Raw genomic sequence first — 56765 nt, 5'->3', positions numbered from 1 at the left:
CCTTTTGCTGGGCAGACTCCCAACCAAGGCCGGAATGTTAGATAAACGTGAACTTTATCGCCGGGCACAAGAGGCTTTGGATTTGGTAGGCATGAAACTCAATCTCAAACAGCCCGTGGGCGAATTGGGGATAGCAGGTCAGCAGTTGGTCGAAATCGCCAAGGCTCTATCCGTAAAGTCCAAAATACTGATACTTGATGAGCCCACAGCAGCTTTGACGACAAAAGAGATAAAGGTCTTATTTGAGCTGATGCGCTCACTAAAGGCACAAGGGGTGGGGATGATTTTTATCTCTCACCACCTGAACGAACTAGCAGAAATCGGGGACACTGTTTCGGTGCTACGGGATGGAAACCTCGTGGCGCAGGTAGACGCGAAGACTCCGGAACCTGAGCTGGTGCGTCTCATGGTGGGACGATCTATTGATGAACAGTTCCCCTCCCGCCAGGTTAAAGCCGGAAAGATACTGCTGGAGGTGAAAAACCTAAGTTCAGCAGGGAATTTCTCTGATGTTAGTTTCAATGTTCGTGCTGGAGAGGTATTGGGAATCGCCGGCTTGGTTGGTGCAGGAAGAACCGAGGTCTTGAGAGCCATCGCGGGAGCCGACACATTTGACTCTGGAGTGATTCAAATTCAGGGAAAGGAAGTTCCAAACTCCCAGATTGCTAAAAAGATTTCTTTGGGTCTGGGCATGGTTCCGGAAGACCGCAAAGCTCAGGGCTTGGTTTTGGGTGCAACGGCTGGCGAAAACCTCGGCTATGCAAAACTCATGCCCAGTGCTCGTTTCGGGATAGCCCAACGAAGAATGTTGCGTAAACAAGCTGAAGGAGTGTCCCAGCGGATGCGAGTCCGTATGGAGAGCATTGATCAGAAAGTCAAAGAGCTTTCGGGAGGAAACCAACAAAAGCTAGTGTTTGGACGGTGGGTGTTGGCCGGATCGAAGGTGTTACTTCTCGATGAGCCGACTCGCGGGGTCGACGTAGGTGCAAAAGTCGAAATCTATGAACTTATCAATCAAATCGTGTCCGATGGTGGCGCGGTGGTGATGGTTTCCAGTGAATTGCCTGAGGTACTAGGTATGTCAGACCGGATTCTGGTGATGTCGGAAGGTCGAGTTGCCGGGGAACTTCCGGGTAGAGGAACCACTCAAGACGAAATCATGACACTGGCGGTTTCCAATGTCGCAGAGTTGTCACAAATTTAGAAAAGAAGGCCAATATGCAAACAGTAACGAAACCAAGCGCTCAGCGTGAATTGAAGCCGTCTAACGGGCTGGTCAATGTCAAAACCTTCCTTGCCAACAATGGAGCTCTGGTCGGTTTGGTAATCTTGGCTATCGTTTTGAGCCTAGCGTCACCGGTGTTCCTTTCGGTGAACAACTTCACCCAAATTGGTGTGCAAACAGCGGTCACCGCAATTCTTGCGTTTGGAATGACTTTCGTCATCGTGGCAGCTGGCATTGACCTGTCCGTTGGCTCCATGCTGGCCCTGTCAGCCATGGTGGGTGCTTACGCCTTTACCGTTATGGGTATCCCCAGCTGGCTAGCTTTGCTAGTTGGATTGCTGGCTGGAATCATGTGCGGGGCAGTAAACGGAATTAGCAATGCGTATTTTCGTTTGCCGTCTTTCATTGCTACCCTGGCGATGCTCTCCATCGCTCGTGGGCTCACCCTGGTGATTTCCCAAGGAAAACCGATTCCCACCTCACCTGCGGTAAACATGTTAGGGGGGAGTATAGGTCCGATTCCTGTACCGATTATCGTATTTGCTCTCTCGGGTGTTGTGGCGGCTGTAATCCTCAACCGAACCGCAATGGGGCGTGCCATGTATGCCGTCGGTGGCAATATCGAGGCAGCTAGGCTTTCGGGTATCCCCGTGAAAAAGGTGCAGGTGACCGTGTTTGCGTTGTGCGGACTATATGCGGGTGTGGCTGGAATGGTTATGGCTGGTCGACTCAATTCCGCTGGCGCACAAGCCGGTGTGGGATACGAGCTCGATGCGATTGCGGCGGTCGTGATTGGGGGTGCATCTCTGGCCGGCGGTTCAGGTAAAGTTTCCGGAACTCTGGTTGGGGCTCTTCTGCTGGCGGTGATTCGTAACGGACTCAACATCATGAATGTTCCTTCCTTCTGGCAACAGGTGGTTATAGGTCTGGTCATCGCCGTCGCAGTGGGTATTGATGCCCTGAAGAACAAGGAATCTGCACACTAAACCATAAGGAGCGGGCTTGCCCTGGAAAAAAAGAACCCTTCCTTGTGGGTTCAAAAATTGCAATAAATAAACAACATGTTTCGAGGGACCCCCCGGAACAAAACACCCAGAAAGGGAAACACATGATGAAAAAATTTCACAAGTTATTTGCATCTGGAGCGATTCTGTCTCTAGGGATTCTAGGACTGAGCGCTTGCGGCGGCACCGATGCCGCCAATGATGGAGCCTCCTCAGGGGAGAACGGCAATGCCTCAGGTGGGAAAAACCTCGTATTGTTAGTTTCCACTCTGAGCAATCCATTCTTTGTGGATCTGAGCGACGGTGCCAAGGCCGAAGCGGAATCAAAGGGGTACACACTGGAGATTTCTGATGCTCAGGATGACTCGGCCACCCAGGCTAACCAGGCTCAGAACGCCATCAGTAAGGGCGTGAGTGCGGTAATTATTAACCCGGTGGATTCCGACGCGGCGGGACCTTCTGTTGAAGCGCTGAATGGTGCAAAGATTCCCGTTATTGCAGTTGATCGCGGTGTCACTACCGGCAAGCTGGATTCTTTTGTGTCCTCAGATAACGTCCTTGGCGGCAAACTTGCTGCGGAGCAGATTGCCAAGGCCATCGGCGAGAAAGGAGACGTCATTGTGCTCCAAGGGGTGCCAGGTGCCTCCGCGACTCGTGACCGTGGTCAAGGCTTCGAGGAAGGCATCAAGGCCTTCCCGAATATCAAGGTAGTTGCTTCCCAAACCGCTAACTTTGACCGTGCTGAGGGATTGGACGTGGCATCAAATCTGCTGCAGGCTAATCCTAATGTGAAGGCTATATTTGCACATAACGATGAGATGGCACTGGGTGCTTTGAAAGCGTTAGCGGAAAAGGCGGGTAAAGACGTATTCGTCTTTGGCTTTGATGGCACGAATGATGGCTTGCAGGCTGTGCAGGATGGAACCATGCTTGGAACGATCGCTCAGCAACCCAAAGAACTCGGTAAAATTGCCGTAGATCAAGCTATTAAGTTCTTGGAAACCGGCAAGGCTGATGCCAATGTTCCGGTGGAAGTTAAGACTGTCACCAAAGACAACGTTGCGGAGTACATCAAGTGACAATAGCTGTTTTCGGGTCTCTGAATGCTGACCTGAATTTGACAGTGGCTCGCCATCCCCAGCCGGGAGAGACCCTTTTGGGTGGGGGTGGCGGAGTCAGTGCCGGAGGTAAGGGAGCGAACCAAGCTCTAGCTGCCGCCCTGACCGGGCACCACGTGATGATGGTAGGACAGGTTGGTAATGATTCCAATGCACAGGTTGTGGTGGAATCTCTGCAAAGAGCGGGTGTGGACTTGAGCTTTGTGCGTCAAGTTGACATTCCCACCGGTCTGGCGGTTGTAACCGTCGAACAGCAAGGTGAAAACTTCATTATTGTGGTTCCCGGGGCCAACGGTGCCATGAATAGCGGTGGAATCGAGTGGATTAATCCGGCATTGCACCAGGCTGACGTTCTGGTGATGCAGGCAGAAATTCCGCAAGACTGCATTCTGGAGGCTGCAAAACGATTTGTGGATTCCGGCAAGCGGGTTGTGTTGAATCTCGCACCGGCGATAGCTGTTAACCCGTGGTTGCTTTTGCACAGTAATCCTTTGGTAGTAAACGAGTACGAGTCACGTTTGGCGGCGAGCTGCCTGGGATTGAATCTCAGTAATGCTGAGGATGCTGACGTCGCGAAAGCATTGCTGGAAGTCGGAGTGCCCTCCGTGGTTCTGACTCTCGGTTCACAAGGATCGCTGTTGGGAGAACGCACGTCGAAAGATGACATTATTGTTTCGCATATCGACGCAATTCCTGTTCAAGCTGTTGACGCGGTAGGGGCGGGTGACGCGTTTACCGGAGTGCTCGCAGCTAAATTAGCTGAGGGTCAGTCCCTCCACGACAGTGCATTAGCGGCAACGCGATTTGCTTCCGAAACGGTAAAATATCCTGGTGCGCAATCCTCGTATTGGCAGGCTGTCGCAGCTTTGAAAGGAAACAGATGAAGAAACAGGGCATTTTGAATCGCAGTCTTCTGGCTCAGATTGCGTGTTTAGGCCACACAGACACCTTCGTGTTGGCGGACTGTGGCCTGCCGATTCCTCGGCATATTCCTGTAGTGGATTTGAGCGTGGTGTTCGGTTTGCCTCGCTTCCAACCGGTGCTTCAGGCTCTGTTGTCAGAAGTTGAAATAGAAGCGTGCTGTTATGCTTCTGAGGCCATCGGCACCGAGGTGGAATCTTGGTTTGCGGAGATTCCTGGGACTCATGACACAATTTCCCATGAAGAGCTCAAGCGCCAGGTAGCGCAAGCAGCTTTTGTAGTCAGAACTGGGGAGGATACTCCGTGGGCGAATGTGATTTTGCGTTGCGGTGTGCCTTTCGGAAAATGAGCAATAAATAGATGTTTGCCCGGGCTTACAGCCCGGGCAAACATCTATTTTATGTTCTGTCGCCCCGTGAAGAATCCAATGTCTTTTCAACACAGACAAGACTTCGTAGGGGAGCCAGAAAGACGATGACTTGGGGCGTTATAAAAACCATGATGGGCCTCACCCACAGGTAAGACCCATCAAGAGACTTGTGAAGGAATCGAGACCGATTTAGATGGCACTCAGAACGGGCAAAAGTCCCGCGCTCGTGTCGCTAGCCATTCCCAGAATCGCCAGTCCTCCCACAACCGTCATGATGATGCTGATACCGATACCAATGAGTCCCAAAATCGTGAGAACCATAGCGACTATGGTCCAAGTCTTTAGTTTCGAGGTGGGTTCCATGTTCTGGGCCACCATCTCATTTTTCGCCTTGCTGCCCATATACCAGGCGATAGGTGAGCAAGGCCAAAAGAAGATGCCGATAATAGCCAGTGCCATCACGGTCTGTTCCTGGGGATGCTCATAAGGGCGGGCGAACTGTCCGGGCATGGGTTGTCCCATCGGTTGCCCGGGCATGGGCTGGCCAGGCATGGGCTGGCCAGGCATGGGCTGGCCGGGTTGCGATCCGGGGACTTGACCGGGATTGCTCTGCTGGGGTTGATAAGGGTTGGACATAATTCCTCCTAAAGAATAAACAGCAACACCTGAGTCAAATTTATCAGGAAAATTCCTCGTTTTGCTACCCTTCAATAACAGCGGGCTTCAGGAAATTTTGAGCAGCGCAAACCCTGAACAGTATCAGAGAACCTGGGATGCAGAAATGGCATCGGACTGCTGGGCTTGGATGCCAGGCAGTCTATCAAGTTGCAGCAGCTAAACGAGCTGGAATTTAACACACTTGGGTGACCTGTCCGGTCTCTACGTCATACATAAACCCGCCAACTTCCGCAAAGCCTTTAATCAGGGTATGGTTGCGCAGAGTCTTCACGTCATCACGCAAATGTTGGTCTTGGTTCGGGTCTGCGCCAAAAACCAGATCTCCAACGGGCTGTCCAGCATGTTTGGCAATAATGGCCCGAAGTCCCGCTTCGTCGGCGGAAGCCATGGTGCAATTGGTGTGTTCCAGCACCATAATTCGGTCCACGTTAAGTTTGTGAACCGCTGAGATGGCACCCGCCAACGTGCTAGGCTTCAGGAATCCGCCAGGAGTGCGCAAAACCTTGGCTTGACCAACATTCAGCCCAAAGATTTTGAGAGGATCAAGACGGGAATCCATACAAGTCACAATCAGCAACCCATGCGCAGGAGCGCTGGGAAGTCCACGGTAGGGGAAATTTTTTGCGTATCGAGCATTACCTTCTAATAAATCATCAAACACAATCTCAGCTTAGCGGTTTTCTTAGTTGGGCGAATTGCGGTTTGGCTGCGGTTTGCCACCCCCGCCAATAAATACTAAACTTGGAGGGTTGCTTTTGGCTGAGACCTCTCACAAATGTGTCTGTGTCAGCCAGGGGTTCCAATTCCGCCCGTTTGAGGTGGGATTTGTGCGCCCTTGCAACGCAAGATAGGTTCGGCAAGGCTCTATTGAGAACCGGCCAGACGAAGGAGAAAAGATGATTCAGCAGGAGTCGCGACTGAAGGTCGCCGACAACACGGGGGCTAAGGAAATCCTTTGCATCCGTGTGATGGGCGGCTCGAAGCGACGCTACGCCGGCATCGGCGACACCATTGTCGCGACCGTCAAGGATGCTATCCCTGGCGGCAACGTGAAAAAGGGTGAAGTCGTCAAGGCTGTCGTAGTCCGCACTAAAAAGGAAACCCGCCGCAAGGACGGTTCCTACATTCGTTTCGACGAGAACGCCGCTGTCATCCTCAAGAACGATGAGGAGCCGCGCGGCACCCGTATTTTCGGGCCCGTCGGGCGTGAACTTCGTGAAAAGAAGTTCATGCGTATTATTTCACTCGCCCCGGAGGTGATCTGATGGCAGCAAAGTTGAAGGTTGGCGACGAAGTCGTGGTGATAACTGGCCGCGACAAGGGCAAGCACGGCCGGATTCTGCAAATCGACCGGAAGCGCGAACGCGTGGTGGTCGAGGGCATCATGATGATGAAGCACCACAATAAGGCGGGGCGGACCCATCAGGGTCCGACTGGTGGCATCGAAACGAAAGAGGCCTCCATCCACATTTCCAACGTGATGTACTACGAGCCCGCGGCCGCCAAGGCCAAGCTCGGCAACACGACCAAGAAGATTGCGGGTACCCGGGTGGGTATGCGCGAAGAGGTCGTCGATCGCGATGGTAAAGAAAAGACCGTTCGGATTCGCGTGTCCAAAGCTACCGGGAAGGATCTGTAATGGCAGAGGAAAAATACACCCCGCGGCTTAAGACCAAGTACCGCGAAGAAATCAAGGGTCAGCTGCTCAAGGAATTCAAGCACCAGAACGTTAACCAGGTTGGCGGGCTGGAAAAGATCGTTGTGAACATGGGTGTGGGTGCCGCTGCGCACGACCACAAACTCATGGAAGGCGCTATCTCTGACCTGTCCACCATTACTGGCCAGAAGCCGGTGGTTGACAAGGCTCGCAAGTCTATCGCTCAGTTCAAGTTGCGTGAAGGGTCCCCGATTGGGGCTCACGTCACCCTGCGCGGCGATCGGATGTGGGAGTTCCTCGATCGTTTGCTGTCCACGGCCCTGCCGCGTATCCGCGACTTCCGTGGTCTGAGCTCCAAGCAGTTTGACGGTCACGGAAACTATACTTTCGGTTTGACCGAGCAGTCCGTGTTCCACGAAATCAACCAAGACGATATTGACCACGTGCGCGGCATGGACATCACGGTCGTAACCACCGCCGCAACTGATGACGAAGGCCGGGCGCTGCTGAAGTACCTCGGTTTCCCGTTCAAGGAGGATTAACAATGGCAAAAACCGCTTTGAAGAACAAGGCTGCCCGTAAACCCAAGTTTGCGGTGCGTGCCTACACCCGGTGCCAGCGCTGTGGTCGCCCTCATTCGGTGTATCGCAAGTTTGGCTTGTGCCGTATCTGCCTGCGTGAGATGGCCCATAATGGCGAGCTCCCCGGCGTTAAGAAGTCTTCCTGGTAAACACATTAGGGGGCAGGTCGATTACGAAACCGCCTCAGAAAGGGCCCAAGCCCAATGACAATGACTGATCCCATAGCAGACATGCTGACACGTCTGCGCAACGCCAGCTCGGCGTACCACGAGTCGGTATCTATGCCGTACTCGAAAATGAAGGCCGCTATCGCGAATATTCTTCAGACTGAGGGTTACATCAAAGACTACGAAGTCGAGGAAGCGCGAGTCGGCAAAACTTTGACGCTTAACTTAAAGTACGGCGCCAAACGTGAACGCGCGATTTCCGGTGTGAAACGCGTCTCCAAGCCCGGTTTGCGGGTGTATGCAAAGTCCACCAAACTGCCGAAGGTCCTGGGCGGCCTGGGCGTGGCGATTATTTCGTCCTCGTCCGGTATGCTCACTGACCGCGAGGCAGCCGACAAGGGTGTAGGCGGAGAAGTTATCGCCTACATCTGGTAAAGGAGGCTGACATGTCGCGTATCGGTAAGATTCCGGTGGAAATTCCCGCCGGTGTGGAAGTAAACATCAATGGACAAGACGTTTCCGTCAAGGGTCCCAAGGGTACCTTGACCATGTCCGTGGCCGCCCCGATTACCGCCAAGGTTGACGGGTCGACCGTGGTCGTGAGCCGTCCCGATGATGAACGTGAGTCCCGTTCTTTGCACGGCCTGACTCGCACCCTCATCGCCAACATGGTTGAGGGCGTCACCCACGGATATTCCAAGGTCCTGGAGATCCAGGGCACTGGTTACCGTGTCAATCAAAAGGGCGCTGGTCTGGAGTTCCAGCTCGGTTTTTCGCACCCCGTCAATGTGGAGCCCCCGGAGGGCATCACATTCAAGGTGGAAGGCAACCGGGTTACCGTTGAGGGCACCTCAAAGGAACTGGTCGGCGAGGTCGCCTCGAATCTGCGAAAGATTCGTCCGCCGGAGCCTTACAAGGGCAAAGGCGTGCGCTATCTGGGTGAGAATGTTCGCCGCAAGGTCGGAAAGGCAGGTAAGTAATCATGGCTTATTCTGTAAAGGGTAAAGGCAAGCGTCTGTCGCGTCTGCGTCGCCACCAGCGGGTTCGTAAGAACATGTTCGGATCGGCGGAAAAGCCGCGTTTGGTCGTGACCCGTTCTAACCGGCACATGGTCGCCCAGCTCGTCAACGATTACGAGCACAAGACTATTGTGAGCGCTTCCACCATGGAGGACGCTTTGCGTGGTGCTAAAGACAACAAGGTGGCCAAGGCGACCGAAGTTGGCAAGTTGATTGCACAGCGTGCCAAAGCCGCTGGGATTACCCAGTGTGTGTTTGATCGCGGTGGAAATATGTATCACGGTCGCGTTGCGGCTGTGGCTGAAGGTGCCCGCGAGGGCGGACTGAGTCTGTAAGGAAAGTTGAGAAAATGGCTGAACAAGAACAGCAGATTACAGGCGAGACCGCAGACTCTGTGGACCAGACCACGGACTTTGGTGCTAATGATGCCCAGGATCGTGGCGGTCGCCGGGAGCGCCGCGGAAATCGCCGTGAACGCGATGACCGCCGTGACAATCGTCGTGGCGGCAGCGCTGATGACAAATACATTGAACGCGTGGTGACCATCAACCGTGTGTCCAAGGTGGTGAAGGGCGGTCGTAACATGTCCTTCTGCGCTCTGGTCGTGGTTGGCGACGGGGAAGGTACCGTCGGTGTTGGTTACGGCAAAGCTAAGGAAGTTCCGGCAGCGATTGCTAAGGGCGTGGAAGAGGCTAAGAAGTCCATGTTCCATGTTCCGATGATTCGCCACACTATCGTCCACGAGGTTCTCGGTGAGGATGCTGCGGGCGTAGTACTGCTCAAGCCGGCTTCCCCCGGTACCGGTGTAATCGCCGGCGGCCCGGTGCGTGCGGTTATGGAATGCGCCGGAATCCGCGACGTTTTGTCCAAGTCTTTGGGCTCTGACAATGCGTTGAACATCGTGCGCGGTACCGTGGATGCGTTGAAGCAACTCGAACAGCCGGAAGCCGTAGCGGCTCGCCGCGGTTTGCCGCTGGAGCGCGTGGCTCCTGCCGGCATGTTGCGGGCTCGCGCCGAAGGTGAAGCTCAGGTGCGCGCCGAAGCGGTTAAAGCCGAGGCTGAATTGGCTGCCGAAGGAGTGAGTGCGTAATGGCTAAGAACCTGAAAATCACTCAGGTGAAGTCCACGATTGGTTCCTCGCGAGATCAGCGGGCTACTGTGGCTTCCCTGGGACTAAAGAAAATTCGTCAGTCTGTGGTTCGCCCTGATAATCCGGCCGTGCGCGGCCAGGTGCATAAGGTGCGCCACCTAGTAAGCGTGGAGGAGGTCGACTGATGAGCGAGAGCGAAGAGGAAAAGACCGCCGCGGAAAAACCCGCGGCAAAGAAAGTTCCGGCCGCTGCCAAGAAGCCGGCAGCCACCGCTACAAAGGCTACAGCCAGCGACGACGTTAAGGTGACTTACCTGCACGATTTGCGTCCGGCTCCGGGCTCTAACAAGGCCAAGACTCGTGTTGGCCGCGGTGAAGGTTCGAAGGGTAAGACTTCGGGTCGCGGCACCAAGGGTACCAAGGCACGTTACCAAGTGCCTTTGGGCTTCGAGGGTGGCCAGATGCCGATGCATATGCGTCTGCCTAAGTTGCGCGGCTTTAAGAACCCCTTCCATGTCGAGTACCAGGTAGTGAACCTGGATCGCCTCTCCGAAGTGTTCCCCAAGGGCGGCACTTTGACGGTTGACGACTTGGTTGACAAGGGTCTGGTCCGTAAGAATTCCCTGGTCAAGGTGCTGGGAACCGGTGAAGCGACAGCTAAGTTTGACTTGACTGTAGATGCTTGGTCCAGCTCCGCTAAGACTAAGGTCGAGGCTCAAGGCGGGTCTTTGACCGCACGTGTTCGCTGAGGATTACGGCGGGGTACGGAAACGGTACCCCGCCGTTTCCACCAAACTCTGTCGAACCGGTATCATGTTTAGCTAGGAAGTGGGCTACGCTCACTGACGTGCCGTAAAACTTTGGAGGACACTTGTTTACCGCTTTTATTCAGGCTTTCAAAACGCCTGATCTTCGTAAGAAGCTGTTGTTCACCTTCTTTATCATGGCTCTGTTCCGCTGGGGTTCGTTTATCCCCCTGCCGGGTGTCGACTATGCCGCGTTAAAGTCGGTCATCGCTGATGTTCAGAACAATGGGTCGCTGCTCGACTTGGTGAATATGTTTTCCGGCGGCGCTTTGCTGCAGCTCTCTGTTTTTGCTCTGGGCATCATGCCTTACATCACGGCTTCGATTATCATTCAGCTACTGCGTGTAGTCATTCCTCGTTTTGAGGACCTGCACAAGGAAGGTCAGACCGGTCAAGCGAAGCTGACCCAGTACACGCGTTACCTGACTATTGCCCTGGGCGTGCTGCAGTCGACTTCCATCATCACCGCGGCGCGTACCGGCACACTGTTCGGCCGCGCCTCGAATGCAAAGATTATTCCCTCAGATTCCGCCTGGATCTTCATCCTCCAGATTCTGGTGATGACGGCCGCTACCGGCTTGATTATGTGGATGGGCGAGCTGATTACCGAAAAAGGTGTCGGCAACGGTATGTCCATCCTGATTTTCACGTCTATCATCGCTAACTTGCCGCGAAAGCTGTTCGCCATTGCCGGCGGTAACGGCGGTATTCAAAAGTTCTTGGCAATCATTGCCCTGATTCTGCTGGTGACCTTGGCTGTGGTTTATGTGGAACAGTCCATGCGCCGTATCCCGGTGCAGTACGCCAAACGCATGGTGGGACGCCGGATGTACGGCGGAACTACCACCTACATTCCGCTAAAGATTAATATGTCCGGCGTTATCCCGGTCATTTTTGCGTCCTCGATTCTGTCTCTGCCGATGATGCTGGCCCAGTTCGGTGACCAAAATGCCAAGTGGATTCAGTGGATTAGCATGAACTTCCGTTCCAGCTCCTGGTTCTACCTGGTGGTTTACGGCTTGCTGACTTTCGCTTTCGCGTTCTTCTATACCTCGATTACTTTCAACCCCGAGGAAGTCGCGGACAATATGAAGAAGTATGGCGGCTTCGTCCCCGGTCTGCGCGCGGGGCGTCCTACGGCTGACTACCTGCACTACGTGATGACCCGAATCACTACGGCCGGTGCGGTTTACTTGACCATCGTGGCTCTGATTCCCCAGATTGCGATGGTCGCTATGAACGTGCCCCAATTACCCTTCGGTGGTACTACAATTCTGATTATTGTTGGCGTTGGTCTGCAAACGGTGAAGGACATCAACGCCCAACTGCATCAGCACCACTACGAAGGATTCATGGCATGACGAAAAATTTGGTGATTATGGGCCCTCCCGGCGCGGGTAAAGGGACCCACGCCAAAGAAATCGCCGCACACTTCAATATCCCTTGGATTTCTACCGGAGATATTTTCCGTAAACACAAGGCGGAAAAAACTGAACTGGGCAAGCTCATCGAGTCTTATATCGACAAGGGCGAGTTTGTTCCTGATTCGGTCACGGACCGGATTGTCTGCGAGCGCATCAGTCAGACCGATGCCACGGCGGGCTTTCTGCTTGACGGCTATCCTCGCTCGATTCCCCAGGCTAAGGTGCTCAAAGCGGTATTGGCTGAGACCAACGAGCAGGTGGATGCGGCTATTTATCTGGATGTCAGTGCCGCGGAAGTTGAGCGGCGGCTGTTGAAGCGCGCCGAGATCGAAGGCCGTACCGACGACACTCCTGAAGTCATCGAGCACCGCCTCGAGGTGTTTTTCACAGCCACGCGGCCCTTGCTGGACTTTTATGAACAGGAAGGCGTGTTGCGCAAGGTCGATGGTGAGGGCACCATTTCTGAGATTGCTCAGCGTTTGCTTACAGTGATGGAAGAAATCGAAGGGAAATAGCTCGGTGTCAGTCCAAGACCGGCGCATTGAGATTAAGTCCACCAATCAAATCCTGAAAATGCGTCGTGCCGGAATGGTGGTAGTCGCGATTCATCAGGCCCTGCGCGAGGCTTGTGAGCCGGGCATCACCACCGGGGAACTGGATCAAATCAGCGCTGCCGTCATCAAACGTATGGGCGCGAAGTCCAACTTCTTGGGTTACGACGGTTTTCCCGCTACGGTCTGTATTTCGATTAACGAACAGGTAGTCCACGGGATTCCGGGCAATCGGGTACTTCAGTTCGGCGACTTGGTGAGCTTTGATTGCGGCGCCTACATTGTGGACAACGCTTCGCGCCAATGGCACGGAGATGCCGCATTTTCAATGATTTGCGGCGGTGAAGCACATGCTCGTCCCGATGATCTGCAGCTGCTTTCCACGACCGAACGCGCCTTGTGGTCAGCGATAGCCGCTCTGGCAAACGCCAAGCATCTGAGTGAAATTGGTGACGCTGTTGAGAAAGTCGTGGCGGAAGATACGCTTCGTTACGGCTGGGAGGCCGGCATTGTAGAGGAATATGTGGGGCATGGCATCGGTACCGCCATGCACCAGGCTCCCGATGTGTTGAACTATTCCACCCGTTCTCGTGGCCCAAAGATTAAACCGGGCATGGTGCTGGCCATCGAACCTATGCTGACCCGTGGCGGCTCCGTCACCAAGGAACTATCCGACGGTTGGACGGCAGTGACTGTAGACGGGTCCAGAGCGGCCCACTTTGAGCACACGGTCGCGGTTCTGCCCGGCGGAGTGTGGGTTTTGACGGCTCCGGACGGGGGACGAGCCGGGTTGGCTCCCTTCGGTCTTTCGCCGCGAGCAATCGCACCCCGCGGATGAGGCTTTTCTGTAGTTTCCCGTTTCCTTCGTCTCGGAGTACCGCTATTTTGGGCTCATAACCTTTTAAAGTGGCAAGTTTTAGTACTGGATTTCGGTTTCGCTTGGGGAGCCTAATATAGAATAATTAGAGCTGTGCCGTCCGGCACTGTGAATGGCAAGGAGAATAGAACGTGGCTGAAAGCAGCAACCCCGCAACCCCCTCTCGTTTTGACATGGGAGGGCAACGATTTTCCCGGTTTGTTCCCGAAGACGATGGGTATCGTCCCCCGACTCTGACGGCTCAGGGCCGCGAGGATGTGGAGCGCTTGCGGGCCAAAGTGCGCAAGCATAATCCGGGTTACATCTACACGAACGGTGTTTCCTTGCCGTCCCAGCTGCCCAGCGTGCCCGAACTGTTAGATGAACTGGCCAGCCACGTGCGTTCCGCGCGCACTGACCAGTCCATCCCCAATACTCCCTTGCCTGAAGTCGAAACTTCCGAACTTGCCAAGGCTGGTTTTGACTGGAAAGCCATCGCGGATTGCGCCATCGAGGCTCTCGAAACAGGGTCACGCCGTCCGTTACCGCTGGCTAACGACCCGGCGGCAGCCGAGATTCCCGGTCTGGATATTATCGCGGCCTCGCGGGCGGCGACGACGCCACCCCCGCCCCCGGCTGAGCAGGCGACGCAGCCGCAGCCGGAAACGGCACCTGAAATGTCGGAGGAATCCGAACCGGAGACCGTGTCGGAAGATGCCTCTGCCACTCCCGCCGACTGGGAGTCCAGCGAGACGACCTGGACAGAAACTGCCCCAGCTCCAGCGGACGCAGCCAAGCCCCTGGCTCCGGAGGTTGGTGTGCCCCTGACTCACGCTCCTGATGCGACGGTTCCTGAAACTGAAGTGCCCGAGGAAGTCTTACCTCTGCTTGGAGAGCCTATGGCTCCTGCTGAACCTGCCGCGGACACGGCTGCGCCCGCCCTTGACCAGGAGTTGCCTGAGAGCGAGGCGCCGGAAGCCGCACAGGAAGTTACCGAGCTTTGGTCTGAGCCCGAAGAGCTTGCCGCCATTGACGCAGAGGAAATAGAGATTTCCGAGGAGCTGCCTGAACAGTTGCCTCAGGACTTGGCTGAGGAACTGCCGGAGGACTTGCTTGAGCAGTTGCCGGAAGAGATTTCCGAGGAACTGCCTGAACAGTTGCCTGAGGAGCTTCCCGTTGAGCCAGCGGAGGGTGAATCGACCGAACAGACTCTCGCCGCAGAAATTTCCGCCGCGGAAGACTTGGTGGGTCAGCGCGTCTATGACGACGACGTGCTGGAGTCTGAAGGCAATGACGACGAACTGTTTGTCGGCGATGTCGAAGGTGAAGTGGCGCATTGGGAGGTCAACCCCGAGGAAGCCCCGGAAGTCCCCTCGTTGGAGCCAGACCAGCTCGCGGCCACGTCAGATGAGGCACCGGCTGAGGTAGCTTCCGAAACTGAACTTGAGGCCAATCTTGAGCAAACCGAGCTGCCCGAAGGCGCGGAAGTCGCCGAGGAACTGCCGGCAGCTGCGCTGCTGGAGGAAACGGAAATCAACGAGCCGCAGCTGGAAACCGAGCTAACCCTGCAGAACTCCGCCTCCGCGGAGCCGGTGGATGAGGCCACCGCTGAACTTACTGAGGAAACTCCGGTTGAGAACCCGGAACCGGCAGATATTCCGGAAACTGATTTGCTTGCGGAACTCCCTGAGGAACTCCCCGAAGAACTGCCTGAGGCACTCCCCGATTTGTCGTCAGCTCAGATAGGGGAGGATTTCACCGAAACAGACGTTGACTTGGCGGATTTGGATTTGGGTGAGTTGGAGGATCTGGAACCTGAGCTGGAGTCAGTGGAACTTGAGACGACCGAACTTGAGATAACCGAGGAACCCGGTCTTGACGAGCCGATAGAGGAACCCGCCGGTACTGACACGGAAAATCAGGTCGAACCTGCGGACGAAATCCCCGTTGAGCTGCCTGAAGATTTCCAAACTACCGAGGAAACAGCTTTGCCCGGCAGCGAGGCTATTGGGATGGAGCGACCCGAACCGGACTCTTCACAAGGTTCGGATGCGATCGATTCCGAAGAAGTCGACTTGGTTGCGGATTTAGAGTCTGAAGTTTCCTTTGCAGCGCCCACAACCGCGTCAGACGAACTGACCGGGAATGATACCGTTGCGGAAAACGCAGAGAGCGAGCCTAACGGAGCTGACCTGCCCTATCTGGGCGAAAATGCTGAGGATATGCTGGCTCAAGCCGACCAAACCGAGCCCGACGCTGGTGAGGAGGAACTGCCTTTCGAGATTCCGCAGGTGCAAGGTGACATTCCAGAAGCTATGCAAGAGGGATTCCCCGAGTGGGAACCGACCACGAACACGGAGGCCGCGCCAGGAGCCGATGAGGAACTGTTCGCCGCTGGTGGGCAAGACGGCCCAGCCGAGGTAGAACCGGCCAAACAGGGATTCTTTTCCAGGCTTTTTTCCAAGAAGTCAAAGAAGGATCGTTGAAGGACCGCACGCACCAGCCAGTAAACAGGTAAAATACCAGTACGCCCAGGGAGGTGAGCCCAGACATGAGTATGCAGACCAACCGCATTGTTTCGTTGCTGAACAAGCAGTCTCAGCACCCTTTGCGTAATGCAGTCTTTTTCATGATTGGCTGGGTCATCCTCATCCTGGTGGGCGTGGCTTTCATCATGACCACCGTGATTCCTCGAACCCAAGGCTATGTTGCCACAACCATTCCCGACGATTCGATGAGCCCAACTTTATCCCAATCGGATTTGCTGCTGTTCCAAAAGCTTCGCCAGCAGGGAGCCCAACAGCTCAACCCTGATGAAATCATTGCTTATCAGCCGACCGAAGCGGTGAAATATAAAATTGCGCGAGTCAGCGAAGTTATGGGATCCGGCGATGAAATGCAGTTCAGCGTAAAGTCTGACAACCCCCAAGCGGAGGCTAGTGACGAAACGGTAACGCTGGATATGGTTCGTGGCACGCTACGTTACAAGGTTCCAGTTTTCGGGCTCCTGTTCCCGGTGCTTCCGCCTCCGGCAGTCTCATTCCTGCTGATTTTTGTCGCTCAGCTGTTGCTGATTTATGCCGGCTGGCAAATAGGCACTTCCATGATTAATGCTCGTGACCCCCAGCGCCAGGCACGAGCGGCGCGGCTGCGGACCGCGGCCTTGGCCGGCAACCTGGAAACCACGCGCCAGCGGTTGCGCCGCCAGGGTCTGAAGTAGCCTCGGCAGGATGTTTCTGCATTTTGCCCGGTCGAGTGGGCCGGTTTGCAGTTGCAACGTCGGGGTTCGGCGAATTTGGCGTTTGGTGGAAAAAAGGTTTAAGATTATCTTTTAGACTGTCTGACGGCGGGGGTACCTGCTCGATGACGGATTCTGATGATCCAAAAGACATTTTGCGGAGGATTGGTTAGCCCTATGGGGAAAAAAGACGGAGTCATCGAGGTCGAAGGTACAGTAGTAGAGGCCTTGCCTAATGCGATGTTCCGGGTGCAACTGGCCAATGAACACGTGGTTTTGGCGCATATTTCAGGAAAAATGCGCCAGCATTACATCCGTATCCTGCCGGAGGATCGTGTGGTAGTCGAGTTGAGTCCTTACGACCTCACTCGAGGCCGTATAGTATATCGCTACAAATAAACTGGCCTAACTCGGAGGAAATGATGAAGGTTAACCCCAGCGTCAAACCCATCTGCGATAAGTGCAAGGTGATTCGCCGGCACGGTCGCGTGATGGTGATTTGCGAAAACCCGCGCCACAAGCAGCGTCAGGGCTAAGTCCCAGCGCGTCGCTTTCGGCGCATGACCCGGTTTGGGTCAAGCACCCGCCAGCGGCTGGTCGTCTCACCTGGAGTTTCAGGTGTCACGAGAGCCGTAACCCTCGGTATCAGGGGCCGAGGCCACATGTGGAAAGTGTGGGAGGCAGGGTGACGGCCTCTGAATAAGAAACAGGAGAAAACATGGCACGCCTGGTAGGTGTGGATTTGCCGCGCGAAAAGCGCATGGAAATCGCTTTAACATATATTTACGGGATTGGACGTACCCGTGCAATGGAAACCTTGGAAGCGACCGGCGTGAGCCCGGATACGCGGGTCAAGGATCTTACTGAAGACGAATTGATTGCCTTGCGCGATTTCATTCAGGCCAACTACAAGGTCGAGGGTGATTTGCGTCGTGAAGTTGCCGCGGATATTCGCCGCAAGATTGAAATCAACTGCTATCAAGGGCGTCGTCACCGTGCGGGCTTGCCGGTTCACGGCCAGCGCACCAAGACTAATGCGCGTTCTCGCAAGGGACCCAAGCGCACTGTTGCCGGTAAGAAGAAAGCGAAGTAAGGGGGATAAATCATGGCAGGTAAGCCTCAAGCCACTAAATCGCGCCGCAAGGAACGTAAAAACGTTACCGAAGGCAATGCTTATATCAAATCCACTTTTAACAACACCATTGTGTCCATCACGGACCCCTCTGGTGCGGTTATTGCTTGGTCGTCCTCCGGCCAGGTCGGTTTCAAGGGCTCGCGTAAGTCCACGCCGTTCGCGGCACAGCTGGCTGCGGAAGCCGCAGCTCGCCGCGCGCAGGAATTCGGCCTCAAGAAGGTTGACGTGTTTGTTAAGGGGCCGGGTTCTGGTCGTGAAACCGCGATTCGTACCCTGACTGCTACCGGTCTGGAAGTTGGTTCCATCCAGGATGTAACTCCGCAGGCTCACAACGGCTGCCGCCCTCCGAAGCGTCGCCGCGTCTGATTGCGCTTGTCCGGGCCGGCTGAGCCGTTGGTGGACCTCACCAGGGACGAGCGGCGGCTCAAACGGGTCCGGAAACTTTACTTTCAAAGAAAAATACTCAAATCCCTTCGCCAAGGATTTGGAGCCTGAACCGGTGTGGTGGCGGATGCCGGAAAGGAAATCAACAGTGCTTATTCAAGCGCAACCGAAGCTGACTGAAGAAGTTATTACTGACCAGCGCTCTCGTTTCACGATTGAGCCTTTGGAACCGGGTTTCGGGTACACTCTGGGAAACTCCCTGCGTCGCACCCTGCTGTCCTCGATTCCGGGTTCGGCAGTGACCTCCATCAAAATTGAGGGGGCTCTGCACGAATTCACGACCCTGCCGGGTGTGAAAGAGGACGTGACTCAGATTGTTTTGAACATCAAGGAAATCATCCTGTCCTCGGACAATGATGAGCCCGTAGTGATGTATCTACGCAAGACCGGGGAAGGCGAAGTCACTGTGGGTGACATTATGCCTCCGGCCGGCGTGGTGATTCACAACCCGGAACAGCACATTGCCACGTTGAATAAAGATGGCAAGCTGGAAATCGAACTGACGGTGGAACGAGGCCGTGGCTATGTTTCCGCGTCTCAGAACAAGGATCCAGAAGCCGAGATTTCTCGCATTCCGGTCGATTCCATCTACTCCCCGGTTCTCAAGGTGTCCTACCGAGTGGAGGCCACTCGTGTGGAACAGCGCACCGACTTTGATCGTTTGGTCGTCGATGTGGAAACCAAGAAAGCTATCCTTCCGCGTGACGCGATGGCTTCCGCGGGCAAGACCTTGGTGGAGCTGTTTGGGCTGGCTCGGGACTTGAACCAAGACGCCGAAGGTATCGAATTGGGGCCGTCCGGCAACGACGCGGCTCTAGCTGAAGATTTGGCCATGTCGGTCGAGGACCTGGATTTGACCTCCCGCGCGTTGAACTGCCTGACTCGTGAAGGCATCAACACGGTAGGCGACCTAGTGGCTCGTTCCCAGGCGGATCTGTTGGATATCCGCAACTTTGGTCAGAAATCCATTGATGAAATCAAGGAAAAACTGGCTGGGATGGGGATGTCTTTGAAAGATACCCCGATGCCCTCCCTCGAGGGCGCAGATTTGCCCCAGTTCAGTGACGAAAACTAACTTTTGAGACAATATTAAGGAGAATTAAGAATCATGCCTAAGCCCACGAAAGGCCCCCGTTTGGGTGGTAGCCCCTCTCATGAGCGGATTATGCTCGCGAATTTGGCTTGCGCCCTGTTTGATAACGAAGCTGTGACCACCACTGAAGCTCGTGCCAAGCGTCTCCAGCCGCTGGCTGAGAAGCTCATCACCAAGGCTCGTCGCGGTGACTTGCACGCTCGCCGCCAGGTGCTGTCGAAGTTGCACAACAAGGCTACTGTCGCCAAGTTGTTTGAGGAAATCGCTCCCGCCATCGATAAAGACCGTGAGGGTGGTTACACTCGCGTCATAAAGGTGGGAAACCGCAAGGGTGACAATGCTCCGCTGGCGGAAATCTCTTTGGTGCTCGAAGGCGTCGAAAAGAAGAAGAAGGCGAAGCCGGCCACACCTAAGAAGGCCGCCGCTAAGCCCGAAGAAGCTAAGCCGGAAGAGGCACAGCCCGAAGCGGCTGAGGAGGCAGCGAAGGACGCTGCTGAGGAAAAGCCCGCGGCTCCTGCTGAAGACCAGGCCGAGGCCAAGACCGAGGAAACCCCTGAAGAAAAGGCTGAGTAAGCCGATTCATCTTTCCCGGAGGGCTGGGTTCACAAGAACCTGGCTCTCCGGATTTTTATCAGATGCGCCACAAATTCGCCGCCAAACGGCAAGGATGGATAGTATGTCCAGCAGCCCTAGAGTGAACGCGGTTTTAGTCCGCATGACGCGCGGTCATCGTCGAGAGGGTTGAGGAGGGAAGTAATGCGCATACGCCTGGATATTCGCTACGACGGGATGCCGTTTCACGGGTGGGCCGCCCAACCCGGACTGCCGACGGTACAAGGCGCCCTCCAGTCCGCTCTGGCGGTGATTTTTCGCCAACCGATAGACCTCACCGTGGCGGGACGCACCGATGCCGGGGTGCATGCCACCGGCCAAGTGGCTCATTTCACCGTACCGGATTCGGCGGACTGCGTCGTTCCCCCAGAATCTTTGGTACCACGGCTGGGGGCGGTGCTGCGGGCGGTGCTGAGCGGGAACCTAACCAGCCCGCTGGAGGATTCCCCACTCGCCTATCCTCCCGGTGCTGCGGATGCGCTGGTAGTTACTGCCGCCACAGCGGTACCAGAAAGTTTCGATGCGAGGTTTTCCGCTCTAGCGCGCCATTATGTGTACCGCATAGTTGATGACGTGGCGGCGCGCAACCCGTTGACCCGCAACTGGTGCTGGTGGTATCCAACCCCGCTGGATCCGGATGCCATGGACGCTAGCGCCACAGTGCTGTTGGGGGAACACGACTTCGCGGCTTTTTGCAAACCGCGCGAAGGTGCCACCACAATCCGCACCTTGCAACAGTTAGAAACCCGGCGAATCGCGCCGGGAACCATGGAAATCCGGGTGCAGGCCGACGCTTTTTGCCACTCTATGGTGCGCTCCTTAGTGGGTGCGTTGACCGAAGTGGGACGGGCCAAGCGCGACACGGCCTGGCTGACGGGCGCGTTGGCCGCCAAAGTGCGCGTCCCGGAAATTCCGGTCGCCCCGGCCTTGGGACTGACACTAACCCAGGTCGATTACCCGCAAACCGCGGCGGAGCTGCTGTCCCGCCAACAAACCACGCGTTCTCGGCGGGACTGCGGCTGCCCGGAACACGGCTAAACACATTTCGGTTCCCAGCCGTGAGACGCTGGCCAATGGGGTCTATTCCGCGATACTGCTTTGCCGACTCTTTTCGGCCTGCTTCACCGCCAGGGCGTTCGTGTTTTCCGAACCACGGAACACCACGAACTTCCACCAGGTGAACTCGCCGACAAAGTTCAGCAGCAAACTGATGCCCTTCAACAACCAGTCCGCCCATCCCATATCAGACAGGATTTGCCCGCCCCAGGACGTCAGGGGGATAAAGAACGCATAGAACAGGGCGACTTTGAGCATCGCGATGGGAACATTATTCGCCGACTTGAAGGTGAAGTGGCGGTTCACGGTGAAGTTGTAGATAACCGACAGGGCGATGGAAACCGATTGAGACACCCAGAACGGGAACCACCCCGTCAGAGAGTTTATCCACACCATCAACGCGAAGCTGGCGACCTCGACGCCGGCGGCGGTGATGGACAGCAAAGTAAATTTGATGGCTTGGATGAGGGCGGCCTTGCCCTTGGAAGCCTGGCCGACCACAATTGCGTCAGGGTCGCTAGGGGCAGAGGGTGGAGCTGTCTGTTCAGCGCTAGACGGCGGTGCCCCCAAGGGAATATAGGGGGAGTCGTCTGGCTGTCCGGGTGGGGTTGGAGAATCCATCTGTGTCATGGTACTAATCCTTTGTTATTTCGGTTGGTTGTTACTGTTGAGCAGACTGAAAGCTTTGCGGTTGGCGCGATACAAGCCTTTGAACACTTCGTATTGTCGGTCGTAGACAGCGCGGTGTTCCGGGTTAGGAAGGTAACGATTCTGGACCTTCACGAGTTTTTGGGCGGCTTGAACCAGGTTGTCGGCTTCGTGTGCCCCCACTAGGGCGACAAGGGCGGCTCCGACCGACCCCACGTTTTGCGGGTCCTGTACCGTCTCTACCGTTCGACCTAGCACATCAGCCAAAATTTGGGAAGTGACCGGCGAGAGAGCTCCGCCGCCGACGAAACGTACCGCCTCGGAAGTCTGGATTTTCTTTCCTTCGGTTTCCAGGAACCAGCGCAGATGGAAGCACACGCCTTCAATGACGGAGCGCAGCACTTCGGTTTTGCCGGTTTCCAGCGAGATGTTGAAAAACATGGCGCGGGCGTTGGCGTCCTCAAACGGGCAGCGGTTTCCGTGCAGCCAAGGGGTGAAGATGACACCGCCGCTACCGGCGGGAGCTTTCGCGATGACTGCGGACAGGTACTCGTAAAGCGAGGTGTACTCCGTTTCCACGTCTGCGGCTTGATCTTCATGAGACAGATAGACGTCTATCTCATCCTCGGCCAAATGTTTGCGGACCCATTCGAAGCATTTTCCGGCCGTTTCCAGTTCGGCGAAATAGTTGAACTTCCCCGGATCGGCACCATCGACGGTAGCAATCATGGAGTTGACATCCACCACGCGCTTGTCGGTGACGGTAGAAACCCATCCCGAAGTTCCCCAGTAGACATGGGTGTCGCTGACCCCGCAAGCCCCGGCACCTACTCCAATCAGTGACGCATCCCCACCACCAGCATAAACGGTGGCAGTTTGCGGCAGCCCGAGCTCTTGAGCAACGTCCGGAAGTAACGTCCCGACCGCGGATGCCGACGTGACGATGGGCGCCAGATGATCCGGGTTGACCCCAAAAGTACGAGCTAACTGCGATGCCCACGCGGGACGGCTGGCGCGCACATCCAGGAGCAAAGTGGCGAACGCCGAATCTACGGACATGACGAAACGCCCGGTCAGGCGGGCAATGAGGTATTCCTTGACGTCAAGCCACTTATGGACTTTGGCATAGACCTCAGGTTCATTGTCACGCACCCACAGGTACTTCCACATCGGGTCCTTCACGGAAGCGGAAACCGCGGAGGTCCGATAGAGGCTGGTCAATAGTTTCTTGGCATTCATCCCCGCAATTTTCACGCCGGTTTCCAGACCGCGGCGTTTTTGCTCCGCGGCGCGCTGATCCATGTAGCTCATGGCGGGGCGCAGGTGGTGTCCCGCCTCGTCCACCAGGACCAGAGCCTGCATCTGGGAGCAAAAACTGATGGCTTGCACCGCCGCCATCTCTTGCGGGTTTTCTCGCGTGAGTTCCCGAGTGGTCTTGACGATGGCGTCCCACCATTCGTTCGGATCTTGTTCGGCGCCCCCGTTGGGAAGGATTGTCAGGCCATAGGTGCCCAAACGGGAGTTCACCAGGGTCAGTTCCGCCCCTGCCCGATACAGACAAGTCTTTACTCCTGACGTTCCGACGTCGTAAGCAAGTATCAACATACTGTTTTCTTTCGTTCAAGAGTTATAGAATTGAGGCAATGATTTCAGCTCAGTGAGGAGACAATCAAATGCGGATTAACCAACCCAGCACTCGCGCCATTAACAAGCAACTGGATGACCTTATCAAGAAACCAATTTACTCCATTAGTGCCGGAGCCTTGCGCAATTACGAACAAGATTACTTCGAAGCGAAGTGTTCAGGTTCGAAATCCATGATTGAAACCGCAAAGAACCGCATTCCCGGCGGCGTCCAGCACAATCTGGCGTTCAACCATCCTTTCCCGTTGGTCATCACCAAAGCCAGCGGACACGAACTGACTGATATCGACGGCAACGTGTACTTCGATTTCCTGCAGGCAGGCGGCCCGACCGTGTTGGGCTCCAACCCGCCGGAAGTTCGCGAAGAAGTCATCAAACTGTTGAATGATGGGGGGCCATCTACCGGCCTGTTCCACGAGTACGAATACAAGCTGGCAGACCTCATCGCCTCACGCGTGCCGACCGTGGATATGTTCCGAATGCTGGGTTCGGGCACGGAGGCGTGCATGGCGGCAATCCGGGTCGCCCGTCTGGCCACCAAAAAGAAGCACATCCTGAAGATGGGCGGGGCCTACCACGGCTGGTCCGATCAGCTCGGTTACGGCATCCGGATTCCCGGCTCTAAGTTCACTCAAGCCCACGGAGTGCCTTGGACCATGTTCCGCTACGTCGACGAGTTCATGCCGGGGGACTTGGGCGACCTGGAGCGCAAGCTGCGCATGAAGAAACTCCACGGCGGGACGGCCGCGGTCATGATTGAACCCATCGGGCCGGAGTCGGGGACATGGCCCATCGACCAGGCTTTCCTCAAGGGAGTGGAACGGCTGTGCCGCCGCTATGGGGCGCTGCTGATTTTTGACGAGGTAGTTACCGCTTTCCGGATTTCAGACCGGGGCGCTTCGGGGCTATTCGGGATTGACTCTGATTTGACGGTGTTTGGCAAGGTCATCGCCGGAGGGTATCCCGGCGCGGGCGGCTTGGGCGGCAAACGCGAATACATGAAGTACCTCGCGGCGGGGATTCAGTCGGGAGACAAGGTTCACAAGGCGTTGATTGGCGGCACGATGGCGGCCACCCCGATTAGCTGTGTGGCGGGCTACCACACGATTCAGCGCATCATTGAGACGAATGCTTGTGAATACGCCGGGGAAATGGGCAACCGCCTGACCGATGGGCTGCGGGGCCTGATTAAACAGTACAACCTGCCTTTCGTGGCTTGGAACGAAGGATCCGTATGCCACCTAGAGACGGTCGGAACCATGCACTTCTCCATTAACTGGAGCAAACCGTGGACTATCCCGCACGTGCTGAGCGAAACGTCGAAACGCAAGAAAGAAATGGAATACATGGGAGCGGCTTATACTGCTGAAGGGCTGATTACTCTGGCCGGTTCGCGCCTGTACACTTCCGCGGCCTACACCCCGGAGTTAATCGATGAGGCGCTAAACCGTTTCGAGCGAGTGTTCCAACAGGTTGAAAAGAAGCCGGTAACAAAGAAATAGGCGGACGCGGACAGCCGCAGTGTCGAGGGAAGGACCAGAAAATGACCGGGAATACTGGGCAAGATAATAAAACCGGAAATGTGATTATCGATACCGCGCGCGTCTTGCTGCGAGAAGGCTTGGTGGCTCGTACCTGGGGCAACTTGTCTCGACGCAGCGGTGATGATCGATATCTCATCACGCCTTCGGGGCGTGATTACGAGACGATGACTCCGGACGACCTGGTCGAGGTCGACTTTGAGGGTAAGTGGTCCGGTGATTTGAAGCCGAGCGGGGAGCGCGGGCTGCACACGGAGATCTATCGGGAACTGCCCCAGGTGCAGTTCATTATCCACACCCACCAGCCTTATGCCTCGGCTCTCAGCGTGGGCGGCGCCCCCGTAGAAATCCCAGCTGAGCTGGCAGAACGTATCGGTTCAGAGACCTTGCCGATTGCGGATTACGGGTTGCCCTCCACCGGGAAACTGCATAAGGCCGTGTTGGCTTCGCTGCGTGAAACCGGGGCCAGGGCTATCTTGATGCAGGGTCATGGGGCGGTGCTGTTCGGCCAGGACGCGAGTGAACTGGTGGATTTGGCAAAAGCGGTGGAAGCGGCTTGCCGCACTCAGTTTGAACAGATGACCGGCTGGAAGGCGCCGGACGGCGCGGTGCGGGTGCGTCGATTTGAACGCGACGGCTTTGGGCTGCTGCCCCAGATTATCCACATTTTCATGCGCCGAGAGGACGCCGGGGCAGTAGTCGCGACGGACGATCCGCTGTTCCTAAAGTTCCGGGAGAGTGGTTTAAAGGCGTACCTGGATGATTTCAGCCAGCTGGTTGGCTTGAAAGTCGGCAGAACCTTTGGCAAGACCATGATTTACGGGCACAAGGCGACGTATTTCCTGGGAGCGGACCTTGATGAGGCTGAGGCGGTCGCCACGGTGGCACGCAAGAACGCCTTGGCGGCGTTAGTGGCTCAGGTTACCTCAGCCAAGCCGATTAACCGGCTAGATGGCACCATCATGCGCGGGGTCTACAAGTTTAAATACTCCAAACTGAAGGACTGATTTTGCCTCAATCAGGTGCTGGCGTGCACCACCGAAAACTGGGATAGACACGGCGGCGAGAGCCCCGCTCCACCCGGGATAGTGATGGTCGGCAGGTTCAGCTCGGTTTCGGCTTATCAGCCGTAGGGCAGGGCAAAACCGGCTTACGTCCTATAAATGCTAGTGCGGGAAACCACAAATGTCTCTATCGCACCTTGTAGAATAGGCTGAGGAGGCGTTATGGCTAAGGCGGGCTTATCCATTTCAAAGAAGCTGCTGTCAATCGGCGGCATCTGTTTTCTGGTCACTCTAGCGGTAGTGGCTATAACCTGGGGTTCGACTCTGGCGACTCAGAGCAGAGTCTCAACCTACGCACAGACGTCCACGGTCTCCCGCGATTTTTCCGCCATGGCTCAACAGTTCCAGGAAGTCAGACAATCCGGATTCAACGCTGCCAGCGGTGTTACTAATGAAGAAAAGTATCTCCAGGCCACTCAAGATTTCACCGCACAGCTCACAAAATTGCAGGGAGCCCCACTGGATCCTCAGCAGCGGGAAATTGTATCCAGCCTGCAGGATTTGGCCGCCCAGCTCCCCGTCAACCCTGACGGTGCAGCTCTGGCTAGTATCAGCACAGAGATACAGAGCCAGTTGGATTCCCTGAGAAATTCTTTGACTCACAAACATGAGTCTGACGTTGCCGAACTTAACATCATCACCTCTGTGAACTCCAATGTCGGTTTAGCGGTAAGTTTGCTCGGTTTGGTGGCGGTGCTGTTGGTTTCTGTATTGGTGTCCCTATCTATCTCCCGCTCCGCGAAGGAAATCAGCAAGGGCCTGAACCGCTTGTCCGCAAAAGACTTTACCTACCAGGTACGTCAGGTTTCCCGTGATGAGATTGGTGCGATGTCGGTGCTGTTGAACGACTCGGTGAATAACCTGGGTACTCTGTTGAGCGAAATTTCCGCCACCGCCACGGAAACGACGGCAGGCGCCGAAGGGCTGCGGAAACAGAGCCAGGAAGTCGCCGCGAAAGCGAGTGCCGCTCGGGAAACAGTAGCCTCGGTCGCCGGCAACGCCAGGGAAGTCAGTACCCAGATTGGCAACGTGGCCGCGTCTACTGAACAAATGCGCAGCGCTGTCACCGAGATTTCAACTAACGCCGCGACAGCCGCGAAATCGGCCGCGCAAGCCACCACGTTGACCGCGCAGGCTAATGAAGTCATGGGTGAATTGGATAAGGCTTCCGAAGCAATCAGTTCGGTCATTGAAACCATCAAAATGGTGGCGGAGCAAACCAACCTTTTGGCCCTAAACGCTACCATCGAGGCTTCTCGTGCCGGAGAAGCCGGGAGAGGCTTCGCGGTGGTAGCCTCCGAAGTGAAAGATTTGGCTTTGGGCACCAAGTCTGCCGCTGTTGAAGTGTCTGAAAGCATCACCAAGATTCAGTCAGATACCCAAGCTGCGATGCAGGCGATTACTGAGATAACCGGAATTATCTCAAACATTAATGACTTTCAGTCCACCGTGGCGGCGGCTATTGAGGAGCAAACCGCGACGATTTCATCTATGGCACAAACCGTGACGGAAGTGTCAGACGATTCTGCACGAGTTACAGACAACCTCTATAGCATTGAGGCTAAAACTGAAGCGACGGTGAAGGAGCTGCAGGAAGCCAGCGAGGACATGGTGCTCAGCGCCCAGGAATTCGAAACGCTTCAAGAGACATTGTCCCAGTTCAAGTGGGTGAATGAAGCATGATGAGACCGCAAAGCCGCCAAGGCGGGAATAAAAAATCTCAGCTACGCCTGAATGTGCTGATTAAGGTACTGCTGATGGGGATTGTAGGAATCCTGGGCATAGCCTCGTTCGTGATTTGTTCCGCCATAACTGACGATATCTATTATGGGAAAGTACGTAACTACCAGGATTTAATCCGGATTTCAGACCAAGTCAGTGCCGTATCCGAGCTGGTCAGGCAGAGTCAAGCTAATTACAGTCAAAATGATTTTGCCAGCCATAATCCCACCCAGAATCTGGAACCCCAGCCGATTACAGAGACTATCGAGCAGGCCGTATCCAACTTGAACACCGCTCAAGACATTTTCTCTAAGTCTGGATTGCGAGATGAACAGCTGCGGAAACAATTTGCGCAGGCAGTCTCCAGCCTGGAGTCATACCGGCAAGCGGTTGCGCAAACCGAGAACAGCGGCGAGGGCCTGGCTGTGGACGAATCGGTCATTGCAGCGATCCTGTCTGAATTAGATACCCTGCAGAACTCGCTGTCCTCCCTCAGTGACACGGTTTTGCAACAAACCCACGGCTTAGTAGGTAAAAACGTCATTATTCACGCTATCGACATCGTCATAGCTTTCCTGGTGGTGGCGTTTATCCTGCATCGGGTGCGCCGAGGGATTGTCGCCTCCGTCACTAAACTGCATTCTTCGGTCCTGGCGTTACGAAATGGTGACTTGACCCCGCGACTGACATCGAACTCAAACGACGAAGTCGCTGATATGCTCCGAGCCTTGGCGTATTCACAAGATGAGCTAACCGACGTGTTAGGCGAAGGGCAAAACTTGGCGGCTAAGACTGCCGAACAAACCAACCGGGTGGTTCAGGTCGCGTCCACAGCTGCCACAAACGCTGCGGAAACGGTGGAATTAGCGAAATCTACGACTGAGTCTCTCAATGGTATCGTTGCAAATCTGCAAACTGTTGCCAGCGGATCTGAGGAAATGAACGCCGCCATCGCAGAGATATCAGCCAGCTCCGCGGAGGCTTCCCGTACCGCTAACGAGGCCACCGAGGTGTCCCGCAACGCCCAGGAGACCATCTTGCGACTGCAGGACTCTACCCAAAAGGTTGAGACCGTCATCGGTACGGTGACCAGCATTGCTGCGCAAACCAACCTGCTGGCCTTGAACGCCACTATTGAAGCCGCTCGAGCTGGCGAATCGGGGAAAGATTTTGCGGTGGTCGCCAGCGAGGTCAAGGATTTGGCTGCAGAAACAGCCAAGGCGACGAGCCAGATTGCTGTGATGATTAATGACATCCAGGAAAAAACCCAGCAAACTGTCGCCGCTATCGACGAAATTGCTGGGGTTATTTCACAAGTCAATGACTACCAAACCACCATTTCGGCCGCGGTTGAGGAACAGAACGCTGTCACACAAAATATTGCGCAGGCAATCTCCAGCGCGGCGAATGACTCAGGTGTCGTCCTGGAGAACCTGGAGGATTATTGCACGAACGTCACCAAGGCTCGGACCGATGTTGATGAACTTTCTCAGGACGCGAGCGCTCTTTCTAAACAGGTGACTGTACTCACCGGGGAGTTGTCCAAGCTCAAGACTCGCCCTGCTGGGGATGAGGCGCCTGAACACAACTAATGCAGCCCCGTCCTGAGCGCTTGCCATATACGTGCAAGTGAGGTGCCGCTCAAGTCCTTTCTGTGCAGAAGCCCCTTTCGTGGGGCCCCATGTCCGTTTGGTTGCGTGGGGCCTTAGGCGGCAGGATTGTCCCTTTGGCTTAGTGTGCGGGTCGGACAGTCGCAGCCACCCCAGCCCTACAATCCCAACACGCCGCCACCCCAGAATTCCTGAAGCTGCGTGGAACCCCACCATGGTGGGGTTCCACTGCTATTGAAGGGGATTGACCACGGTGACGCCGTCAAAGACCATGCCCTCACTGAGGTCCTCGCTCCAGATTTCTTTGCAGCCCCCGCGTTTGGCGGCCGCAACAATCATGGCGTCCCAGATAGAGAGTTGGAAACGACCAGCAATTTGAACGGCTTGGTTTACCAGGCGCGCGTCAACGGGGATGACGGTTTGAAAGCTGAGATGCTCGATGATTTCATCAGCAATCTGTCCGGCCGCAATGTCTTTCAGTTTGCGGGTCAGGACATTGTATAGCTCCAGTAAAACTTGGGTGCTCAGTACCCGGTGGGGGAGCTGTTCTAGGGCGGCAAGCGCACGCTCGCGTCTTGCGTAATCGGGAGAACCTCTAGAAACCACTCCATCATTCATACCAACAACCTATTTTCGCGCTCAAACTATGTGAGGCACCACACCGCCCTTGTGCTCAAAATCCGTAAGGTACGCCGGGCCATTGACTAGGGTTCGCACTCAGTTTAAACTGAGAGCATGATTCCGAGGAAATCCTTGAGATTGTTTGTAGCTTCTGTCACCACGATAGCGCTGTCAATGGTCGTTTCTGGTACCGCAAATGCTGATAGTTTGCATCCAGATACACCTATAGATTCCTTGGTAACGGTAAATTCTAGACCTGTTATCAGCAGTATTTCCGAAGAAGAATTCCAATCCATACGCAAGAACATCGATTCTCTGCAAAGGCTGGATCCTTATTTCAAGAATGGAACTATCGATTATGCAGCCGCCGTATCTGATGATTCGATTGATAAAAAAGTTTTAGACGAATATACCTCTGCCCTTCAGGCAAGCTCAGATACAATGCATCCGGATTCACCTACCTCCGCAGTAATAAAAGCCATGTCCGCTTGTAAAGGAAAAAACGGCTGGAGAGCTTTTTGGCCTACGGTGTTCTTGAATAGCTGCAATGCTAGCGCTGTATCAAACGCACTACCAGTATGCTGGTCACAATAATGCGTGCCCTAAGAACACTTATTGTAGTACTTGCCTGCGTTACGGTAGTTACAGGCATTATCGGGACTATTTTTGCTCTAATAAAAGAGCCATCATTCGTACTCGCCCAGATTTCGTCATCAACAACAGCGTTTATGCTAGCAGCCTTGGCGTTCTATATCTTCAAGATTCACTCCTCGAAGAAGTAGCTCTTATCTGCCGCGCCCGTGTCGGTGTTGTTTGCGGCGTTTGGTTTGGTCGCGTTCTGCTTTGGGCTGTTCGGCGCGAGTTTTAAGGTCTTTCGCTAAATCTTCCCCGGGTTTGGGGCGGGGGCCTGTATTGCTTTCAGGACTGACCGCACCGGTTCCGACTGTGGTGTGGTTGGCTGGTTTTGCTCCCTGATTTCACTTTCTAATCGGTTTGCTGCCCGCCGCAACCTAGCATTCTCTACAATCACGTCCTCCTATAGGCGGTGAACACGATCCTCTTCGTGAACTCAACATGAGCACCCATAGAAGCCACTCCATCATTCATACCAACAATATATTTTCGTGCTCAAACTATATGAGGCACCACACCGCCCTCGCGCTCAAAATACATAAGGTACGCCGTGATTTTGACCCAGGCGGGCGAAATCGCTAAGATTAAACGGTTGTATGCCCTCGAGTTGGTGACCATTCCCACTCATACCGCTGTCATCCCGGGGCACACGCAAACTTTCATCATCACAAAAGTGATGAGACCGACGATTAAGAATTGAAGGCTAGAGAAGTGCGTACTTATTCACCCAAGGCTGGTGACGTTGACGCGAAGTGGCACGTAGTAGATGCTGATGGCATCGTGCTGGGACGTTTGGCATCCCAGGTGGCTACCTTGCTGCGCGGCAAGCACAAGCCGACCTTCGCTCCCAACTTTGATAACGGAGACTATGTCATCGTTATCAACGCGGAAAAGGTCGTGTTGACCGGCAACAAATGGACTGAAAAGACTGCCTACCACCACTCGGGTTTCCCCGGTGGCTTGAAGGCGACCTCTTACCAGGAAATGCGGGACAAGCAACCCGAGAAAATCATCGAGAAGGCAGTTAGGGGAATGATGCCTCATAACCGCCTCTCCAAACAGCAATTGACGAAGCTGAAGGTTTACGCCGGACCGGAACATCCGCATGCCGGCCAGAACCCGGAAGTTTTTGAACTCACGCAAATCGCGCAATAAGCGCGGTTCGCAAAACCTCAAGGAGTATCGTGGCGAAGACCACTGCAGAAATCGAAGAGCTGGAGGATGTCCCCAGCGAATACACCACCGAGACTCCGGCGGCTCAGGATGAACCGGGTCGTGGGAATTCTCGTATTGACAAAGGCATGGGGCTGGGGCGCCGTAAAGAAGCCGTAGCCCGCGTGCGTTTGGTTCCGGGTAACGGCAATTGGACTATCAACGGTCGTACCCTGGAAGATTACTTCCCGAACAAGTTGCACCAGCAATTGGTCATGGCACCTTTCGTGCTGTTGGACTTGCAGGGGCGTTTCGACGTCAAGGCTCGCATTGACGGCGGCGGTATTTCCGGCCAGGCCGGTGCGCTGCGCTTGGGCGTGTCCCGCGCGCTGAACGAAATCGATCGTGACGCTAACCGTCCCGCGCTTAAGAAAGCCGGCTTCCTGACCCGCGACGCTCGCGCCGTGGAGCGTAAGAAGGCTGGTCTTAAGAAGGCTCGCAAGGCGCCTCAGTACTCGAAGCGTTGATCGCTGCCTGCGACAAAGTTTAGTGGAACCCGGGATTACCCGGGTTCCACTGAATTAGGACCCATATAAGTGACCCAAGTGGCGGGTGCGATTTAGTCACGAGCGATTTTGACGGAATTCCAACAATCCCGATTTTCGCGACTTCACAAATGGGTCGGGAATACTAATTATGCAAAATGCAGCCGGGGCAACACCAATACGGTGACCCCGGCTGCAGGTATTTATTTATGCGGATAACTGAGCGACGTTGCCTCAGTGATAACAATGCCTCGATAATCCGTGCTCTAGTTCAAAATCCCCTGCATCTGCGCGCGAAGGGACTGACTGAGGGGAACGGGACCACCGACAAAAATCGCCTGTTTGATGGACTTCGTCTTCTGGATGTACTGGACCACGGAGGGGTCAAGTTGATCCGGCGTTGAAAGTACCAACGGCAAATTGAGATGCTGGGCGAGCGGTGCAGCAACCAAAGCATCGGCCGGTTCCATACCGCTGGCCACAATGGCTTGTCGTGGCTCAGAGATATTCCCTGCCAGCGCGGCGCTGAGCTGGATTTGATTCTGAGAAGTCAGCCGAGAGGACTTCACTCCTGTCAATTCATCCAGTTTCGATTGCACCGTAGCGGACACGTCGGTCTCGTTTCCTACGATGACGACTTGTTTCACTTTAGTCAGGCGCTTGATTTGCTCAGATATTTCTCGCGGAACTTCTTGGCTGGAAACCAAGAATACGGGAGCGTTGAGATTCTTAGCGAAGGACACGGCGTTTACTGCGGCAAAACAGTTTTGTCCTGGGGCAATCACGATAGTGTTCGTATCCGGAGAAAACTCATTTGCGGATTGCGCGTTCACTGCATAACGACTCGATCCTTCAATCCGCGTCACCCGTGCCGAAGGCAGCAGCGTGCGCACAGTCTGTTGCACAGCATTGCTGACCGCTCCGGTCCCGCCGACCAGGACAACTGTCTGCGGGTGCAATCGAGCGAGTTCGGTTTGAGTCACTTCGTCAAGACCGATTCCATGGGTATAAAGAATCGGGGCTTGCCCCTGCGAGAGATTCGCCGCACTGATGGCATCGCTGCAAGATTGGGAATTCACAATGAAGGCCGTTTTAGCATTCGTAAAGAACGACTTGGACAGATTGGCTGCCACGGCTTGACGATTCTTACCGCTGTAACGGCCTACGGTGGTGGAGTACTTCCAAACATATACGTCACCTTGTAAAGCCGCCTGTACAGGTTGCCCGTCCAGAGTAAGACCAGGATTCTTTTCGTAAGTGGCTTTCCTGATGGTGATGTTAAAAGGTACGCCGGCCGGTACCCCAACAGGTTCCCCATAGGCATCAACTATGGAAAGGGCTTTCGATTTGGAATCAAAACTGAGCTTCCAGACGGTATCCGTGACTCCAGCCGGAACTGTTAGACGGAATTCCCCTCCTGACAAGCCTGCTTTCCGTACCCGCTCCGATGAAGAGGTATAACCATCTTGGAACAGTTTAGTCCGCAACTCAGTTTGTACCGATTGCATAGCCGCAAAGGCCTTGGAAGCGGCTTTGGTGTTCCACGCGGTGCGCGCTGACGTCCCCTCGTCGCTTAATTTCGTTGCAGTCAGAATCTCTTTTTGAACCGGCGAGAGTTTGGCATTGACTATGGGTTGATACTTAGAGCGATTCGTCTCGACCATGTGCAAAATATCCATCGCGGTCCAATAAACCGAGTTAGAAGTGTACTCATTGGACCTATTCATTGCCGGGGAAAAACCGGCAGTCTGATCCAAGTAGTACGGCACGTACGGAGAGGTGAGTGTGGATCCCAGAGCTAAATATTCTACGGCAGGAAAACTATCCGTCGCAGTAGTTGGAATTTGGAAAACATGAGCCTCCATCACATTACGGTTACCGATAGGATAATAACCTTTCTCACCGGTGTCATTCCCCGGAAGATTTCCGAGATTGGCAAAACGGTTGCGCGTAGTGTCCATAACCATTTCTAGTGAGATGCTCTTTTTCTTGGCACTTTGCAAGAAGGGGAAGGCGGTTCCCTTTGGGTCAACCTGGGCACTGGGATTCAGGGTCTTGATTCCCGAAGCAGCGCGAGAGGCATCACGCGAATCGACCTCTGGATCAGCGTAAGATTCCCGCGCCTCAATGTAATGCCGAGCTTCGTCCCCCTTGAAAGTTCCGGCCGCTTTAGCGGTGCTGAACAGACCTTTCGAGAAGATGTAATTGCCGTCTTGGGAGACAACATAGTTATTGGTAGTTTCCCCTGGGGTCAAAGTGACGCCATTAATCCAGAAGGTATTGGGGAAAACTGAGAACTTGTCTTTCGGGTAGCGCATGGCTAGAAATTGGTGTCCGGTGTAAATCTCCATGTACCACAGGTCGCTCTTGCTGGCTACAACCAGGGCATTGCCTTCTGCTGCCCCTTTCGTTGCCAGTTCGTCAGCAATAAATCTCACCGCGTTTTCCGGAGTGTCGCAAGTGGCCAAAACGACCGTGGGGAGGATTGCCTCTGTCAGACCAACACGGTTGCCGTCTTCCCCGTCCAAGAGTGGATCTTGGGCCAGAACAGCTTCGTTGGCGCTTGCAGAAACGGTCATATCGACCATTAGTCCTTTTTCGTTAAAGCCAGCCTCATCAAAGATTCCGTATTCAGGGGTGGTGTCGTTAACTCCGTTATACCTATATGAAGGATTTGCAAATGTAAATTGATAGCCAGCATCCGTTCCGTAGGAAACGTCCTCTATAGTTTGTCCTGGTTGGAAATATCCGGCCTCGTGAATAACATATGCCTTATTATGGTTAATCTCTAGATCTTCGGTACGACCAAAGAAGAAACTTCCATCAGTAGTCAGTTCGGGTCCGACAATAACCCCGGTACAAGCAAATGCGGCCGTGGGAGTTCCGATCCCCAGTGCAAGAGCAAGTAGAAAGCCTATAGCCATGCGCTTTTTATGCATATTTATTCTCCTTTGAATAAGTGAATGCGAGTTCATACATATTAGCGTGTAATTGCAATTTATGATTGCATCCGCTATTGTACCCGGGGTTGCGCAGTTTTTTCGGTTTTTTACACTTTCAGTGACCCAATCATCCTGAGCCGGAGTCCCACCGCGGGTCGGGGATGTGGCGGTTGCGCGCGGGCGTGGGATAATGGTGAGGTTAGGAAACGAGAAAGGCGGAAACTATGTCGCAAAGACTTTTCGGTACTGACGGGGTTCGCGGACTTGCCAACGAAGACATTACCGCGGAACTGGCTTTGAACTTGGGGGTGGCTGCGGCACGCCTGGTGGTAGAAGAAAAAATTATGGCCACCGGCCAGATGCCCATCGTGAAAGACCTGTTGAAAGAGCAACGCGAGTCGGCTATGACGGAATCGCGCACCGGCATTAAGCGTCCCCGGCTGATACCGGAAGAACCGGCCAAGCCGCGAGCCATTATTGGCCGCGATACGCGCGTTTCCGGGCAGTTCCTGGATCACGCCCTGGCGGCGGGGCTGTCCAGTGCCGGCATGGACGTCACTCGCGTCGGCGTCATCCCGACTCCGGGTGTGGCCTATCTCACGGAATCCCAAGACATCGAGTTGGGTGTGGTCATAAGCGCGTCGCACAACCCGATGCAAGACAACGGCATCAAGTTTTTTGCCCGTGGCGGTTACAAACTGCCTGATGAGATGGAGGACCGGGTTCAAGCCATGTTGGGCCAGGACTGGGAACGGCCGCTCGGCTCCGGGGTCGGCGATGTGGTCGCCAACGGCAAAGCCGCCGACGATGCCTATGTTAATCACCTGGTAGACACCGTTCCGGTGTCTTTGCACGGGCTGAAAATCGTGGTGGACTGCGCCAACGGGGCGGCTTCAGAAATCGGTCCGCGGGCGCTGCGCGAAGCCGGCGCGGACGTCATCGTGATTAACGCCTCTCCCGATGGGCGCAACATTAACCTGAACTGCGGTTCGACCCACCCCAAGCAGCTGAAATCCATGGTGGTAGCCGCCGGGGCAGACTTCGGGGTGGCGTTCGACGGGGACGCGGATCGCTGCCTGGCGGTGGACGGTGCCGGAAACCTGGTAGATGGCGACCAAATCATGGGGATGCTGGCCTTGGACATGCACCGGGCGGGAATACTGACAGAGGACACCCTGGTACTGACCGTGATGAGTAATCTCGGGCTGCGTTTAGCGATGCAGCAGGCGGGAATCAAGACCCCCACCACCGCGGTAGGGGACCGCTACGTGTTGGAGGAAATGCGCGCCCACGGCTACATTTTGGGCGGGGAACAGTCCGGCCACGTTATCAATGCCCGCTACGCCACCACCGGTGACGGCATCCTCACCGCTCTGCAAGTGGCGGCGACTGTGGCCTCCCACCAGGCCGCTCTGAGCGAACTCGTGTCGCCCATCCAAAAACTGCCCCAAACCCTGATTAATGTTCCCGGAGTGGACAAAACCCGCGTGGACGATCCGCGCTTGGCCGAGGACGTCGCGCAGGCCGAAGCGCGCCTGGGGGATACGGGTCGGGTGCTGTTGCGTTCTTCCGGTACGGAACCCCTGGCGCGGGTCATGGTAGAAGCCGCGACTCAGGAACAGGCCGATGCGGAGGCTCAAACCCTCGCCGGACGGGTACAGGAACTATTAGCGCTTTAAAACCGCGCCGTGAAAGCGAGGAAATGTGTGTGGAATTGTCGGTGCCGTCGGAAACGAGAGCTCCAAGTTCGCTGAGGAAACTGTCCTGGAAGGGCTGTCCCGCCTGGAATACCGCGGCTATGATTCAGCCGGAATCGCGGTGGTCGACGCGACCAGCGCGAGTCCCAAAATCACGGTCGAAAAGGAAGTCGGAAAGCTCTCCGAACTGCGCAAAACCTTAGAAAAGCGCCCTTTACCCAACGCTACCACCGCGATTGGGCACACCCGTTGGGCCACCCACGGGGGCGTAACTCGTGAAAATGCCCATCCCCACCTGTCTTATGACGGCAAACTGGCGCTGATACACAACGGCATTATCGAAAACGCGGAACCTTACCGCGCCCACCTGGAAGCTCTGGGCATCAAATGCGTCAGCGAAACCGACACCGAAGTGGTCGCTCATCTGCTGGAGCGTGCCTACCTGGCCGAACCGAGCGGGAATGCCGGGGAAAACACTGGTGAACAGCCGATTATCCCGGGAACTACCCCTCTGCACAGCCTGGATCCGAACCTGAACTGCGCGACGGGGGCGACCCGGTTGGCGCGGGCGATGCTAAAGGTCACCAGGGATTTGGAAGGTTCGTTTACGCTGTTGGTGGAGCACGCGGATGCACCGGGAGTCATCGTGGCGGCGCGGCGGTCGTCTCCGCTGGTACTGGGGTTGTCACAAGGGATGAACTTCCTCGGCTCTGACGTGTTGGCTTTCGCGGCGCGCACGAAACAGGCGCTGGAAATTGGTCAGGATGAAGTAGTGGTTGTGACCCCGGCCGGAGTGCTGGTCCTGGACCAGCAGGGCAACGAAATCCTGCACACGCAAGGTCTGGAGGTCATCGCCCAGGATCCCACTCAGCGCAAACGGGCTTTTGAAGTCGATTTCGCGACCGACCGCGTCACCAAAGAAGGCTTCGACACCTTTATGGAAAAGGAAATCCGGGAACAGCCCCGGGCGGTGGGGGACACCATTGCGGGGCGGCTGGACGCCGCCGAGGCGCTGACCTTGGACGAACTGCGGATTGAAGCCGAAGTGTTTCGTTCCATCACCTCGGTGATCATTGTGGCCTGCGGTACGGCCTCCTATGCCGGGCAGGTGGCCCGCTACGCTATCGAACACTGGTGCCGGATTCCGTGTGAGGTCGAACTGGCGCACGAGTTTCGCTACCGGGATCCGGTGGTGAGTCGGCGCACCCTGGTGGTGGCGATTTCGCAGTCCGGGGAAACCATGGACACGATTATGGCCATCCGTCACGCCCGCGAGCAAGGGGCGCGGGTCCTGGCCATCGTGAATACTCCCGGCTCTACGATTTCTCGCGAGGCTGACGCGGTGCTGTTGACCCACGCCGGGCCGGAGATCGCGGTGGCCTCCACCAAGGCGTTTACCGCCCAGATAGCGGCGTGCTACCTGTTAGGTCTGTACCTAGCTCAGGTCCGCGGCAACAAATACGCTGATGAAATCGCGGATTACCTGGAAAAACTTGGTCAGATGCCGGCGCGGATGCAAACCGTTTTGGACCGGTACGCGGGCTCGGCTGACTTAGGCGCTAACCTTGACGACATCAAATCAGTGATTTTCCTGGGACGTCACGTCGGTTTCCCGGTGGCGCTGGAAGGGGCGCTGAAACTGAAAGAAATCGCCTATCTGCACGCCGAAGGATTCGCAGCCGGGGAACTGAAGCACGGCCCTATTGCCCTAGTGGAGTCCGGGCAGCCGGTTGTCATTATCGTTCCCACCCCGCGCCGACCCGAGTTGCACCGCAAAGTCGTGTCTAATATCGAAGAAGTCCGGGCGCGTGGGGCCGTGACTTTGGTGGTGGCCGAAGACGGGGACGATTCCGTGAACGAGTTTGCGGACGTGGTGTGGCGGGTGCCTCCCACGCCCACGTTGATGCGTCCCCTAGTGGACGTGATTCCGTTGCAGCTGTTGGCTTTGCGGATGGCGGGACACCTGGGATACGACGTGGATCAGCCGCGTAACCTGGCCAAGTCGGTTACGGTGGAATAGAGCCTCGCGGGCAATATGCTGACTCCGGCACTTCTAAACGCAGCCCCCGCCCTGGCCCTGCTTCGCACAGCAGGCGGTGATGGCGGTTGGGTGCCGATTTCGCAAACCATCACGGAATGGATTCACAGCTTTGCCGGTTCCCCTTTGGCTCTGCTGGTTTTAGCGGGTATGTGCTTTACGGACGCTTTTTTCCCGCCCGTGCCTGCCGAGTCAATCGTCATCGGATTAACTTCGTGGTACTTCGCCGCTCCCGGCCAAGTTGTGCCACTCCCGGGCATTTTTCTCTGTGCCGTCGTCGGAGCGACCCTCGGTGATTCCTTCGCTTTCTTCCTGGGGACACGCATCCACGTGCAGCGCATCAAATCGTGGCGGGACGGCAAGGGCGAACAGGCTTTCGAGCGAACCGCGAAACTTTTGCACAAGCGCGGCACATCCTTTATCTTTGCGGCTCGGTTTGTTCCCGGTGGGCGAGTGGCGGTCAATATGTGTGCCGGAGCGACCGGTTTTCCCTACAGTCGTTTCTTGCGCACCGACCTGACTGCCGTAATCTGTTGGGTGTCCTACGGAATGTCTATCGGTTTCGCCTCCGGAAGCATCCTGGGGCCAATCCATCCACTGTTAGCGACCCTGGTAGGGATGGTGGGGGGAGTAATCCTCAGTCTCTTGCTGGATCGTTTGGTCGCTTGGCTGCAGCGGCGGTTTCAGTCGGGTCGACGCGATTCGTCAGAAGAATCGACCGATAGCGAACCACAGAAGTGAACGGAACGTCCTGGTGAGGCTGGTGAAGCGGGCCAGACCCTAAATTTTGCGCAGGTGCAGGCGGTGCACGCGGTGGTCAGCGTCTTTCTCCAGGATGAGGGTGGCACGAGAACGGGTCGGGGCCACGTTTTCCTGGAGGTTTTTCAGGTTGACTTCCCGCCAGATTTGGCGGGCATGAGAGTCTGCCTGTTCATCGCTCCAGGCGGCAATCTCACGGAAGAAAGAGTCGGGTTGTTTGAAAGCGGTCGTGCGCAATTGCTGGAAACGCGACAGATACCACTGCTCGATGTCTGCGGGGCGGGCGTGCAGATAGATAGAGAAATCAAAGAAATCCGACACCGCCAGAGAATTTTTGCCGCCGTCAGCAATCAGAGGCGGGGCTAGCACGTTCAACCCCTCCAAGATGAGGACATCCGGGGCGCAAACCATCTGAGACCTACCGGGCACAATATCGTAGGTGACGTGCGAATATACAGGAGCGGCTACCTCGGGAGCCCCGGACTTTACCGCCGCCAGAAAACGCAGCAACCCACGACGGTCATAAGATTCAGGAAAACCCTTGCGATTCATAATCCCGCGAGCCACCAGCTCAGCATTGGGGTGCAAAAATCCGTCCGTGGTGACCAAATCGACCCGAGGAGTGCCCGGCCAGCGGCTCATCAACTCGCGCAATAGCCGCGACACGGAGGACTTTCCCACCGCTACCGAACCGGCCACCCCAATCACGAAAGGAGTGTGCTGAATCGCGGATTCACCTAAGAAATCAGCGCGCCGGGAACGAATGTTGGTCGTCCCGGCGGCATAAATCTGCAGTAGGGCGGTCAAAGGGCGGTAGATCGCGTCCACCTCAGCCAAGTCGATAGGGTCGCCCAAAGCGCGCAAACGCTCCACGTCAGCCTGGGTCAGCGGCAGAGGGGTCTGATCCGACAGAGCCGACCACTGTTCCCTAGTGAACATGACAAAAGGTGAGGCAGTTTCCTCGAGACCCGAGGAAGCCTGATGCGGGCGGGCGGCCATAATCTCGCGCATAGCCGAACCGTATTGATACTCGCGCAGTTTTTCTTGGGTGCCGCGAGGATCCGTCAGGAAATCTTCCATCAACTCGGTGGTGGGAGCACCATAATTTTCACTCATGACTTTTTGACCACCGACCCCAAGCACAGGCTGCCGTCCTTATCGCGGTAGAAGTATGCGGAAGGCTCCTCCAACTGCGAGTGTGCCGCTCGGATATACATGGGGTAGGTGTTTTTCACCGCGTAAAGGTGAATGGACTCGGAACGTAAATCCTGCAACGCTTCAAACGTGTCATCGTCCAGGTGCCCTTCCTCGTCATAGCGCAGTTTCCGGGAAGCCTCCGGGGTGTATTTCGTGATGCCTGGCGGGGGACTCCATTTCTCGCACAGAGTCGGATAGTTTTCCTCCGTGTCGGCGCCATTGAATGGGTAGCTGGAACGAGCCATAATCCGTGCCAGCAGGTAAGACACGTCCTCGGGGGTGACCGAATCCATCTTTCCGTCGTAAATCACTGTCGGGCAGGAATACCGGTCAGCTAACTCGCTCCAGCTGGTTCGCAACTCCACGTCGGAGTCCTTCCAAGTCACGCCGTCATCGGTAACTTTCGGGGTCTGTGACAAGGCGTGCAGCAGAGCCTTTTGGGCGGGCGGGGTGGTGTAACGGTCGGTGAACACTTCCGGGGTGATCAGCCAGCAGCTGCGCTGCATAGCGCCAAAATTTCCGGTTTTTAGATCCTTAAAGAAGGCCTGCATTCCGGTGAACTCGACGGGGTCGCCGGACTCGATGGTTTCTTTCTTAAGGTTCGCCGCAGCAGAGCGGGTGGGTGTCGAGGTCCGTTTCAGAGTGTGGCTTGGGGTGGGTCGCGCAGACGATTCGGAAACGTTGCTGAAGGATTTGGGATACGTGAGGTCTTCAACCCCATCGAGATTGAGCGTCTCCGAGCGAGAATCAGGAGCTTCTGACGGCTCCTCGGTGGTGTCTGTCTGCGGCGAAGTGGAATCGGGGATTTCTGAGGGGGTGGACCGTGCGGGAGCCATTCTCAGAGTGGAGTTGGTGCGGAAGTTAGAGCCGGTGACTTCCACCAGAAGTGGGGAAGTGATTTTTTCGGTGGGTTGAGAGCCACCCGTTTCGTCGGTGTCCCGGTCAGGCATAGCGGCGATTTGCGGCGCGACTATGAACAGCGTCACCGCCACCAGGACAATCCCCGCCCCAGCCAGTAGGAACAGTCCTGCTACGAGGCGTTTTGGGGTGGAAAGAAGCCACAGTTGAAGGTTGTCTTTTTTCGACATGGTTACCTTTCATGTACACAGTGACCCCGCTGTATAGTCATCGGGCTTTCCTAACTTTAAGATTACCTAGTTTTCCTGCCGGTTGAAAACCGCAAGCGCATCTAAGTCTCTGACTATGTGCTGATTTTCGTCTAGGCTGAAATCGTGATTTGGGGATATGCGCCAGATTTGATTGCACAAATGGAAAAACCTCTGGTCGCGCAGGCTGACCGAGAGCAAGGCCCGGACGCGCTGATGCGGCGAGCCGCCTACGCGTTGGCTCACCACACGCATCGAGCTTTGTCCGGAGCTGATGCGGCCATTGTGGCACTGCCGGTTCCCCGGGGACGCCGGCGCGTTCTGGTCTTGGTCGGAGCGGGCAACAACGGTGGCGATGGCCTGTACGGGGCTGCGTATCTGCGGCGGCGCGGCTATCCGGTCGCGGTCCTGCCAACCTCGAAACATATTCACGAGCGCGGTGCGGCGGCCGCACGGCAAGCCGGGGTGGAGTTTTGGCCCAGTGTGCTGCCCGAGACAGTTGGGGAGGCTCTGAACGCGATAAAGTCTTGGAAACCGGTTGCCATCATTGACGCCATTATCGGTATCGGAGCCCGTCCCCCCCTGCGGGAACCCGCGCTATCCCTAGTAAGGGGCATCAGTGAGTTGCTCATCCAGTGGCCGGAGGAAACTTTGCCCCTGGTGGTGGCATGCGATCATCCCTCTGGCCTGGATTTGTGCCAAGGTGCTGATTTGGGTTCGGATCAGGGGCTGCTGCCAGCCGACCTGACCGTGACGATGGGGGCGGCGAAAACCGGAATGCTGGTCGGTCCCGGCGCGCTCACGATAGGCCGCCTGCAGGTTCAAGATATCGGCCTGCCCCTCCAGGCTATGCAGCCCGGCGCAGGTCTGATTGAACGCGCTGATGTGCGCGAACAGTGGCCCCGGCCGGAGTTCGCGGATCACAAATATTCCCGCGGAGTTTTGGGCGTAATGGCGGGATCCTCGCGTTATCCCGGTGCCGGAGTTTTGGTGACCAGTGCTGCCTTGAACGCGGGGGAGTCTTTTGTGCGTTACCTCGGCGAACCCGCGGTGCAGTCGGTAGTGTTGCAGGCCTGCCCGGAAGTTGTACTGGGAGAAGGCCGGTGCCAAGCTCGGATTATCGGTCCCGGTTTTGCGGCGGGCTCACCGCGGCATCGCGAACAAATGCTCAGCGCGTGGCGCCGCCGCGACCCCGGCGAATTGGTGATTCTCGACGCCGGCGCGCTGGAACTTATCGGAACGGAAATCCAACCGGACTCATACTGCTTGCTGACTCCCCATGCTGGTGAGGCGGCGGCACTGGCCGCCCACCTCGGTCTGGAAACCACCCGAGAAACTATTGAGGCCAACCCTTATGACTGGGCTTTACAGCTTGCCACGGACACGCAGGCCACCGTCCTTTTGAAAGGACCGACCACCACCATTGCCAACCCGGGGGGACAGGTTTATTCCCTGACGCACGGCACCAGAGACTTGGCGACGGCGGGCTCGGGGGATGTGCTGGCGGGAATTTTGGGTTATGCGTTTGCTGCCGCGAATGCCCGAGCCCAGAAAACCGGAGAAACTTTGGATTTGGGACAATTGGCAGCTGTCGCGGCCTGGCTGCACGCCGAAGCGGGCCGTTTAGCCGCGCCCACCCCTCGTGCCACCGCCATTATCAAGGCGATTCCCCGGGCTTTGGCCGAGCTATAAACTATCCCGGTCAAACTAAACGTGACAAACTAAGAAGTGCGAAAACAATTTTGTAAAGGAAGATTATGACCAACGTGGATGTTCCCCAATGGCCGGTACGCGCCGTGGTGAATCTCAGTGCATACCAGGAAAATCTTGCCCAAATGCGGCATTTTGCCCCGCACTGTCAACAAATGGCGATTGTGAAAGCTAATGCTTACGGACATGGTATTGAGCGTATGGCGCTGGCCGCACTTGGTGCTGGCGCTCAATGGTTGGGCGTCGCCAAAGCCAGTGAAGCTTTCCAACTGCGCAAATATCTCGATAGGCAAGGCGTCGCGCGTGACCACCTGGTCGACACGCCCACTTCGGCCATGATGCGTTCGCGTCTGTATCAGACCGCCGCTATGGGACTGCCCACCGCTGCCCGCCCCCGTATCCTGACCTGGCTTTACACCCCGCAAACGGATTTGCAACAGGTGGTGAAAGCGGAAATCGACATTTCGGTTTCCACCTTGGATCAGCTGGATCAGGTTTCGCGAGCCTGCGATGCGGCGGGGCTGCGTTGCCGGGTACACCTGAAAGTTGATACCGGACTGTGCCGGGCCGGAGCGACAAATGAAGATTTTCCGGTGCTTTGCAAGCTGGCTCGGGCTCGGGAACGTGCCGGACTCATTGAAGTCAGCGCTATCTGGTCTCATTTGGCGCGCGCGGACGAAGACACCGCCGCTGCTGAGGCTTTCACCAAGTCGCAGCTGAGTGACTTTGATTGGGCTTGGGAGGTTGCTCAAGAGACGGGTTTACGCCCGAAACTACGCCACATCGCCGCCACCGCGGGAATTATTTGGTATCCCGAGAGCCACTATGACCTGGTCAGGGTGGGGATTTCGGGATATGGGTTGAGTCCGAATCCCGAAATCGCGTCGTCGGGGCAGCTGGGGGTGCGTCCGGTGATGCGACTGGAAACGAACGTGGTTCAGGTGAAAAGGGTTGAAAAAGGCGCCGCGGTTTCCTACGGTGGGGAATGGGTGGCACCGGGACCGCGCTGGTTGGGGTTGCTGCCGATTGGATACGCCGACGGCCTGCATCGCCTGGCAAAAAATCGCGGTGAAACCTGGATTAAAGGCCGGCGAGCCCCGATTGTGGGGCGGATTCCGATGGATCAAATCGTGGTTGACTTGGGTCCGGCTGTGGACGATTCCGGGGAACCTGTTTCCTGCCCGGTCGAGCCGGGCGAGTTGGCGATTATTTTTGGCGACGCCAATGACCGCTTGTTCGGGGGCATTCCGGGAGTTCCCCCGCTGCCAACCGCTGACGACTGGGCGGAATGGACCGATACCATCAACTATGAAGTCATTACCAGCATTTCCCCCAGCGTGCCGCGGGTCTATGTTGAGGACCAGCCTGAGAGCTGAGCTCCGAGAGCTAACGCGGGAACTGTTGAACTATTGTAAGGAGGAACGCGATGAGCCGCGAGGGGAACTTGCTGTTGGAAGTCGAAACGAAATCCGCTGACGACACCCGTCTGTTGGGCCGGGCCCTTGCCCCATTTCTGCAAGCCGGCGATGTGGTGATTCTGGAAGGGGAGCTGGGTGCGGGAAAAACCACTTTGACCCAAGGCATCGGCGCCGGTTTGCGCGTCAACCAGCGGGTCACCTCCCCAACGTTCATCATTGCCCGCAATCACACGAAATCTCCCGACGTGCCGGGGCCGAACTTGGTGCATGTGGATGCCTATCGTCTGACGGGCGGGGACGATGTGGAAACCCTGGATTTGGAATCCGCGTTAGAGACCGCGGTGGTGGTGGTCGAATGGGGTACCGACAAGGTGGAGGGGCTCAGTGCCCACTGCCTGAAGCTCTCCTTGAGTCGGCCTGAAAACGCCGCGGCTCCCATCACGGGAACCATCGCGGACCTGCCCGAAGATACGACCTGCCGGGTCGTCTTTCACAGTCTCGAGGGGGCTTGGGACCTGTCAGGTTTGGTACAACAGTGGCAGGCTCTGCGAGCGCAGGAAAACCCGAGTGCCGCACCCGGTGCTACCGCAGAGTCCTGCCCGACCGGGGCGGATTCATAAATAGGCTGATAGAGAAACCGATGCTGAGAGTGTTTCCGTTGCGTCGCGCCCGTAAGCCCGTACTGAGCTGGGTTTTCGTCCTGCTGAGCGCGGTGGTGATGAGTTTTGCTGCGCCGGGTGTCGGGCAAGCCGTAGCTGGTCGAGCGCCAGGGATTTCGTTCGCTAGTTCGGTCGGGGGCGTGACTCAGGACGTAGAGATAACGGCGGGACGGCTGCCGGGAGAGGCCCAGAGCGACCTTCCCGAGGATGTCCGCGTTTGGTTTGCCACCAAGGCCCCGGCTTTGGGGCAATCATTGCGGGAATACCTCCCGGATAGTGCGAAAGTTCCCCCGGAAGCTCAGATTGAGGTGGGGGTTCCGACCCAGGTATTGACCTGGTCTGCGCGACTGCTGCGGGGCACCTACGCCCCGGAAAACTCCGTGACGCCCATTGAGATGTGGGTGGCTCCGGTCAGTATCGATGCCAGAGAACTTGGGGTAGTGGTCTATACCGAGGATAAAAAGAATCTTTATCCCCTCTCTGTGCCTGCCAGCGGAGCTGCGCTGGCTCCGAAAGCCACCGCGGGGGTACCCGAACCAACGTTGAGCACCCGCGAAGACAACGCGCTGTTGATCAGCAGCTATGTTCAGGAACCGAAAAATTCCCATCTTCCCATCCGGTTGGAGGATCCGGGGGCCTGCTATGTGCTGCCGGATTTAGCCCATGCTTTACTGGCAACCGCGCCAGATTCCGCCCATCCCAACCGCCCTGTTTATGACCCGGTTATACGCGGGTGGTTCACGTTAAATGAGGAACGGTTGTTGCCGGTTTCTAACGCGGCGCGGGCTCGTCTGGGCGGGGAAGTGAATTTGGACCAAGTGCAAGAAGCTGTGCAGTCTTGGTGGGGGACGGTCAGCCCCACTCCCACACCAACTTCGGAAGCCCTGCCAACCAGCAATAACACCTTGGTGTGGGTGGTCGTCCTAGCTGTCGTTATTGTCGGTATCGCACTGCTGGTGGTGTGGCTGACTTTCCGTTGGCAATCCCGCACGGAAGATGCTGCCGAAGTGCTTTCTTTGCCCGACCCAGAGCTGATTATGGTGCCGACGCCTCCGCCGACTTCCGCCATCCCGACTTTAACGGTGTCCGGTTCCAAGGGCGAGGCGCATTAGGATTGTCCCTGTGAGTTACCTGTTTATCGATACCTGTGCCGGGGCGGGGGTTGCCCTGGTGAATCCCCAGAACCTCAGCGACGTGCTGGTGAAGGTGAATCCTGACGGAAAAGCCCAAGTGGAAGCCCTCTCGTCCCTGGTTGATGCCGTGGTCCAGGAAGGCGGTAGACCGCAAAAGATTGTGGTTTCGCGCGGTCCTGCCCCGTTCACCGGGCTGCGCGTCGGTCTGGTCACGGCTCGGACCTTGGGTTTTGCTTGGGACATCCCGGTTGTGGGGGTAGATGAGCTACTTCTCCAGGCACAAGCAGCCGCTGGGGTACTTTCTGGTGCTGATTGTTCAGCTCAAGCGGGGGGGCGGGCGCCGCGCTGGATAGTATCTTTGATGGATGCCCGCCGCCACGAAGTCTATGCCGGGCTGTTCAAACCCGACCCGACGGGCGGTCGCTTGACGCAAATCGGCACGGATTGGGTCGGTCCCGCCTCACATTTAGAGGACGTCGCCCAAGGGTGGGACCGCGACTTTGCGGGGTTTGCCGACGCCGGGGTTTTCCTGGTTGGAAACGCCGTCACCCAGGTCAGCGGCCAGACCGTAGACGTTAGGTTTGCAGACCTGGCGAGGGCGGCGACCTCTCTCGTGAACAGTACGGAGGGAGACCCGGAAGCGCAAGGAGAACTGGCTTCGCTGGGCACCGAGCCGCAGTATCTGAGCCGACCGGATATCCAACAAAAACCGTAGCTGGCGCGAAAATCGCTGGTGAACCATGATTAGCGACGGTTCGATTGAGGATGCGCCAGACCTGGAACGCGCCGAACAGGAGTGCTTCGCGCTTGACGCCTGGGACCGGGACACCATCGCGTCCCTGCTGGCACATCCAGATATCAGCTTCAGGTTGATTTTCAGCGAATCCGAGGATTTCGTGGCGTGGGCCGTGTGGGGTTTGGGGAAAATGAGCGTTCCTGTTGGCGACCTTCCTCCTGCTGAGCGTAACCAAGCGGTTACTTCCCAAGCGCGTGGGGGCAGGCTATTGCGGGTTCTCTCACTCGCGACCCGACCGGCTTGGCGGGGAAAAGGCTACGCCACGCAGCTGCTGACAGACGGTCTAAGTCGCGGACACGCTCGGGGCTATGCGGGAGCTGTGTTAGAGGTCCGCTCCGGTAACTCGGCAGCCCAGGGGCTCTATGGGAGTCAAGGATTCCACGTGTGGGCACGTTTGCCGCAGTGGTTTCAAAACCCGGTGGAGGACGGCCTCATCATGGTGAAAATGTTTTTCTAACTCAAATGTTTCGTAAAAATTTTGCCCCCGTTGGCCGCGCGCGAGCCCACACCCCGGGATAAATCGGGACTTTTGGCCTGAGTGCCCAGGTAAACATCCATGTCAAAGCGTTTTTGGGGGAAGTAAAATGAAACTCTCGACCCGATTCAGTCCAGTCGCCCTCGGAAAATCTTATAGGCTCGACTTCGTGGCCAATACAACACTAACTACAGATAACAAAGCAATCAAGACCACCGTTATCATCAAACAAGCCATGGCAATCACTGGCATGTTTTTTGTGGGGTTCGTGATTTTGCACGCCTACGGGAACCTCAAAGTGTTCTCCGGGGCGACCGTTTACAACGATTATGCGCTGCACTTGCGCACATTCCTCATGCCCATACTGCCCTATGAAGGGTTGTTGTGGATTCTCAGGGTTTTGCTGGTAGTTTTCGCCCTGGTGCACATTATTTCCGCTATGGCCCTGTGGCATCGCGCCGGACTAGCGCGCGGTTCTCGCTACATGGTTAAGAAGTCGTTGGCGACTGCTTACGCGGGACGCACCGTCAGATGGGGCGGCATTATCCTGTTGCTGTTCTTGATTTTTCACATCTCCCACTTCACCTTGAAGCTAGCCAAGGTCGGCGACGCGGCCGCCTACGCTTCCCACCAGGTGTTCTTGGATCCGGCGGGAAATGTCGTTGACGCTGCCGGGCCGGGGATTATCTCCGTGATGGAGGGTAATCCTTACGCCATGATGTTCACGACCTTCCAAAACTGGTGGATGGTGCTGATTTACGCCATCGCGGTGGGGGCGTTGTGCCTTCACGTCGCTCACGGCGTGTGGTCTGCTCTGCAAACCATTGGCTGGTTGCGTCGTAACACCCAGTACACAGTTCAGATTATTTCGGGTCTGGTTGGCCTGCTGGTGTTCGCTATGTTCCTGGCTCCGCCGGTGGCTATTCTCGCCGGAATGCCGATGCTGGCGTAAGGAAGGTAAGGAAAGACAATGACTGAACTGATTGACGGTTACTACACCGAAGGCGAGAAAATCGCCGATACTCGGGCACCGATGGATGTTCCTATCACTGAACGCTGGTCTACCCGCAAGTTCCGCGGCGGGCTGGTGAACCCCACTAACCGACGCAAGCTGCACATTATTGTGGTCGGCACCGGTCTGGCCGGTGGCGCGGCGTCCGCTTCTTTGGGCGAACTTGGCTACCACGTGGACGCGTTTTTCTATCAAGACACAGCCCGCCGGGCGCACTCGATTGCGGCTCAGGGCGGTATCAACGCGGCAAAGAACTACCGCAACGACAACGACTCGATTTTCCGCTTGTTCTATGACACGGTCAAGGGCGGTGACTACCGCAGCCGCGAGAATAACGTCTACCGTCTGGCGGAAGTCAGCCGCAACATTATCGACCAGTGCGTCGCCCAGGGCGTGCCTTTCGCCCGCGAATACGGCGGTTTGCTGGACAACCGTTCCTTTGGTGGCGTGCAGGTCGCGCGTACGTTCTATGCTCGCGGTCAGACCGGTCAGCAGCTGCTGATTGGTGCCTACCAGGCTCTGAGCCGCCAGGTTAAGGCCGGCACGGTTATTCCGCACCAGCGTCACGAAATGATGGATCTCATCATCAAGGACGGCAAGGCGCGCGGTATCGTGACCCGCGACCTCACCACCGGTAAAATTGAGACCTGGATTGCTGACGCGGTGGTCTTGGCGAGTGGTGGCTACGGCAACGTGTTCTTCCTCTCCACCAACGCGATGGGCTGCAACGTTTCCGCGGCGTGGAAGGCGTTCAAACATGGCGCCTACATGGCTAACCCCTGCTACACCCAAATCCACCCGACCTGCATTCCCCAGCATGGCAACTTCCAGTCCAAGCTGACGCTCATGAGCGAGTCGCTGCGTAACGACGGTCGTATCTGGGTACCAAAGAAAGCGGAGGACTGCAGCAAGGATCCTCGTGAAATCCCCGAGGAAGATCGCGACTACTACCTAGAGCGTATCTACCCCTCCTTCGGTAACTTGGTGCCGCGCGATATCGCGTCTCGTCAGGCCAAGAACATGTGTGACGAAGGCCGTGGCGTCGGACCGAAGATCAACGGCGTGGCTCGCGGCGTCTACCTGGACTTCAGCGAGGCCATCGAGCGCATGGGTCGAAATAAGGTTTCGGAAAAATACGGCAACCTTTTCGATATGTACCAGCGCATTACCGGAGACAATCCTTACGAAGTGCCGATGCGTATCTACCCCGCGGTGCACTACACGATGGGCGGCTTGTGGGTCGATTACGACCTGATGAGCAACATCGAAGGCCTGTACGTGGCGGGCGAGGCGAACTTCTCGGATCACGGCGCGAACCGCTTGGGCGCTTCCGCTTTGATGCAAGGTTTGTCTGACGGCTACTTCGTGTTGCCGGCCACGATTTCGGACTACCTGTCCCACGGGGCGATGCCGAAGTTGAGCGAGGACGACCCGGTCGTTCAGGAAGCTCTGGAGCGTGTCAACAGCAAGGTGGACCGTTTGATGGCCATTCAAGGCACCGAGTCGGTCGATTCTTTCCATAAGCGTTTGGGCCACATTATGTGGGAAAAGTGCGGGATGGAACGTACCGATGCGGGCTTGCGCGAAGCTATCACGGAGATTCGTGAGTTGCGTGAGGAGTTCTGGAAGGACTTGCGCATTCCCGGACGCGCCGATGAACTGAACCAGTCTCTGGAAAAGGCCTGCCGTGTGGCAGACTTCCTGGAGCTCGGCGAGCTCATGTGTATTGATGCCCTACACCGCAAGGAATCCTGTGGTGGTCACTTCCGTGCTGAATCCCAAACGGAGGAAGGCGAAGCGCTGCGTCACGATGACGAGTTCCTTTATGTGGCGGCTTGGCAATATGGCGGCTCCGAAGGGGCTGCGCCAATCCTGCACAAAGAGGACCTCATTTACAAAGATATCCAGCTGAAGCAACGGAGTTACAAGTGAACATTACATTACGAGTTTGGCGTCAAAAGGGCTCGTCCGACAAGGGCGCGCTCCATGAATATCACCTTACCGACATATCCGAGGACGCTTCCTTCCTGGAGATGCTGGATATCCTCAACGAACAGCTGTTCGCTCAAGGTGAGGAACCAGTGGCTTTCGATTCGGACTGTCGTGAGGGTATCTGCGGGATGTGTGGTGTCGTCATCAACGGCGTGCCCCACGGCCCGCACAAGAACCGCACCACGACCTGCCAGTTGCATATGCGCACCTTCAAGGACGGCGACACGATTACGGTAGAGCCGTACCGTTCGCGGGCTTTCCCGATTCTGCGCGACTTGGTGGTCAGCCGTGAGGCTCTGGATCACATTATCCAAGCTGGTGGCTACGTTTCGGTCAATACGGGTTCTGCCCCCGAGGCGCACTCGGTGCCGGTTCCCAAGCCCAATGCGGACCGTGCCTTCGAGGCCGCTGTCTGCATTGGTTGCGGCGCTTGCGTGGCGGCCTGCCCGAATGGTTCGGCGATGCTGTTCACCTCGGCAAAGGTCACTCACCTAGGCTTGCTGCCGCAGGGCAAGGTCGAGAACTACGAGCGCGTGGTGGCGATGCTGAACCAGCATGACGCGGAAGGCTTCGGCGCTTGCCAGAATATCGGCGAGTGCGCGGCCGCGTGCCCGAAGCAAATCCCGCTGGACTGCATCAGTTTCTTGAACCGTCAGCTGGGCAAGGCCTTCTTGAAGGGTCGGTAAAACCAGCGCGGTAAACATAACCAGAAAAAGTGGCGCCTCGGGGATCCGGGGCGCCACTTTTTTCTCCAAAAAATGCCTTTTATCAGGCATTTTAGGAAATTAAAAGTTTTTTTCTAAAAAACCTGTACATTCGTACCAAATACCTGTACACTTGTACCAAGTGGTGATGGAGAGATGCCTAGGCAACCCTGCAGACCCTCCCTATTGAAGCTCAGTGGGGAAACAAAGTTGGCTACCCGGCTTTGCGTTCCGTGAATGGAGCACGGGACGTACACAGAGAACTGACCAAAGATGGCCGCTTCTCTGCACAACACGAAAAACAATGAACAAACAGATGCGCGAGGTAGCGCATCAGACCATAAGGAGACAGATATGGCAAAAATTGTCAGTTCTTGGAACGACTTTGATCCGTTGAAGCGAGTTATTGTCGGACGTGCCGACAACTCTATGATTCCCCCGGAGGAACCGGCGACCTCCGAGAAGGTTCCTGTCGATTCCGAGATGCGCGGATGTCGGCGCGCTGCGGGGGCAGCGCGGTTGAGGTGAGCTGTCCGGAACTATTGCGAGAAAGCGTGGATTTGTTCCCTGAGGGCGACGACGATTTCGGGTTGCGTGGCGTGGTCGCTCGCGGTCTGACAGCCCTGACTGAGGGGGATCTCACAGCCTTGAGTGGCGAACTCGACTGGTCGTTAAAATATCAGCTGCTTTCCCATGTCACCGCTGGTGAGAAGGATTTCGGTGGGGTCAGAGCCCGGCGAGCGGAGTTAGCATTTCACGATTTATCGAAGCGATACGGGCTGCGTGAGAGGCTTTTGAAATCGGGAAGTGTGAAGCCGCTAGTCGATGAGAGTGGCGTTTCCCGCGCTAAGGTGGTTCCTCCCGCCAATACCAGAGCGCTATTGCGTGGAAAAGTGGTGGAAGCGTGTGATTTGGCTGGCAGGAGTGCCTCAATCGGATGGTCCTACGTGCGGTTAGACGACCCGCCGAGCCCGCAGATTGACCTGCTGAATCCTCTGGAGAATGAATCGGCAGAGATTTCGCAACTACTTGCAAAAATTGAAAATTTGAAACGGGGATAGACTGGGTTGGTCGCAACTACCGGAGATTCTGTTCGCTAGCTCACTAAAGATAAGGGGTTGAGTAATTTTGAGTAATGCCAGTGATTCTCAACAATTAGATACCAGGACCAGGATATTGACCGCGGCGTCTCAGATGCTGCGCCGCTCCTCGCCCAGCGCCCTGACCTATCGTGCTCTGGGGAAAAAAGCCGGATTGCCTCATTCCACGATTGAATACCATTTCCCCACTCGTGAAGATTTGCTGATGGAGGCGGCGAGCCTGAACGTCGAGGTTTGGGTGGACCGGGCTCGGAAAATCCGCGACAACGCGCTACGGCTTTCTCCCCAAGAACTGCGCGACCAGCTGCCCGAAATTTTGGTTGCTGCGGTGCTCCCGCAAACTACGGACATTCAGTACATTCGTACCTACCTGTTGCACGGGCTGGTTTTGGCTGAAAACCAGGTGATTGTGGAAAAGAGTCGCGAGGGGCGCGCGCGCTTTGACGAATATGTCGCGGATATTCTGCAGGCTGCCGAATGTACGTGTTTGCCCGACGTCATAATTTCCATCATCGACGGTTTGGCTTATGAAGCAGTCTCAGAGGGGGGCGATTTTCCTCAAGATGTCGTGGAAAAGCTCCGTCTTTTTGTGCTTTCCTGCCCGACTATGGCCGCGGACGCTCAGACCTCGGCTTCGCCCCAGGCTTGAACCTGATAAGTTTCGAGCTTAATTTCCGGCCCGAACTCCTCTGTGCCCAGCCCGGCTTTATGCATTAGCTGCGAGATAAAAACATGTACATCGGGCAGCTCACCCCAGACCTGAGGCAGGAAAGTCGCCCGGTGAAAACCACGACGCAAGATGACCCCGTCTATACCGGGACGCAGCCGAGACAGATAGGATTCATCACTTTCCCCCTCGAAACGTTCGAAAGCCTGAGGCTCAGTGAGGACAGAAACCTCAATCTGAGTCTGATCGAGTTCCGAGGCCTGCAGAGGTGGAAAACGCGGGTCTTCAAAAGCGGCAGCCAAGGTGTTCGCGGCAATATCCTCGCTGAGCATCCGATGCGGGGCGAGCGAGCCGATACATCCGCGCAGCTGCCCATGTTTCGTCAAGGTCACGAAAGAAGCCCCGACCGAACGGAGCAGCACTTGAAATGCACGATCCGACTCGCTGAATTTGCTGATGGTATTGATAGAGCCGATGCCATCGCCGTTCCGGAAGGCATCGGCTAAAATTTCACGGGCCATCTGGGGCAGCAGCGCGCCGTAACGATCCGGGATTCCATATTCATCTTCCGGCGGGTTGTACTTCCAGAAAGCCACCGAGGAATAACCAACGACCCGCGATTTATCCCCGGCGGTGTCCCCGGAGCTGGCGTTCATCAGCAGTTGCGGATGCCACTGCAGTCGGCGCGCCAAACGAATCAGGCCGGACCAAGCGTAAGCGCCGCAGGCTTGGCGTGGATCGATAGGATACTCCAACGACATGACCTGGGACAAGGTCGTGGTGTCGAGTTTGCGTGCCTCATCGTAGCTCAGGTAGTGGGACAGATCCGAGGACACGATAATCAAGGTGTCGTCAGGGTTTTCCCCCGGAATCGTAACCAGAGTTTGCAGGCTGTCACAGACTTCCTCCGGGGTGCAATCCCCAACCGCCAAAGGCACAATAGTAAAGTCTAGGTCTCGGAAAACGGTTTGCAGGAAAGGCAGCTGGACTTCCAGGGCGTGTTCCTCCACGTGGGAGGGCTCGAAAAATTCCGCGGCAGAACTATGCTCCACCAGGTATCGTTGCGCGTTCTGATCCACCGGGACTTCCCCCAAGGGGGTGGCGAACGCGGCAGCCTCGCTCAGTGCGATGCCGCGAAATCCGACACGGTGGGTGGGGCCTGCGATAACGACGCGCCGGGGACGTAGATTCCTGACGAGCTGGTATCCGACCGCGGCAATGAGACCGGAATAGATGTATCCCGCGTGGGGGACCTGCACCCCCATCAGTTGACGCAGAGGCTTGCCTTGCGAGTCTTGCGAAACGTCGTTAGTGATGAGGGAGGCGGCCTTTTTCAGCAGGTCGTCTACCGTTTGTTGCAGCTCAACTGGATCTTGGGGGTAAAAAGATCCTGCTACTGCTGGTCTACGCACGAAACTCATGGTTCCATTATTCCCAAAAAAAAGCAGTTTGGGGCAAGATTCAGCCTTTTTTAGGGGGAGGGCAAAAAAGAGGGGGCTCCGAATGGGGAATCGGAGCCCCCGGCATGTAGCCGCCAGCGGTTACATGGGAGGGAGGAGGCTGGCTTGTACGGCTCTGCCGACAGCCAGGGCAATACTTGGCAAAATGATAACCACCAGGAAAATAATCAGGGGCAGGGTCTTGGGGCGAGACTTAATCAGAGCGACCAAACTCAGGATGAAAGCTACGAAGTTCAACAATCCTGCAATCCCCACATACACCAGGAGCTGATTACCAGCCTTATCGGCGGCGTCCATAGCGTTGGACAACTCGTCCAGACCCATTTGGTCAATGTCCCCACCAGCCACGGCAGCGACCTGTTGACCTGTAATGATGTGACCGGCAAGCATAATGATGGAAGCCACGATGCACAGCGCCAAGGCCACAAAAGCCAGCGTCTTTTTCACCTCGGGCTGGGGCGCGCCGGGCCCAGTGGGCGTGACATTTTCAGTAGACATGGATTACTCCTTTGCTCGATTGGTTTCGTCAATTCCTTGACGGGTTGCTTTCAGCTTAGGGACGGGAAAGTTCACGTTTAACACCCAAAAGGGTGAAAAATTCGAGAGAATAAAACCGGGCCGGACGACCGGCACAGATTTGAGGGGAGAGACAGATGGGTGCGCCTGCGAAGCCGGCAAAAACTGGGAAATCTAGCGCGAAAACGAGGGCGACACAGCCGAAACAGGACAAGCGCATTGGCATTCTCACTTCGGGCGGTGACGCCCAGGGAATGAACGCGGCGGTGCGATCCGCAGTGCGTTCCGCCATAGTTTTGGGAGCCAAGCCGTTCGCGATACGTGAAGGTTGGTTGGGTGCGGTTCAGGGCGGCTCCTGTATTCATGAACTGACCTGGGGGGATGTGTCTAATACGATTTCCAAGGGCGGTACCATCATTGGCACGGCTCGTTGCCCGGAGTTTCGGGATTGGGAAGGGCGCCTGAAAGCCTGCGAGAATCTGGTTAAAAACGGCATTGACCGGCTCATTTCTATCGGCGGTGACGGGACGCTGCGGGGAACGGAAGAACTGCGCCAAGACTGGCCAAAGCTGCTGGAGCAGTTGGTGAAGGAAAAGCGCCTCAGCGCCGCCGCGGCGAAGGCCCACCCGTCCTTGTGCATTGTCGGCATCGTCGGGTCTATTGACAACGACATGGCGGGTACAGATATGACCATCGGCACCGATTCGGCCTTGAATCGCATCTTGGCGGCCTTGGATCAGCTCTCGTCCACCGCCGCCTCCCACCAGCGCACTTTCGTGGTGGAAGTCATGGGACGAAACTGCGGCTATTTAGCGCTGATGAGTGCCGTGGCGGGCGGTTGCGATTACGTCCTGATTCCCGAAGATCCCCCCGCGCCCGGCTGGGAAGACGACATGTGTACGAAACTCAGCGAAGGGCGCAAGCACGGGCGGCGCGACTCGATTGTACTGGTGGCAGAGGGTGCGAAAGATCAGGACGGCCAGGACATTACCGCCAACTATGTTGCCGAGGCTATTGAACAGCGCACCGGCGAGTCCGCTCGGGTAACCATTTTGGGACACATTCAGCGCGGCGGGACTCCCTCGGTGTACGACCGATGGATGCCCACCCTGCTGGGGTATGCCGCGGTGCAGGATGTGCTTGCGGCGGAACCGGGGGAC

At 56.2% G+C, this 56765-nt stretch carries 60 protein-coding genes and 1 pseudogene (2 of these 61 cut by a window edge); 51 read left to right on the top strand and 10 right to left on the bottom strand.

The window, feature by feature from the left end:
• The 5 genes from RQ935_RS03475 to rbsD form a co-directional block, all read left to right on the top strand.
• Nucleotides 1–1204, top strand: partial view of a sugar ABC transporter ATP-binding protein gene (locus tag RQ935_RS03475; RefSeq protein ID WP_311497233.1) — the 3' portion only. The gene continues 293 nt to the left of window position 1, outside the view; 1204 of the gene's 1497 nt are visible here — the last part of the coding sequence; its start codon lies off the left edge, out of view; its stop codon occupies nt 1202–1204.
• A gap of 14 nt (nt 1205–1218) precedes the next feature.
• Nucleotides 1219–2211 (top strand): ABC transporter permease, encoded by a 993-nt coding sequence (locus RQ935_RS03470; protein ID WP_308536015.1) that lies wholly within the window; start codon nt 1219–1221, stop codon nt 2209–2211.
• A 122-nt stretch (nt 2212–2333) separates the two neighbouring features.
• Nucleotides 2334–3308: a D-ribose ABC transporter substrate-binding protein gene (locus RQ935_RS03465; RefSeq protein ID WP_308536014.1), complete on the top strand. Its 975-nt coding sequence runs from the start codon at nt 2334–2336 to the stop codon at nt 3306–3308.
• On the top strand, nt 3305–4231 hold the full coding sequence (locus tag RQ935_RS03460; protein ID WP_311497232.1) for a ribokinase: 927 nt from the start codon (nt 3305–3307) through the stop codon (nt 4229–4231). The genes RQ935_RS03465 and RQ935_RS03460 overlap by 4 nt, the downstream gene beginning before the upstream one ends.
• Entirely contained in the window at nt 4228–4617 is a 390-nt protein-coding gene (gene rbsD, locus RQ935_RS03455; protein ID WP_308536012.1) for a D-ribose pyranase, read from the top strand. Before RQ935_RS03460 ends, rbsD begins: the two co-directional genes overlap by 4 nt.
• A gap of 210 nt (nt 4618–4827) precedes the next feature.
• Here rbsD and RQ935_RS03450 read toward each other — a convergent pair whose 3' ends face one another.
• Together RQ935_RS03450 and RQ935_RS03445 are read right to left on the bottom strand one after the other, a co-directional pair.
• Nucleotides 4828–5274: a hypothetical protein gene (locus RQ935_RS03450; RefSeq protein ID WP_311497231.1), complete on the bottom strand. Its 447-nt coding sequence runs from the start codon at nt 5272–5274 to the stop codon at nt 4828–4830.
• Nucleotides 5275–5488: 214 nt separating this feature from the next.
• Nucleotides 5489–5884 (bottom strand): carbonic anhydrase, encoded by a 396-nt coding sequence (locus RQ935_RS03445; protein ID WP_311497313.1) that lies wholly within the window; start codon nt 5882–5884, stop codon nt 5489–5491.
• A gap of 328 nt (nt 5885–6212) precedes the next feature.
• Between RQ935_RS03445 and rplN the strand changes: the two genes are divergently transcribed.
• From rplN to truA, 22 genes are all read left to right on the top strand, one after another.
• The gene (gene rplN, locus RQ935_RS03440) at nt 6213–6581 is read left to right on the top strand and encodes a 50S ribosomal protein L14 (protein WP_004008332.1); all 369 of its coding nucleotides are present in this window, start codon (nt 6213–6215) and stop codon (nt 6579–6581) included.
• Entirely contained in the window at nt 6581–6955 is a 375-nt protein-coding gene (gene rplX, locus RQ935_RS03435) for a 50S ribosomal protein L24 (protein WP_295026575.1), read from the top strand. The genes rplN and rplX overlap by 1 nt, the downstream gene beginning before the upstream one ends.
• Nucleotides 6955–7515 (top strand): 50S ribosomal protein L5, encoded by a 561-nt coding sequence (rplE, locus tag RQ935_RS03430; protein ID WP_311497230.1) that lies wholly within the window; start codon nt 6955–6957, stop codon nt 7513–7515. The genes rplX and rplE overlap by 1 nt, the downstream gene beginning before the upstream one ends.
• A gap of 2 nt (nt 7516–7517) precedes the next feature.
• Nucleotides 7518–7703 carry a type Z 30S ribosomal protein S14 gene (locus RQ935_RS03425; RefSeq protein WP_004008329.1) on the top strand — a complete coding sequence of 62 codons (186 nt, stop codon included), beginning with the start codon at nt 7518–7520 and terminating at the stop codon, nt 7701–7703.
• A gap of 54 nt (nt 7704–7757) precedes the next feature.
• Nucleotides 7758–8156 carry a 30S ribosomal protein S8 gene (rpsH, locus tag RQ935_RS03420; protein WP_004008328.1) on the top strand — a complete coding sequence of 133 codons (399 nt, stop codon included), beginning with the start codon at nt 7758–7760 and terminating at the stop codon, nt 8154–8156.
• An 11-nt stretch (nt 8157–8167) separates the two neighbouring features.
• The gene (gene rplF, locus RQ935_RS03415; protein WP_311497229.1) at nt 8168–8701 is read left to right on the top strand and encodes a 50S ribosomal protein L6; all 534 of its coding nucleotides are present in this window, start codon (nt 8168–8170) and stop codon (nt 8699–8701) included.
• A gap of 2 nt (nt 8702–8703) precedes the next feature.
• Nucleotides 8704–9075: a 50S ribosomal protein L18 gene (gene rplR / locus RQ935_RS03410; RefSeq protein WP_297722227.1), complete on the top strand. Its 372-nt coding sequence runs from the start codon at nt 8704–8706 to the stop codon at nt 9073–9075.
• A 14-nt stretch (nt 9076–9089) separates the two neighbouring features.
• On the top strand, nt 9090–9830 hold the full coding sequence (gene rpsE / locus RQ935_RS03405; protein WP_282922083.1) for a 30S ribosomal protein S5: 741 nt from the start codon (nt 9090–9092) through the stop codon (nt 9828–9830).
• Nucleotides 9830–10015: a 50S ribosomal protein L30 gene (rpmD, locus tag RQ935_RS03400; RefSeq protein ID WP_282922082.1), complete on the top strand. Its 186-nt coding sequence runs from the start codon at nt 9830–9832 to the stop codon at nt 10013–10015. Before rpsE ends, rpmD begins: the two co-directional genes overlap by 1 nt.
• Entirely contained in the window at nt 10015–10578 is a 564-nt protein-coding gene (gene rplO / locus RQ935_RS03395; RefSeq protein WP_311497228.1) for a 50S ribosomal protein L15, read from the top strand. Before rpmD ends, rplO begins: the two co-directional genes overlap by 1 nt.
• Before the next feature lie 122 nt (nt 10579–10700).
• Nucleotides 10701–11996, top strand: a complete 1296-nt coding sequence (gene secY, locus RQ935_RS03390) for a preprotein translocase subunit SecY (protein ID WP_299293478.1) — start codon at nt 10701–10703, stop codon at nt 11994–11996.
• Complete coding sequence (locus tag RQ935_RS03385) at nt 11993–12574, top strand: adenylate kinase (protein WP_311497227.1); 582 nt, start codon at nt 11993–11995, stop codon at nt 12572–12574. The genes secY and RQ935_RS03385 overlap by 4 nt, the downstream gene beginning before the upstream one ends.
• 4 nt (nt 12575–12578) lie before the next feature.
• The gene (gene map / locus RQ935_RS03380) at nt 12579–13448 is read left to right on the top strand and encodes a type I methionyl aminopeptidase (RefSeq protein ID WP_311497226.1); all 870 of its coding nucleotides are present in this window, start codon (nt 12579–12581) and stop codon (nt 13446–13448) included.
• A 170-nt stretch (nt 13449–13618) separates the two neighbouring features.
• Nucleotides 13619–15952 (top strand): hypothetical protein, encoded by a 2334-nt coding sequence (locus RQ935_RS03375; protein ID WP_311497225.1) that lies wholly within the window; start codon nt 13619–13621, stop codon nt 15950–15952.
• A 65-nt stretch (nt 15953–16017) separates the two neighbouring features.
• Nucleotides 16018–16686, top strand: a complete 669-nt coding sequence (locus RQ935_RS03370) for a S26 family signal peptidase (protein ID WP_311497224.1) — start codon at nt 16018–16020, stop codon at nt 16684–16686.
• Between the two features lie 195 nt (nt 16687–16881).
• A complete protein-coding gene (gene infA, locus RQ935_RS03365; protein WP_036324108.1) occupies nt 16882–17103 on the top strand; it encodes a translation initiation factor IF-1 in 222 nt (73 codons plus the stop codon).
• Between the two features lie 23 nt (nt 17104–17126).
• The gene (gene rpmJ, locus RQ935_RS03360; protein WP_004008316.1) at nt 17127–17240 is read left to right on the top strand and encodes a 50S ribosomal protein L36; all 114 of its coding nucleotides are present in this window, start codon (nt 17127–17129) and stop codon (nt 17238–17240) included.
• 182 nt (nt 17241–17422) lie between these two features.
• Nucleotides 17423–17797, top strand: a complete 375-nt coding sequence (rpsM, locus tag RQ935_RS03355; RefSeq protein WP_296183165.1) for a 30S ribosomal protein S13 — start codon at nt 17423–17425, stop codon at nt 17795–17797.
• 12 nt (nt 17798–17809) lie between these two features.
• Nucleotides 17810–18205, top strand: coding sequence for a 30S ribosomal protein S11 (gene rpsK / locus RQ935_RS03350; RefSeq protein WP_282922074.1), 396 nt, complete (start codon nt 17810–17812; stop codon nt 18203–18205).
• Between the two features lie 166 nt (nt 18206–18371).
• A complete protein-coding gene (locus RQ935_RS03345) occupies nt 18372–19358 on the top strand; it encodes a DNA-directed RNA polymerase subunit alpha (RefSeq protein WP_311497223.1) in 987 nt (328 codons plus the stop codon).
• 33 nt (nt 19359–19391) lie between these two features.
• Nucleotides 19392–19949, top strand: coding sequence for a 50S ribosomal protein L17 (rplQ, locus tag RQ935_RS03340; protein ID WP_311497222.1), 558 nt, complete (start codon nt 19392–19394; stop codon nt 19947–19949).
• A gap of 183 nt (nt 19950–20132) precedes the next feature.
• Nucleotides 20133–21026: a tRNA pseudouridine(38-40) synthase TruA gene (gene truA / locus RQ935_RS03335; RefSeq protein WP_311497221.1), complete on the top strand. Its 894-nt coding sequence runs from the start codon at nt 20133–20135 to the stop codon at nt 21024–21026.
• Between the two features lie 42 nt (nt 21027–21068).
• On the opposite strand, the gene RQ935_RS03330 is transcribed toward truA, so the two are convergent.
• Together RQ935_RS03330 and RQ935_RS03325 are read right to left on the bottom strand one after the other, a co-directional pair.
• Nucleotides 21069–21674 (bottom strand): GtrA family protein, encoded by a 606-nt coding sequence (locus RQ935_RS03330; RefSeq protein WP_311497220.1) that lies wholly within the window; start codon nt 21672–21674, stop codon nt 21069–21071.
• 15 nt (nt 21675–21689) lie between these two features.
• Nucleotides 21690–23297: an FGGY-family carbohydrate kinase gene (locus RQ935_RS03325; protein ID WP_311497219.1), complete on the bottom strand. Its 1608-nt coding sequence runs from the start codon at nt 23295–23297 to the stop codon at nt 21690–21692.
• Between the two features lie 68 nt (nt 23298–23365).
• On the opposite strand from RQ935_RS03325, the gene RQ935_RS03320 reads away from it, so the two are divergent.
• The 4 genes from RQ935_RS03320 to RQ935_RS03305 all read left to right on the top strand — a co-directional run bounded on the left by RQ935_RS03320 (nt 23366) and on the right by RQ935_RS03305 (nt 29255).
• Complete coding sequence (locus RQ935_RS03320) at nt 23366–24838, top strand: aminotransferase class III-fold pyridoxal phosphate-dependent enzyme (RefSeq protein WP_311497218.1); 1473 nt, start codon at nt 23366–23368, stop codon at nt 24836–24838.
• A 41-nt stretch (nt 24839–24879) separates the two neighbouring features.
• On the top strand, nt 24880–25884 hold the full coding sequence (locus tag RQ935_RS03315; protein WP_311497217.1) for a class II aldolase/adducin family protein: 1005 nt from the start codon (nt 24880–24882) through the stop codon (nt 25882–25884).
• 219 nt (nt 25885–26103) lie between these two features.
• Nucleotides 26104–27624, top strand: coding sequence for a methyl-accepting chemotaxis protein (locus tag RQ935_RS03310; RefSeq protein WP_311497216.1), 1521 nt, complete (start codon nt 26104–26106; stop codon nt 27622–27624).
• Nucleotides 27621–29255, top strand: coding sequence for a methyl-accepting chemotaxis protein (locus RQ935_RS03305; RefSeq protein WP_311497215.1), 1635 nt, complete (start codon nt 27621–27623; stop codon nt 29253–29255). The genes RQ935_RS03310 and RQ935_RS03305 overlap by 4 nt, the downstream gene beginning before the upstream one ends.
• 249 nt (nt 29256–29504) lie before the next feature.
• On the opposite strand, the gene RQ935_RS03300 is transcribed toward RQ935_RS03305, so the two are convergent.
• On the bottom strand, nt 29505–29891 hold the full coding sequence (locus RQ935_RS03300; protein ID WP_311497214.1) for a PIN domain-containing protein: 387 nt from the start codon (nt 29889–29891) through the stop codon (nt 29505–29507).
• Between the two features lie 117 nt (nt 29892–30008).
• Between RQ935_RS03300 and RQ935_RS03295 the strand changes: the two genes are divergently transcribed.
• The 4 genes from RQ935_RS03295 (at nt 30009) to rpsI (ending at nt 32206) form a co-directional block, all read left to right on the top strand.
• Nucleotides 30009–30488 carry a hypothetical protein gene (locus RQ935_RS03295; RefSeq protein ID WP_311497213.1) on the top strand — a complete coding sequence of 160 codons (480 nt, stop codon included), beginning with the start codon at nt 30009–30011 and terminating at the stop codon, nt 30486–30488.
• Nucleotides 30489–31077: 589 nt separating this feature from the next.
• Nucleotides 31078–31227: a hypothetical protein gene (locus tag RQ935_RS03290; protein ID WP_297722288.1), complete on the top strand. Its 150-nt coding sequence runs from the start codon at nt 31078–31080 to the stop codon at nt 31225–31227.
• Between the two features lie 11 nt (nt 31228–31238).
• Nucleotides 31239–31682 (top strand): 50S ribosomal protein L13, encoded by a 444-nt coding sequence (gene rplM, locus RQ935_RS03285; protein ID WP_311497212.1) that lies wholly within the window; start codon nt 31239–31241, stop codon nt 31680–31682.
• Between the two features lie 29 nt (nt 31683–31711).
• A complete protein-coding gene (rpsI, locus tag RQ935_RS03280) occupies nt 31712–32206 on the top strand; it encodes a 30S ribosomal protein S9 (protein WP_311497211.1) in 495 nt (164 codons plus the stop codon).
• A gap of 284 nt (nt 32207–32490) precedes the next feature.
• Here the strand turns inward: rpsI and RQ935_RS03275 are convergent, their stop codons facing one another.
• The gene (locus tag RQ935_RS03275; RefSeq protein ID WP_311497210.1) at nt 32491–35163 is read right to left on the bottom strand and encodes a C69 family dipeptidase; all 2673 of its coding nucleotides are present in this window, start codon (nt 35161–35163) and stop codon (nt 32491–32493) included.
• 227 nt (nt 35164–35390) lie between these two features.
• On the opposite strand from RQ935_RS03275, the gene glmM reads away from it, so the two are divergent.
• The 3 genes from glmM (at nt 35391) to RQ935_RS03260 (ending at nt 39642) form a co-directional block, all read left to right on the top strand.
• Entirely contained in the window at nt 35391–36845 is a 1455-nt protein-coding gene (gene glmM / locus RQ935_RS03270) for a phosphoglucosamine mutase (RefSeq protein WP_311497209.1), read from the top strand.
• Between the two features lie 25 nt (nt 36846–36870).
• Nucleotides 36871–38883, top strand: coding sequence for a glutamine--fructose-6-phosphate transaminase (isomerizing) (gene glmS / locus RQ935_RS03265; protein WP_311497208.1), 2013 nt, complete (start codon nt 36871–36873; stop codon nt 38881–38883).
• Between the two features lie 90 nt (nt 38884–38973).
• Nucleotides 38974–39642, top strand: coding sequence for a DedA family protein (locus tag RQ935_RS03260; protein ID WP_311497207.1), 669 nt, complete (start codon nt 38974–38976; stop codon nt 39640–39642).
• Nucleotides 39643–39681: 39 nt separating this feature from the next.
• Here the strand turns inward: RQ935_RS03260 and coaA are convergent, their stop codons facing one another.
• Both coaA and RQ935_RS03250 read right to left on the bottom strand, forming a co-directional pair.
• Nucleotides 39682–40776 carry a type I pantothenate kinase gene (gene coaA / locus RQ935_RS03255; protein ID WP_311497206.1) on the bottom strand — a complete coding sequence of 365 codons (1095 nt, stop codon included), beginning with the start codon at nt 40774–40776 and terminating at the stop codon, nt 39682–39684.
• Nucleotides 40773–41945 (bottom strand): hypothetical protein, encoded by a 1173-nt coding sequence (locus RQ935_RS03250; RefSeq protein ID WP_311497205.1) that lies wholly within the window; start codon nt 41943–41945, stop codon nt 40773–40775. The genes coaA and RQ935_RS03250 overlap by 4 nt, the downstream gene beginning before the upstream one ends.
• Before the next feature lie 180 nt (nt 41946–42125).
• Between RQ935_RS03250 and RQ935_RS03245 the strand changes: the two genes are divergently transcribed.
• From RQ935_RS03245 to RQ935_RS03190, 12 genes and pseudogenes are all read left to right on the top strand, one after another.
• Nucleotides 42126–43655, top strand: coding sequence for an NAD(P)H-hydrate dehydratase (locus RQ935_RS03245; RefSeq protein WP_311497204.1), 1530 nt, complete (start codon nt 42126–42128; stop codon nt 43653–43655).
• 65 nt (nt 43656–43720) lie between these two features.
• The gene (gene alr, locus RQ935_RS03240) at nt 43721–45049 is read left to right on the top strand and encodes an alanine racemase (RefSeq protein ID WP_311497203.1); all 1329 of its coding nucleotides are present in this window, start codon (nt 43721–43723) and stop codon (nt 45047–45049) included.
• A gap of 50 nt (nt 45050–45099) precedes the next feature.
• Nucleotides 45100–45711, top strand: a complete 612-nt coding sequence (tsaE, locus tag RQ935_RS03235; protein ID WP_311497202.1) for a tRNA (adenosine(37)-N6)-threonylcarbamoyltransferase complex ATPase subunit type 1 TsaE — start codon at nt 45100–45102, stop codon at nt 45709–45711.
• A gap of 20 nt (nt 45712–45731) precedes the next feature.
• The gene (locus RQ935_RS03230) at nt 45732–46862 is read left to right on the top strand and encodes a hypothetical protein (protein WP_311497201.1); all 1131 of its coding nucleotides are present in this window, start codon (nt 45732–45734) and stop codon (nt 46860–46862) included.
• Nucleotides 46863–46872: 10 nt separating this feature from the next.
• The gene (tsaB, locus tag RQ935_RS03225) at nt 46873–47598 is read left to right on the top strand and encodes a tRNA (adenosine(37)-N6)-threonylcarbamoyltransferase complex dimerization subunit type 1 TsaB (protein WP_311497200.1); all 726 of its coding nucleotides are present in this window, start codon (nt 46873–46875) and stop codon (nt 47596–47598) included.
• Nucleotides 47599–47623: 25 nt separating this feature from the next.
• Entirely contained in the window at nt 47624–48136 is a 513-nt protein-coding gene (locus tag RQ935_RS03220) for an N-acetyltransferase (RefSeq protein WP_311497199.1), read from the top strand.
• 187 nt (nt 48137–48323) lie between these two features.
• A complete protein-coding gene (locus tag RQ935_RS03215) occupies nt 48324–49106 on the top strand; it encodes a succinate dehydrogenase cytochrome b subunit (protein WP_311497198.1) in 783 nt (260 codons plus the stop codon).
• Between the two features lie 18 nt (nt 49107–49124).
• Nucleotides 49125–51098, top strand: coding sequence for a fumarate reductase/succinate dehydrogenase flavoprotein subunit (locus RQ935_RS03210; protein ID WP_299295280.1), 1974 nt, complete (start codon nt 49125–49127; stop codon nt 51096–51098).
• Nucleotides 51095–51844 carry a succinate dehydrogenase/fumarate reductase iron-sulfur subunit gene (locus RQ935_RS03205; RefSeq protein WP_311497197.1) on the top strand — a complete coding sequence of 250 codons (750 nt, stop codon included), beginning with the start codon at nt 51095–51097 and terminating at the stop codon, nt 51842–51844. The genes RQ935_RS03210 and RQ935_RS03205 overlap by 4 nt, the downstream gene beginning before the upstream one ends.
• Before the next feature lie 372 nt (nt 51845–52216).
• Nucleotides 52217–52354 (top strand): annotated as a pseudogene (locus RQ935_RS03200) (serine/threonine protein kinase); the annotation flags it as partial.
• A gap of 62 nt (nt 52355–52416) precedes the next feature.
• Nucleotides 52417–52923 carry a proteasome accessory factor PafA2 family protein gene (locus RQ935_RS03195; protein WP_311497196.1) on the top strand — a complete coding sequence of 169 codons (507 nt, stop codon included), beginning with the start codon at nt 52417–52419 and terminating at the stop codon, nt 52921–52923.
• 67 nt (nt 52924–52990) lie between these two features.
• Nucleotides 52991–53611: a TetR/AcrR family transcriptional regulator gene (locus RQ935_RS03190; protein WP_311497195.1), complete on the top strand. Its 621-nt coding sequence runs from the start codon at nt 52991–52993 to the stop codon at nt 53609–53611.
• On the opposite strand, the gene amrB is transcribed toward RQ935_RS03190, so the two are convergent.
• Together amrB and RQ935_RS03180 are read right to left on the bottom strand one after the other, a co-directional pair.
• Entirely contained in the window at nt 53584–55050 is a 1467-nt protein-coding gene (gene amrB / locus RQ935_RS03185; RefSeq protein WP_311497194.1) for an AmmeMemoRadiSam system protein B, read from the bottom strand. The genes RQ935_RS03190 and amrB overlap by 28 nt on opposite strands.
• Before the next feature lie 120 nt (nt 55051–55170).
• Complete coding sequence (locus RQ935_RS03180) at nt 55171–55587, bottom strand: hypothetical protein (protein ID WP_311497193.1); 417 nt, start codon at nt 55585–55587, stop codon at nt 55171–55173.
• A 155-nt stretch (nt 55588–55742) separates the two neighbouring features.
• Here RQ935_RS03180 and RQ935_RS03175 point away from each other — a divergent pair, with 155 nt between their 5' ends.
• Nucleotides 55743–56765, top strand: the beginning of a protein-coding gene (locus tag RQ935_RS03175; RefSeq protein WP_311497192.1) for a 6-phosphofructokinase. Its footprint extends 1308 nt past the window's final position; the window shows 1023 of its 2331 coding nt (coding positions 1–1023); it begins with the start codon at nt 55743–55745; its stop codon lies off the right edge, out of view.

Source organism: uncultured Mobiluncus sp. (assembly GCF_963511525.1).
Lineage (GTDB): Bacteria > Actinomycetota > Actinomycetes > Actinomycetales > Actinomycetaceae > Mobiluncus.
The sequence above is the reverse complement of the archived record's forward strand: the minus strand, read 5'-3'. Positions and strand labels throughout refer to the sequence as shown.

Bases quoted from the DNA above. Each gene is read 5' to 3' on its own strand.
- truA (WP_311497221.1), top strand. From the start codon at position 20,133: ATGCGCATACGCCTGGATATTCGCTACGACGGGATGCCGTTTCACGGG.
- RQ935_RS03300 (WP_311497214.1), bottom strand. From the start codon at position 29,891: ATGAATGATGGAGTGGTTTCTAGAGGTTCTCCCGATTACGCAAGACGC.
- RQ935_RS03330 (WP_311497220.1), bottom strand. From the start codon at position 21,674: ATGACACAGATGGATTCTCCAACCCCACCCGGACAGCCAGACGACTCC.
- RQ935_RS03450 (WP_311497231.1), bottom strand. From the start codon at position 5,274: ATGTCCAACCCTTATCAACCCCAGCAGAGCAATCCCGGTCAAGTCCCC.
- glmM (WP_311497209.1), top strand. From the start codon at position 35,391: ATGTCGCAAAGACTTTTCGGTACTGACGGGGTTCGCGGACTTGCCAAC.
- RQ935_RS03250 (WP_311497205.1), bottom strand. From the start codon at position 41,945: ATGTCGAAAAAAGACAACCTTCAACTGTGGCTTCTTTCCACCCCAAAA.
- rplR (WP_297722227.1), top strand. From the start codon at position 8,704: ATGGCTTATTCTGTAAAGGGTAAAGGCAAGCGTCTGTCGCGTCTGCGT.
- rplF (WP_311497229.1), top strand. From the start codon at position 8,168: ATGTCGCGTATCGGTAAGATTCCGGTGGAAATTCCCGCCGGTGTGGAA.
- amrB (WP_311497194.1), bottom strand. From the start codon at position 55,050: ATGAGTTTCGTGCGTAGACCAGCAGTAGCAGGATCTTTTTACCCCCAA.
- RQ935_RS03220 (WP_311497199.1), top strand. From the start codon at position 47,624: ATGATTAGCGACGGTTCGATTGAGGATGCGCCAGACCTGGAACGCGCC.
- RQ935_RS03315 (WP_311497217.1), top strand. From the start codon at position 24,880: ATGACCGGGAATACTGGGCAAGATAATAAAACCGGAAATGTGATTATC.
- RQ935_RS03370 (WP_311497224.1), top strand. From the start codon at position 16,018: ATGAGTATGCAGACCAACCGCATTGTTTCGTTGCTGAACAAGCAGTCT.
- RQ935_RS03295 (WP_311497213.1), top strand. From the start codon at position 30,009: ATGATTCCGAGGAAATCCTTGAGATTGTTTGTAGCTTCTGTCACCACG.
- tsaE (WP_311497202.1), top strand. From the start codon at position 45,100: ATGAGCCGCGAGGGGAACTTGCTGTTGGAAGTCGAAACGAAATCCGCT.
- RQ935_RS03310 (WP_311497216.1), top strand. From the start codon at position 26,104: ATGGCTAAGGCGGGCTTATCCATTTCAAAGAAGCTGCTGTCAATCGGC.
- rplE (WP_311497230.1), top strand. From the start codon at position 6,955: ATGGCAGAGGAAAAATACACCCCGCGGCTTAAGACCAAGTACCGCGAA.
- RQ935_RS03275 (WP_311497210.1), bottom strand. From the start codon at position 35,163: ATGCATAAAAAGCGCATGGCTATAGGCTTTCTACTTGCTCTTGCACTG.
- rpsK (WP_282922074.1), top strand. From the start codon at position 17,810: ATGGCAGGTAAGCCTCAAGCCACTAAATCGCGCCGCAAGGAACGTAAA.
- rpmJ (WP_004008316.1), top strand. From the start codon at position 17,127: ATGAAGGTTAACCCCAGCGTCAAACCCATCTGCGATAAGTGCAAGGTG.
- rplO (WP_311497228.1), top strand. From the start codon at position 10,015: ATGAGCGAGAGCGAAGAGGAAAAGACCGCCGCGGAAAAACCCGCGGCA.
- RQ935_RS03305 (WP_311497215.1), top strand. From the start codon at position 27,621: ATGATGAGACCGCAAAGCCGCCAAGGCGGGAATAAAAAATCTCAGCTA.
- coaA (WP_311497206.1), bottom strand. From the start codon at position 40,776: ATGAGTGAAAATTATGGTGCTCCCACCACCGAGTTGATGGAAGATTTC.
- rplQ (WP_311497222.1), top strand. From the start codon at position 19,392: ATGCCTAAGCCCACGAAAGGCCCCCGTTTGGGTGGTAGCCCCTCTCAT.
- RQ935_RS03230 (WP_311497201.1), top strand. From the start codon at position 45,732: ATGCTGAGAGTGTTTCCGTTGCGTCGCGCCCGTAAGCCCGTACTGAGC.
- RQ935_RS03180 (WP_311497193.1), bottom strand. From the start codon at position 55,587: ATGTCTACTGAAAATGTCACGCCCACTGGGCCCGGCGCGCCCCAGCCC.
- RQ935_RS03210 (WP_299295280.1), top strand. From the start codon at position 49,125: ATGACTGAACTGATTGACGGTTACTACACCGAAGGCGAGAAAATCGCC.
- rpsE (WP_282922083.1), top strand. From the start codon at position 9,090: ATGGCTGAACAAGAACAGCAGATTACAGGCGAGACCGCAGACTCTGTG.
- RQ935_RS03425 (WP_004008329.1), top strand. From the start codon at position 7,518: ATGGCAAAAACCGCTTTGAAGAACAAGGCTGCCCGTAAACCCAAGTTT.
- alr (WP_311497203.1), top strand. From the start codon at position 43,721: ATGACCAACGTGGATGTTCCCCAATGGCCGGTACGCGCCGTGGTGAAT.
- RQ935_RS03320 (WP_311497218.1), top strand. From the start codon at position 23,366: ATGCGGATTAACCAACCCAGCACTCGCGCCATTAACAAGCAACTGGAT.
- infA (WP_036324108.1), top strand. From the start codon at position 16,882: ATGGGGAAAAAAGACGGAGTCATCGAGGTCGAAGGTACAGTAGTAGAG.
- RQ935_RS03325 (WP_311497219.1), bottom strand. From the start codon at position 23,297: ATGTTGATACTTGCTTACGACGTCGGAACGTCAGGAGTAAAGACTTGT.
- rpsH (WP_004008328.1), top strand. From the start codon at position 7,758: ATGACAATGACTGATCCCATAGCAGACATGCTGACACGTCTGCGCAAC.
- RQ935_RS03470 (WP_308536015.1), top strand. From the start codon at position 1,219: ATGCAAACAGTAACGAAACCAAGCGCTCAGCGTGAATTGAAGCCGTCT.
- RQ935_RS03465 (WP_308536014.1), top strand. From the start codon at position 2,334: ATGATGAAAAAATTTCACAAGTTATTTGCATCTGGAGCGATTCTGTCT.
- RQ935_RS03245 (WP_311497204.1), top strand. From the start codon at position 42,126: ATGGAAAAACCTCTGGTCGCGCAGGCTGACCGAGAGCAAGGCCCGGAC.
- RQ935_RS03385 (WP_311497227.1), top strand. From the start codon at position 11,993: ATGACGAAAAATTTGGTGATTATGGGCCCTCCCGGCGCGGGTAAAGGG.
- rpsM (WP_296183165.1), top strand. From the start codon at position 17,423: ATGGCACGCCTGGTAGGTGTGGATTTGCCGCGCGAAAAGCGCATGGAA.
- rbsD (WP_308536012.1), top strand. From the start codon at position 4,228: ATGAAGAAACAGGGCATTTTGAATCGCAGTCTTCTGGCTCAGATTGCG.
- rplX (WP_295026575.1), top strand. From the start codon at position 6,581: ATGGCAGCAAAGTTGAAGGTTGGCGACGAAGTCGTGGTGATAACTGGC.
- rplN (WP_004008332.1), top strand. From the start codon at position 6,213: ATGATTCAGCAGGAGTCGCGACTGAAGGTCGCCGACAACACGGGGGCT.
- rpmD (WP_282922082.1), top strand. From the start codon at position 9,830: ATGGCTAAGAACCTGAAAATCACTCAGGTGAAGTCCACGATTGGTTCC.